Annotated in this window: 59 protein-coding genes (2 of these 59 cut by a window edge); 25 read left to right on the forward strand and 34 right to left on the reverse strand. The window is 64.8% G+C overall.

The window, feature by feature from the left end; all coding sequences use genetic code 11:
• The 3 genes from cysW to XH96_RS35370 all read right to left on the reverse strand — a co-directional run.
• A protein-coding gene (gene cysW, locus XH96_RS35360; RefSeq protein ID WP_194389931.1) for a sulfate ABC transporter permease subunit CysW crosses the window boundary here: on the reverse strand, positions 1-670 show its 5' portion. It extends 242 nt beyond the left edge of the window; 670 of the gene's 912 nt are visible here — the first part of the coding sequence; it begins with the start codon at positions 668-670; its stop codon lies off the left edge, out of view.
• Positions 671-679: 9 nt separating this feature from the next.
• Entirely contained in the window at positions 680-1,465 is a 786-nt protein-coding gene (gene cysT, locus XH96_RS35365) for a sulfate ABC transporter permease subunit CysT (RefSeq protein ID WP_246790221.1), read from the reverse strand.
• Between the two features lie 88 nt (positions 1,466-1,553).
• Positions 1,554-2,555, reverse strand: coding sequence for a sulfate ABC transporter substrate-binding protein (locus XH96_RS35370; protein WP_194389933.1), 1,002 nt, complete (start codon positions 2,553-2,555; stop codon positions 1,554-1,556).
• Here XH96_RS35370 and XH96_RS35375 point away from each other — a divergent pair.
• Positions 2,542-2,685 (forward strand): hypothetical protein, encoded by a 144-nt coding sequence (locus XH96_RS35375; protein WP_194394422.1) that lies wholly within the window; start codon positions 2,542-2,544, stop codon positions 2,683-2,685. The genes XH96_RS35370 and XH96_RS35375 overlap by 14 nt on opposite strands.
• Here XH96_RS35375 and XH96_RS35380 read toward each other — a convergent pair.
• The 5 genes from XH96_RS35380 to cysG are packed head-to-tail and all read right to left on the reverse strand — an operon-like array spanning position 2,664 to position 7,305.
• Positions 2,664-3,389, reverse strand: coding sequence for a phosphoadenylyl-sulfate reductase (locus XH96_RS35380; RefSeq protein WP_194389934.1), 726 nt, complete (start codon positions 3,387-3,389; stop codon positions 2,664-2,666). The genes XH96_RS35375 and XH96_RS35380 overlap by 22 nt on opposite strands.
• Positions 3,386-3,901, reverse strand: a complete 516-nt coding sequence (locus XH96_RS35385) for a DUF934 domain-containing protein (RefSeq protein WP_194389935.1) — start codon at positions 3,899-3,901, stop codon at positions 3,386-3,388. The genes XH96_RS35380 and XH96_RS35385 overlap by 4 nt, the downstream gene beginning before the upstream one ends.
• Positions 3,888-5,543 (reverse strand): nitrite/sulfite reductase, encoded by a 1,656-nt coding sequence (locus tag XH96_RS35390; RefSeq protein ID WP_194389936.1) that lies wholly within the window; start codon positions 5,541-5,543, stop codon positions 3,888-3,890. Before XH96_RS35390 ends, XH96_RS35385 begins: the two co-directional genes overlap by 14 nt.
• Before the next feature lie 11 nt (positions 5,544-5,554).
• Positions 5,555-5,872, reverse strand: coding sequence for a DUF2849 domain-containing protein (locus XH96_RS35395; RefSeq protein ID WP_028178414.1), 318 nt, complete (start codon positions 5,870-5,872; stop codon positions 5,555-5,557).
• Complete coding sequence (cysG, locus tag XH96_RS35400; protein WP_194389937.1) at positions 5,869-7,305, reverse strand: siroheme synthase CysG; 1,437 nt, start codon at positions 7,303-7,305, stop codon at positions 5,869-5,871. The genes XH96_RS35395 and cysG overlap by 4 nt, the downstream gene beginning before the upstream one ends.
• Before the next feature lie 244 nt (positions 7,306-7,549).
• Between cysG and cysD the strand changes: the two genes are divergently transcribed.
• The 4 genes from cysD (at position 7,550) to XH96_RS35420 (ending at position 13,075) form a co-directional block, all read left to right on the forward strand.
• Complete coding sequence (cysD, locus tag XH96_RS35405) at positions 7,550-8,344, forward strand: sulfate adenylyltransferase subunit CysD (protein WP_194389938.1); 795 nt, start codon at positions 7,550-7,552, stop codon at positions 8,342-8,344.
• A 22-nt stretch (positions 8,345-8,366) separates the two neighbouring features.
• A complete protein-coding gene (gene cysC / locus XH96_RS35410) occupies positions 8,367-10,283 on the forward strand; it encodes an adenylyl-sulfate kinase (protein ID WP_194389939.1) in 1,917 nt (638 codons plus the stop codon).
• 296 nt (positions 10,284-10,579) lie between these two features.
• Positions 10,580-12,745: a malate synthase G gene (locus tag XH96_RS35415; RefSeq protein WP_194389940.1), complete on the forward strand. Its 2,166-nt coding sequence runs from the start codon at positions 10,580-10,582 to the stop codon at positions 12,743-12,745.
• Between the two features lie 129 nt (positions 12,746-12,874).
• Positions 12,875-13,075, forward strand: a complete 201-nt coding sequence (locus tag XH96_RS35420; protein ID WP_061880957.1) for a CsbD family protein — start codon at positions 12,875-12,877, stop codon at positions 13,073-13,075.
• A 64-nt stretch (positions 13,076-13,139) separates the two neighbouring features.
• Here XH96_RS35420 and XH96_RS35425 read toward each other — a convergent pair whose 3' ends face one another.
• From XH96_RS35425 to XH96_RS35435, 3 genes are all read right to left on the reverse strand, one after another.
• Complete coding sequence (locus XH96_RS35425) at positions 13,140-13,295, reverse strand: Thivi_2564 family membrane protein (RefSeq protein ID WP_061880958.1); 156 nt, start codon at positions 13,293-13,295, stop codon at positions 13,140-13,142.
• A gap of 218 nt (positions 13,296-13,513) precedes the next feature.
• On the reverse strand, positions 13,514-14,161 hold the full coding sequence (locus XH96_RS35430) for a DUF2865 domain-containing protein (RefSeq protein WP_194389941.1): 648 nt from the start codon (positions 14,159-14,161) through the stop codon (positions 13,514-13,516).
• 16 nt (positions 14,162-14,177) lie between these two features.
• Complete coding sequence (locus XH96_RS35435; protein WP_194389942.1) at positions 14,178-14,963, reverse strand: L,D-transpeptidase; 786 nt, start codon at positions 14,961-14,963, stop codon at positions 14,178-14,180.
• A 208-nt stretch (positions 14,964-15,171) separates the two neighbouring features.
• Here XH96_RS35435 and XH96_RS35440 point away from each other — a divergent pair, with 208 nt between their 5' ends.
• The 3 genes from XH96_RS35440 (at position 15,172) to XH96_RS35450 (ending at position 17,282) form a co-directional block, all read left to right on the forward strand.
• The gene (locus tag XH96_RS35440; protein ID WP_194389943.1) at positions 15,172-16,284 is read left to right on the forward strand and encodes an AI-2E family transporter; all 1,113 of its coding nucleotides are present in this window, start codon (positions 15,172-15,174) and stop codon (positions 16,282-16,284) included.
• 77 nt (positions 16,285-16,361) lie between these two features.
• Positions 16,362-16,733, forward strand: a complete 372-nt coding sequence (locus tag XH96_RS35445) for a YqjD family protein (RefSeq protein WP_194389944.1) — start codon at positions 16,362-16,364, stop codon at positions 16,731-16,733.
• Positions 16,734-16,826: 93 nt separating this feature from the next.
• Positions 16,827-17,282: a hypothetical protein gene (locus tag XH96_RS35450; protein WP_165936235.1), complete on the forward strand. Its 456-nt coding sequence runs from the start codon at positions 16,827-16,829 to the stop codon at positions 17,280-17,282.
• 26 nt (positions 17,283-17,308) lie between these two features.
• On the opposite strand, the gene XH96_RS35455 is transcribed toward XH96_RS35450, so the two are convergent.
• The 3 genes from XH96_RS35455 to XH96_RS35465 are packed head-to-tail and all read right to left on the reverse strand — an operon-like array spanning position 17,309 to position 20,997.
• Positions 17,309-17,491, reverse strand: a complete 183-nt coding sequence (locus XH96_RS35455; RefSeq protein WP_194389945.1) for a hypothetical protein — start codon at positions 17,489-17,491, stop codon at positions 17,309-17,311.
• Positions 17,488-18,696 (reverse strand): PepSY domain-containing protein, encoded by a 1,209-nt coding sequence (locus XH96_RS35460; RefSeq protein ID WP_194389946.1) that lies wholly within the window; start codon positions 18,694-18,696, stop codon positions 17,488-17,490. The genes XH96_RS35455 and XH96_RS35460 overlap by 4 nt, the downstream gene beginning before the upstream one ends.
• A gap of 9 nt (positions 18,697-18,705) precedes the next feature.
• Positions 18,706-20,997 (reverse strand): TonB-dependent siderophore receptor, encoded by a 2,292-nt coding sequence (locus XH96_RS35465; RefSeq protein WP_194389947.1) that lies wholly within the window; start codon positions 20,995-20,997, stop codon positions 18,706-18,708.
• 407 nt (positions 20,998-21,404) lie between these two features.
• On the opposite strand from XH96_RS35465, the gene XH96_RS35470 reads away from it, so the two are divergent.
• Positions 21,405-22,547, forward strand: a complete 1,143-nt coding sequence (locus XH96_RS35470; protein WP_194389948.1) for an OpgC domain-containing protein — start codon at positions 21,405-21,407, stop codon at positions 22,545-22,547.
• Positions 22,548-22,709: 162 nt separating this feature from the next.
• Positions 22,710-23,354: a TetR/AcrR family transcriptional regulator gene (locus XH96_RS35475; protein WP_194389949.1), complete on the forward strand. Its 645-nt coding sequence runs from the start codon at positions 22,710-22,712 to the stop codon at positions 23,352-23,354.
• Here the strand turns inward: XH96_RS35475 and XH96_RS35480 are convergent.
• From XH96_RS35480 to urtA, 16 genes are all read right to left on the reverse strand, one after another.
• Positions 23,351-25,012, reverse strand: a complete 1,662-nt coding sequence (locus XH96_RS35480) for an HWE histidine kinase domain-containing protein (RefSeq protein WP_194389950.1) — start codon at positions 25,010-25,012, stop codon at positions 23,351-23,353. The two genes, XH96_RS35475 and XH96_RS35480, sit on opposite strands and share 4 nt — an antisense overlap.
• Positions 25,013-25,311: 299 nt before the next feature.
• Positions 25,312-25,935, reverse strand: a complete 624-nt coding sequence (gene ureG, locus XH96_RS35485) for an urease accessory protein UreG (RefSeq protein ID WP_061880967.1) — start codon at positions 25,933-25,935, stop codon at positions 25,312-25,314.
• 38 nt (positions 25,936-25,973) lie between these two features.
• Positions 25,974-26,702: an urease accessory protein UreF gene (locus tag XH96_RS35490; RefSeq protein ID WP_194394385.1), complete on the reverse strand. Its 729-nt coding sequence runs from the start codon at positions 26,700-26,702 to the stop codon at positions 25,974-25,976.
• Entirely contained in the window at positions 26,683-27,300 is a 618-nt protein-coding gene (locus XH96_RS35495; protein ID WP_194389951.1) for an urease accessory protein UreE, read from the reverse strand. The genes XH96_RS35490 and XH96_RS35495 overlap by 20 nt, the downstream gene beginning before the upstream one ends.
• A gap of 12 nt (positions 27,301-27,312) precedes the next feature.
• The gene (locus XH96_RS35500; protein ID WP_194389952.1) at positions 27,313-27,612 is read right to left on the reverse strand and encodes a putative quinol monooxygenase; all 300 of its coding nucleotides are present in this window, start codon (positions 27,610-27,612) and stop codon (positions 27,313-27,315) included.
• A gap of 122 nt (positions 27,613-27,734) precedes the next feature.
• Positions 27,735-29,450: an urease subunit alpha gene (gene ureC, locus XH96_RS35505; protein ID WP_194389953.1), complete on the reverse strand. Its 1,716-nt coding sequence runs from the start codon at positions 29,448-29,450 to the stop codon at positions 27,735-27,737.
• Positions 29,451-29,484: 34 nt separating this feature from the next.
• Positions 29,485-30,024 (reverse strand): HD domain-containing protein, encoded by a 540-nt coding sequence (locus XH96_RS35510; RefSeq protein ID WP_194389954.1) that lies wholly within the window; start codon positions 30,022-30,024, stop codon positions 29,485-29,487.
• Positions 30,025-30,038: 14 nt separating this feature from the next.
• Positions 30,039-31,160, reverse strand: a complete 1,122-nt coding sequence (locus tag XH96_RS35515) for a patatin-like phospholipase family protein (protein ID WP_194389955.1) — start codon at positions 31,158-31,160, stop codon at positions 30,039-30,041.
• A gap of 27 nt (positions 31,161-31,187) precedes the next feature.
• Positions 31,188-31,493, reverse strand: a complete 306-nt coding sequence (locus tag XH96_RS35520) for an urease subunit beta (protein WP_194389956.1) — start codon at positions 31,491-31,493, stop codon at positions 31,188-31,190.
• 76 nt (positions 31,494-31,569) lie between these two features.
• Positions 31,570-31,872 carry an urease subunit gamma gene (locus XH96_RS35525; protein WP_007605424.1) on the reverse strand — a complete coding sequence of 101 codons (303 nt, stop codon included), beginning with the start codon at positions 31,870-31,872 and terminating at the stop codon, positions 31,570-31,572.
• 37 nt (positions 31,873-31,909) lie between these two features.
• On the reverse strand, positions 31,910-32,740 hold the full coding sequence (locus tag XH96_RS35530; RefSeq protein ID WP_194389957.1) for an urease accessory protein UreD: 831 nt from the start codon (positions 32,738-32,740) through the stop codon (positions 31,910-31,912).
• A gap of 51 nt (positions 32,741-32,791) precedes the next feature.
• Complete coding sequence (urtE, locus tag XH96_RS35535; RefSeq protein WP_028177269.1) at positions 32,792-33,487, reverse strand: urea ABC transporter ATP-binding subunit UrtE; 696 nt, start codon at positions 33,485-33,487, stop codon at positions 32,792-32,794.
• A 2-nt stretch (positions 33,488-33,489) separates the two neighbouring features.
• Positions 33,490-34,251, reverse strand: a complete 762-nt coding sequence (urtD, locus tag XH96_RS35540; RefSeq protein ID WP_194389958.1) for an urea ABC transporter ATP-binding protein UrtD — start codon at positions 34,249-34,251, stop codon at positions 33,490-33,492.
• 5 nt (positions 34,252-34,256) lie between these two features.
• Positions 34,257-35,426, reverse strand: coding sequence for an urea ABC transporter permease subunit UrtC (urtC, locus tag XH96_RS35545; RefSeq protein ID WP_028177271.1), 1,170 nt, complete (start codon positions 35,424-35,426; stop codon positions 34,257-34,259).
• Positions 35,423-37,030 (reverse strand): urea ABC transporter permease subunit UrtB, encoded by a 1,608-nt coding sequence (gene urtB, locus XH96_RS35550; protein ID WP_194389959.1) that lies wholly within the window; start codon positions 37,028-37,030, stop codon positions 35,423-35,425. The genes urtC and urtB overlap by 4 nt, the downstream gene beginning before the upstream one ends.
• An 83-nt stretch (positions 37,031-37,113) precedes the next feature.
• Positions 37,114-38,442, reverse strand: a complete 1,329-nt coding sequence (gene urtA / locus XH96_RS35555; RefSeq protein WP_028177273.1) for an urea ABC transporter substrate-binding protein — start codon at positions 38,440-38,442, stop codon at positions 37,114-37,116.
• 480 nt (positions 38,443-38,922) lie between these two features.
• Here urtA and XH96_RS35560 point away from each other — a divergent pair, with 480 nt between their 5' ends.
• The 3 genes from XH96_RS35560 to XH96_RS35570 all read left to right on the forward strand — a co-directional run bounded on the left by XH96_RS35560 (position 38,923) and on the right by XH96_RS35570 (position 41,295).
• Entirely contained in the window at positions 38,923-40,506 is a 1,584-nt protein-coding gene (locus XH96_RS35560) for a DEAD/DEAH box helicase (protein WP_194389960.1), read from the forward strand.
• A gap of 23 nt (positions 40,507-40,529) precedes the next feature.
• Positions 40,530-40,817 carry a translation initiation factor IF-1 gene (gene infA / locus XH96_RS35565; RefSeq protein ID WP_024340539.1) on the forward strand — a complete coding sequence of 96 codons (288 nt, stop codon included), beginning with the start codon at positions 40,530-40,532 and terminating at the stop codon, positions 40,815-40,817.
• Positions 40,818-41,082: 265 nt separating this feature from the next.
• On the forward strand, positions 41,083-41,295 hold the full coding sequence (locus XH96_RS35570; protein ID WP_014439634.1) for a cold-shock protein: 213 nt from the start codon (positions 41,083-41,085) through the stop codon (positions 41,293-41,295).
• Positions 41,296-41,425: 130 nt separating this feature from the next.
• On the opposite strand, the gene XH96_RS35575 is transcribed toward XH96_RS35570, so the two are convergent.
• Together XH96_RS35575 and XH96_RS35580 are read right to left on the reverse strand one after the other, a co-directional pair.
• Complete coding sequence (locus tag XH96_RS35575) at positions 41,426-41,911, reverse strand: pilus assembly protein N-terminal domain-containing protein (RefSeq protein ID WP_194389961.1); 486 nt, start codon at positions 41,909-41,911, stop codon at positions 41,426-41,428.
• Positions 41,912-42,023: 112 nt separating this feature from the next.
• Positions 42,024-42,851 carry a sterol desaturase family protein gene (locus XH96_RS35580; RefSeq protein ID WP_194389962.1) on the reverse strand — a complete coding sequence of 276 codons (828 nt, stop codon included), beginning with the start codon at positions 42,849-42,851 and terminating at the stop codon, positions 42,024-42,026.
• A gap of 265 nt (positions 42,852-43,116) precedes the next feature.
• Between XH96_RS35580 and XH96_RS35585 the strand changes: the two genes are divergently transcribed.
• The 10 genes from XH96_RS35585 (at position 43,117) to XH96_RS35630 (ending at position 52,032) form a co-directional block, all read left to right on the forward strand.
• Positions 43,117-43,281 carry a Flp family type IVb pilin gene (locus XH96_RS35585; protein ID WP_194389963.1) on the forward strand — a complete coding sequence of 55 codons (165 nt, stop codon included), beginning with the start codon at positions 43,117-43,119 and terminating at the stop codon, positions 43,279-43,281.
• Positions 43,282-43,357: 76 nt separating this feature from the next.
• Entirely contained in the window at positions 43,358-43,498 is a 141-nt protein-coding gene (locus tag XH96_RS35590) for a hypothetical protein (protein ID WP_194394423.1), read from the forward strand.
• A gap of 120 nt (positions 43,499-43,618) precedes the next feature.
• Positions 43,619-44,143 carry a prepilin peptidase gene (locus XH96_RS35595; protein WP_194389964.1) on the forward strand — a complete coding sequence of 175 codons (525 nt, stop codon included), beginning with the start codon at positions 43,619-43,621 and terminating at the stop codon, positions 44,141-44,143.
• 127 nt (positions 44,144-44,270) lie between these two features.
• Positions 44,271-45,068, forward strand: coding sequence for a Flp pilus assembly protein CpaB (gene cpaB, locus XH96_RS35600; protein WP_194389965.1), 798 nt, complete (start codon positions 44,271-44,273; stop codon positions 45,066-45,068).
• 11 nt (positions 45,069-45,079) lie between these two features.
• A complete protein-coding gene (locus tag XH96_RS35605) occupies positions 45,080-46,543 on the forward strand; it encodes a type II and III secretion system protein family protein (RefSeq protein WP_194394386.1) in 1,464 nt (487 codons plus the stop codon).
• A 20-nt stretch (positions 46,544-46,563) separates the two neighbouring features.
• Positions 46,564-47,298: a CpaD family pilus assembly protein gene (locus tag XH96_RS35610; RefSeq protein WP_131871967.1), complete on the forward strand. Its 735-nt coding sequence runs from the start codon at positions 46,564-46,566 to the stop codon at positions 47,296-47,298.
• On the forward strand, positions 47,295-48,563 hold the full coding sequence (locus XH96_RS35615; protein WP_194389966.1) for an AAA family ATPase: 1,269 nt from the start codon (positions 47,295-47,297) through the stop codon (positions 48,561-48,563). The genes XH96_RS35610 and XH96_RS35615 overlap by 4 nt, the downstream gene beginning before the upstream one ends.
• A 21-nt stretch (positions 48,564-48,584) precedes the next feature.
• A complete protein-coding gene (locus XH96_RS35620) occupies positions 48,585-50,054 on the forward strand; it encodes a CpaF family protein (protein ID WP_194389967.1) in 1,470 nt (489 codons plus the stop codon).
• A 16-nt stretch (positions 50,055-50,070) separates the two neighbouring features.
• Positions 50,071-51,048, forward strand: coding sequence for a type II secretion system F family protein (locus XH96_RS35625; RefSeq protein WP_194389968.1), 978 nt, complete (start codon positions 50,071-50,073; stop codon positions 51,046-51,048).
• Positions 51,049-51,057: 9 nt separating this feature from the next.
• Positions 51,058-52,032, forward strand: a complete 975-nt coding sequence (locus tag XH96_RS35630) for a type II secretion system F family protein (RefSeq protein WP_028177285.1) — start codon at positions 51,058-51,060, stop codon at positions 52,030-52,032.
• A gap of 56 nt (positions 52,033-52,088) precedes the next feature.
• Here the strand turns inward: XH96_RS35630 and XH96_RS35635 are convergent, their stop codons facing one another.
• Complete coding sequence (locus XH96_RS35635; RefSeq protein ID WP_194389969.1) at positions 52,089-52,916, reverse strand: tetratricopeptide repeat protein; 828 nt, start codon at positions 52,914-52,916, stop codon at positions 52,089-52,091.
• A 206-nt stretch (positions 52,917-53,122) separates the two neighbouring features.
• Positions 53,123-53,326 (reverse strand): hypothetical protein, encoded by a 204-nt coding sequence (locus tag XH96_RS35640; RefSeq protein WP_028177287.1) that lies wholly within the window; start codon positions 53,324-53,326, stop codon positions 53,123-53,125.
• 197 nt (positions 53,327-53,523) lie between these two features.
• Between XH96_RS35640 and XH96_RS35645 the strand changes: the two genes are divergently transcribed.
• Positions 53,524-54,897, forward strand: coding sequence for a M17 family metallopeptidase (locus XH96_RS35645; protein WP_194389970.1), 1,374 nt, complete (start codon positions 53,524-53,526; stop codon positions 54,895-54,897).
• On the forward strand, positions 54,890-55,697 hold the 5' portion of the coding sequence (locus XH96_RS35650; protein WP_194389971.1) for an NlpC/P60 family protein. It continues 47 nt past the right edge of the window; the window shows 808 of its 855 coding nt (coding positions 1-808); it begins with the start codon at positions 54,890-54,892; its stop codon lies off the right edge, out of view. Before XH96_RS35645 ends, XH96_RS35650 begins: the two co-directional genes overlap by 8 nt.

Genomic DNA, 55,697 nt, shown 5'->3' on the forward strand with positions numbered 1-55,697 from the left:
CGTAGAGCACCCCCCATTTGATGTTGGGCAGCGTGACGCGAAAGAAGGTCTGGAGGCCCGAGGCGCCCAGCGAGATCGCGGCCTCCTCCTCCTGCGTGCCCTGCTCCTGCATCAGGGGGATCAGCGCACGGGCCACGAAGGGAAAGGTGACGAAGGTGGTGGCGAGCGCAATGCCGGGCACCGCGAAGAGGATCTGGATGTCGTGGTCGCGCAGCCAGCTGCCGAAATAGCCCTGTGCGCCGAACAGCAGCACGAAGACGAGACCCGAGATCACCGGACTGACCGAGAACGGCAGGTCGATCAGCGTGATCAGGAACGTCTTGCCCGGAAAATCGAACTTGGCGATGGCCCAGGCGGCGACGAGGCCGAACACCAGATTGAGGCCCACCGAGATCGCTGCGACCAGCAACGTCAGCCTGATTGCAGCCAGCGCCTCCGGCTCGGCGAGCGCGGCGAGATAGGCGACGATGCCCCTCGAGAACGCCTGCGCAAAGACGACGACGAGCGGGAGCACGACGAAGACGGTGAGAAAGATCATCGCGAGCGCGATGATGGTGATGCGCACCGCGCGCGGTTCGGTACGCAAATTGTCCCGCGCTGCCGCCGCCTGCGCACGCGCCTTCGCGTCGGAGGCCGAGAGCGGTACGGAATCTGCGATCTGCATCGTCATGATCCGCCCTCAGCGCGCCGGAATCCGGCTCTGCGCCCAGCGCTGGAGCCGGTTGACGGCAAAGATGATCACGAACGACACGACCAGCATGACCACGGCGATCGCGGTCGCATCGGCATACCGAAACTCGGAGAGCCGGATCACGATCAGGAGCGGCGCGATCTCGGAGACGTTGGGCAGATTGCCGGCGATGAAGATCACCGAGCCGTATTCGCCGACGGCGCGGGCGAAGGCAAGCGCGAGGCCGGTGAGCAGCGCCGGTGCGAGCGACGGCAGGATCACGCGGATGATGGTCTGCCAGCGGCTGGCGCCAAGGCTGCCCGCGGCTTCCTCGATCTCGGGGTCGAGATCCTGGAGCACCGGCTGCACCGTCCGCACCACGAAGGGAATACCGATGAAGATCATGGCGACGAAGATGCCGACCGGCGTGAACGCGACCTTGATGCCGAGCGCGGCAAGCGGCGCGCCCAGCCAGCCCTTCTCGGCGAACAGCGCGGTCAGCGCCACGCCGGCGACCGCGGTCGGCAGTGCGAAGGGCACATCCACGATGGCGTCGAACAGCCGCCGGCCCGGGAAACGATAGCGCACCAGCGCCCAGACGATGATGCTGCCCATGACGAGATTGACGCAGGCCGCCGCAAAGGCGAGGCCGAACGAGACGCGGAGCGCGTTCAGGGTGCGGCGGCTGGAAAGGATGTTCCAGAACTGCTCGGGGCTGAGCTCGAGCGACTTCAGGAACAGGCCGGCGAGCGGAATCAGGATGATCACGGACAGCCAGGTCAGCGTCAGTCCCATGGTGAGACCGAAGCCCGGCAATGTCCGGCGTCTTGCTGCAACTGCGCTCACCAGGCCCCCTGCAAAAGCCTCTTAAGACGGCGCCTGATCAGTTCTTGTAGATCTGATCAAAGACGCCGCCGTCGGCAAAATGTTCCCGCTGTGCCTTGGTCCAGCCGCCGAAAACGTCGTCGATCGTGAACAGCTCGACCTTGGCGAAGGCATTTTCATACTTCTTGGCGATTTCGGCATCGCGCGGACGGTAGAAGTTGCGCGCGGCGATCTCCTGCCCCTCCTTGGTGTACCAATATTGCAGATAGGCATCGGCGACGTTTCGATTGCCCTTTCTGTCGGCGACCTTGTCCACGATCGCGACGGGCGGCTCGGCGAGGATCGATTGTGGCGGCGCCACGATCTCGAACTTGTTCGTGCCGAACTCCTTCAGCGCAAGGAACGCCTCGTTCTCCCAGGCGAGCAGCACGTCGCCGACACCGCGCTCGACGAAGGTCACGGTGGCGCCGCGCGCGCCGGTATCCAGCACCGGGACCTGCTGGTAGAGCTTGCCGATGAAGTCCTTGGCCTTGTCGGCCGATCCGAACTTCTTCTGCGCAAAGCCCCAGGCTGCAAGATAATTCCAGCGTGCCCCGCCCGAGGTCTTCGGATTCGGAGTAATGATGGCAACACCCGGCTTGATCAGATCGTCCCAGTCCTTGATGCCCTTGGGATTGCCCTTGCGCACCAGGAACACGATCGTCGAGGTATAAGGGGATGAATTCTGCGGCAGCCGCTTTTGCCAATCCGCCGCCACCAGGCCCTTGGCCGCGATGGCATCGACGTCATAGGCGAGCGCGAGCGTCACCACGTCGGCCTGCAATCCGTCGATCACCGCGCGCGCCTGCGAACCGCTGCCGCCATGCGACTGCTTGATCTCGATGCTCTTGCCGGTCTCCTTCTGATAGGCATTCGCGAACGCCTTGTTGAACTCGCCATAGAGCTCTCGCGTCGGATCGTACGACACGTTCAAAAGGTTGATATCGGCGGCGAGAGCCGAGCTTGCCCAGAGGAATCCTGCAGCGAGCGGAACGATACGGCGCATCATGTCCATCTCCATTCACCTCGACGACATCGGCGTCATCGGCGGCAGGCATAACTCGGGGCGAAACGCCCTTGAGTCAACGGAACCGGATTTTCTTGTTCGCAGCGTGGCAGCGCAACCGTGCTACGAAACCTTCATCGTGTGAATGCCGCATTCTGTCTTGGCGCGGCCCCGCCATCGGCCGGCGCGGGAATCCTCGCCCTCGCCCGTTCTGCTGGTGCAAGGCATGCAGCCAACCGACAGAAATCCTGACGCGACCAGAGGGTGCCGCGGCAATTTGGCAAGGGTGAAGATCGCCTCGATCTCCTCGCGCGAGACGTTGGCGAAGGGATTGAACTTCAACCGCACGCCGTCGTCCTCGACGACGGGAATGTCGGCGCGCGCGCTGCCCTGGAAGCGCTTGCGGCCGTTGAGCCAGGCCGAGAACGGCTTCAGCGCCCGGGCCAGCGGCTCGACCTTTCGAATGCGGCAGCAGGCGTCGGGATCGGAGAACCAGAGGTCGCGGTCGGGATCGTCGCGCGAGAGTGCCTCCTCGGCCGGCTTGATCGACCGGACGTCCTTCAGGCCCAGCTTCGCGATCAGCGTATCGCGATAGGCCAGCGTCTCCTCGAACAGCCAGCCGGTGTCGAGAAAGATCACCGGAATCGCGGGATCGACGTCCGCCATGACCTTCAATAGCGTCGCCGATTCCGTACCGAAGGACGATACCAGCGCGAGCTTGTCGCGCCCGACCGTCTTCAGCGCCGCAGCGACGATCTCCGCGGGCGAGGCATCGCGCAAAGCGCGATCGAGCTCCTCCGCCGAGGGCACCGCAGAGACCGTCGGAACCTGAGGCGCGATCGCGGTCACGTGCCGACACCTTCGGAATGACGCAGCTGCATGCGCCGGTGCAGCGCCGTGATGCGGCCATCGCCGGTCGGCTGGTAGAATACCGAATAGCGCCTGGCCGTCTGCATGAAGGCTTCCGCGTCCGCCTGCTTCTTGACCTCGAAGGCGTCGAAGCCGGCGCGCAGCATGAACACGAATTGGTCGCGCAGCACCTGGCCGGTGGCGCGCAATTCGCCACGGTAATTGTAACGTTCTCGCAGCAGCCGTGCCTGGCTGTAGGCACGCCCGTCGCGGAAGGTCGGGAACACCAGCGCGACGGCCGCGATCCTGCCGAGATACGGCACGAGTTCGGCGATGTCGCGATTGTTCGGCCAGATCACGCCGACCCTGCCGGCGCGCTGGAGCAAGCCCTCGGCCTCGCCGAGGAAACGCTCGGCCGGCACAAGAATGTCGCCGCGCTCGGGCAGCGGCGTATCGACGGCGAGCTTGACGAAGCTGTCGTCGACGATCTTTCCGCCGTTAACGAGTGGCATAGACGCGCTCCTTGAAGGGTTCGACGCCGAGGCGCTTCACCGTGTCCATGAACAGCTCTTCGGGCCGCTCACGCAGCGCCAGATAGGCTTCCACGATGTCCTCGACGACATCGGCGACCTCGTCGAACTTGACGCCCGGCCCGATCAGGGTCCCGAGCGCCGCGTTCTCGTCGGCGCGGCCGCCGATGGTGATCTGGTAGACTTCCTCGCCGTTCTTCTCGACGCCGAGAATGCCGATATGGCCGACATGGTGATGGCCGCAGGCATTGATGCAGCCGGAGATGTTGATGTGGAGCCGGCCGATCAGATTGGCGAGCTCGTGATTGGCGAAGCGCCGCGTCAGTTCCTGCGCGATCGGGATCGAGCGCGCATTCGCCAGCGAGCAATAATCGAGCCCCGGGCAGGCGATGATGTCGGTGATCAGGTTGACGTTGGGTGTCGCGAGCCCGAGCTTGTCGAGCGCCTTCCACAAGGCCGGCAGGTCGCGCTTGGCGACGTGCGGCAGCGCCAGGTTCTGCTCGTGGCCGACGCGGATTTCGCCGAAGGAATATTTGTCGGCAAGATCGGCCAGCGCGTCCATCTGCTCGGCGGTGGCATCGCCCGGAGGCCCGCCGGTCGGCTTCAGCGAGATCGTCACGATCGAATAGCCCTGCACCTTGTGCGGGGCCACCGAGTTCTTGCGCCACGCCTCGAAATCCGGATCGGCCGCGGCCTGGCGCAGCTCGTCCGGCATGTGCGGCAGCTTCTCGTAAGAAGGATAGGTGAAGCGCGAGCGGATGTCCTCGATCACCTCGTCGTCGATCTCAAGCGAGGAGTTGCGGATCTGCCGCCACTCGTCCTCGACTTCGCGGGAGAATTTCTCGATCCCGAGCTCGTGCACCAGGATCTTGATGCGCGCCTTGTAGATGTTGTCGCGGCGGCCGTACTGGTTGTAGACGCGAAGGATCGCCTCGATGTAGCTGAGGATGTCGCGGCCGTGGACGAAGTGCTTGATGGTCTTGGCGATGAACGGCGTGCGGCCGAGACCGCCGCCGACCAGCACCTCGAAGCCGGTCTCGCCCTTCTCGTTCTTGATGAGCCGCAGGCCGATGTCGTGGATCTTGATCGCGGCGCGGTCATGGTCCGAGGCGGTGATCGCGATCTTGAACTTGCGCGGCAGGAACGAGAATTCCGGATGCAGCGTGGTGTGCTGGCGGATCAGCTCCGACCAGATGCGCGGGTCCTCGATCTCGCCCGGCGCGACGCCGGCCCACTGGTCCGAGGTGACGTTGCGCATGTTGTTGCCGGAGGTCTGCATCGCGTGGATGCCGACCTTGGCGAGATCTTCGAGCGCGTCCGGCAGCTCGGCGAGCTTGATCCAGTTGAACTGGATGTTCTGCCGCGTGGTAAAGTGGCCGTAGCCGCGGTCGTATTTGCGCGCGACATGGGCGAGCGCCCGCAGCTGGTTGGTCGCCAGCGTACCGTAGGGGATCGCGACGCGGAACATGTAGGCGTGCAGCTGCAGATAGACGCCGTTCTGAAGCCGCAGGATCTTGAACTCGTCCTCGGTGAGCTCGCCGGAGAGGCGCCGCTTCACCTGGTCGCGGAACTCCGAGACGCGCTCGTTGACGAGCGTGCGGTCGATTTCGTCGTAAGCATACATAAGTGCGTGCCTTAAACCTGGGCCGGCTGTCCGATGGTGACGCCGGTACGGCGGATCTGTTCGCGCAGATTGCCGGGCAAGATCTTGCCGTCCTCGCCGATCTGCACCGGCGCGATATAGGGGCCGATCGCACCGACATCATCGGCGATGGACTCCGCAAGCAACGCCCTGGCCTCGTCGGAGTTGCGCACGATCGCGGCTTCCGACAGCTCCGCGGACCAGCCCTTGGCGGCGGTGCGGTAGACGACGATGCCGTCCCAGGTGCGATTGGCGGTCACGACCGAGGGGCCGGCGATTTTGATCTTCTTCTGTTCAAGCGGGGAGGTCATTCGGCTGCATCCAGGAGGTCAGAGATGATTTGCTTCGGAGTCTTCTTGGGGGTTTGACGGCCAAGCGAACCGGCATGCCGGACCACGTCGCCGATGATGAGGATAGCGGGACCGCCTTGGATCCGCCGCACGAGCTCGGGCAGGTCGCGCAGCGTGCCGATCGCGCCTTGCGCATCGGGCCGCGTGACACGGGCGAACACGCCGACCGGTGTTTCCGGCGAGCGGCCGGCCGCGAACAGGCCGGCGCGCACGGCCGGCGCCGCCGTCAGGCCCATGTAGACCACGACGGTCATCCTGGTGTCGGTCAGCGTCGTCCAATCCACGTTCTCGGCATCGCGCGCCTTGTGCGCGGTCAGGAAGGTGATGCGGGTCGCTTCATGGCGGTAGGTGAGCGGCACCTCGAAATCGGCGGCGCCGCCGAGCCCTGCGGTGATGCCGGGAATGATCGAATAGGCGATGCCAGCGGCGCGTAGCGCTTCGACCTCCTCACCACCGCGGCCGAACACGAAGGGATCGCCGCCCTTCAGCCGCACCACGCGCTGGCCGGCTTGCGCGGCTTCGATCATACGCTTGTTGATGGCGTCCTGGCCGATGCCGGGCTTGCCGACACGGCGGCCGACCGGCACGCGCGTGGTGTCGCGTCGGATGCGGTCGAGAATCTCGGACGAGACCAGCTCGTCATGGAAGACGATGTCGGCATCCTGAAGGGCGCGGAGCGCCTTGATGGTGAGAAGGTCAGGGTCGCCCGGGCCGGCGCCGACCAGCGCGACCGAGCCTTCCGGCTTGTCGGCGCGCGCGAATTCGGCGGGGTCGGAGATAGCCTTGAGCGATGCATCCGCTTCGCCCTTGCGGCCGGCGAGCACGGCCGCGCCGATCGGACCGTCGATGACGCGCTCCCAGAAGCGGCGGCGCAGTGGAAATTCGGCGATGCGCTCGTTGACGGATTTGCGGAATCTGCCGATGAACTCGGCAAGCTCGCCGATGCGCGCCGGCAGCAGCGCCTCGATCTTCTCGCGCACGCGCCGCGCCACCACCGGCGAGGTGCCGCCGGTGCCGACTGCGACCACGACATCGCCGCGATCGACGATCGCCGGAAAGATGAAGCTGGAATGCTCGAGATCGTCCATGACGTTGACAGGCAGGCCGAGCGCCTTCGCACGCACGGACATCGCAACGCCGACGTCGCCGGCACCCGCGCAGACAATGGCGATGACGCCTGAGAGATCGGCGGTGAGTGGATCGCCGCTCGCGATTTCGATGCGCTCCGCGTCCCCGGAACTGAGGCCAAGATCCTGATTGCCGTCGATCGCATGCACGCGCAGGCGCGCCCCGGCAGCGGCGAGCACGCGCAGCTTGGCGCGCAAAAGCTCGCCCGCACCGATGAGGACCACCGGGCCGGCCTTGAGATCGAGAAACACCGGCAAGAACCGCATGCGCTACTCGCTTCCCCACAAACGGGGTTGACTGGAATTATTTTCTATATATGTCTCGTTTCGAGCGCGCAAAGAGAAAATTTTTTCTTCTCTTCCGCACTGCAACTATAGAATTTTCGCCTCCAAACGCAAAGTGGCAGAGATGCATCTTCTCAAGGACGATTCCGCTGCTGTCGGAGTGAGCAGCCCGGCCCTCATCGAGCGCTTGGGCCAGCAAGAATTTTCTGCCGACCTTGCCCCGAGCATGGACCATCTCGACCAGCTCGAGGCGCAGAGCATCTACATCTTCCGCGAGGCCTTCGCCCGGCTGAAGAAGATCGCCCTGCTGTGGTCGCTCGGCAAGGACTCCAACGTCATGATCTGGCTGGCGCGGAAAGCGTTCTTCGGCAAGATGCCGTTTCCGGCCCTTCACGTCGACACCGGCAAGAAGTTTCCGGAGATGTATCGCTTCCGCGATCACTACGGCAAGGAGTGGGATCTCGATTTGCGCGTCGAGCCGTGCCCTCCGATCGATGCCGTCGATCCGACGCTGCCGCCGGCCGCACGCTCCGCCGCGCGCAAGACCGAAGGCCTCAAGATGGCGCTCGCCAAATACGGCTTCGACGGCCTGATCGCCGGCATCCGCCGCGACGAGGAGGCAACGCGCGCCAAGGAACGTGTGTTCTCGCCGCGCGGCCTGGAGGGCAATTGGGACGTGCGCGACCAGCCGCCGGAATTCTGGGATCATTTCAACGCGTCGCCGCCGCAAGGCGCGCATTTGCGCATCCATCCGATCCTGCATTGGACCGAGGCCGACATCTGGGCCTACACCAAGCGCGAGAACATTCCGATCATCCCGCTGTATCTCGCCAAGAACGGCAAGCGCTATCGCTCGCTGGGTGATCAGGACATCACCAATCCGGTCGCCTCGAGCGCCTCGAATATCGACGAGATCCTGATCGAGCTCGAACAGACCAAGGTGCCGGAGCGCTCGGGGCGCGCGCTCGACCACGAGACCGAAGACGCTTTCGAGCGCCTTCGCGTCGCCGGCTATCTCTGACCTCAAGGACGCGAGCGCCCGCATGAACATGATCGTCACCCCGGCTTCGTCCGCCACTCCGAACGGCACCACGCGCCCCCAGGTGCGCATCGTCATCGTCGGCCATGTCGACCACGGCAAGTCGACGCTGGTCGGCCGGCTCCTGCACGAGACCGGCAGCCTGCCCGAGGGCAAGCTCGACATGCTGAAAGCCGTCAGCGCGCGGCGCGGCATGCCGTTCGAATGGTCGTTCCTGCTCGATGCGCTGCAGACCGAGCGCGACCAGGGCATCACCATCGACACCACGCAGATCCGCTTCCGCACCAATTCGCGCGACATCGTGCTGATCGACGCGCCCGGCCACGCCGAGTTCCTGCGCAACATGATCACCGGCGCCTCGCAAGCCGACGGCGCGGTGCTGATCATCGACGCGCTCGAAGGCGTGCGCGACCAGACGAGGCGGCACGGCTATCTCCTGCATCTGCTCGGCGTGAAGCAGGTCGCCGTCGTCGTCAACAAGATGGACCGCGTCGATTTTTCCGCCGCGCGCTTCAAGGACATCAGCGACGAGATCTCGGCGCATCTGAGCGGCCTCGGCGTGACGCCGACGGCGGTGATCCCGATTTCGGCGCGCGACGGCGACGGCGTCGCGGAGCGCACGGGCCGGATCGGCTGGTACAAGGGACCGACCGTTGTCGAGGCGCTCGATAGGCTCGAGCCGGCGCGCCCGCTGGAAACGCTGGCGCTGCGGCTGCCCGTGCAGGCGATCTACAAGTTCGACGACCGGCGCATTGTCGCCGGCCGCATCGAATCCGGCAGCCTGCTTGCCGGCGACGAGATCGTGATCATGCCGGCCGGCAAGATCGCCAGGATCAAGACCGTCGAGAGCTGGCCGGTGACGCTGCTGGCCGGACGACAGGGCGCGGGCCGCTCGGTCGGCATCACGCTCGACCGCGAATTGTTCATCGAGCGCGGCGACATCATCGCGCATGCGGGCAGCGCGCCGCGCGAGACGCGCCGGCTGCGCGCGCGCATCTTCTGGCTGCACGACAAGCCGCTTGCCAAGGGTGACCAGATCCTGGTGCGCAGCGGACCGAAGGAGAGCCGCGCCACCGTCGTCGCCATCGAGAAGGCGGTCGATCCCGGCGAGCTCTCGAGCACCGAGAACAAGGCGATCGCCCGCAACCATGTCGGCGAGATCGACATTTCGCTTTCGAATCCGATCGCCACCGATCCCTACACCGAGAACCCGCGCACCGGCCGTCTCGTGATCGAGGTCGCGGGGCGCATCGCCGGCGGCGGCCTGGTGCTGTCCGTCGATGCCGGCCAGCGCGCCGTGCCGGTCGATATCGTGCCGGTGGAATCGGCGCTGCGCCCTGACGAGCGCTCCGCGCGCTACCGCCACAACGGTGCCGTGGTCTGGCTCACCGGCCTGCCGGCCTCCGGCAAGTCGACGCTGGCAAGAGCGCTGGAGCGGCGGCTGTTCACCAATGGCGGCTCGCCGGTCCTGCTCGACGGCGACACGCTGCGCGCCGGGCTCAACAGCGATCTCGGCTTCTCCGCTCCCGATCGCAGCGAGAACATCCGCCGCCTCGCCGAGGTCGCCACGCATCTCGCCCGCAACGGCCATATCGCGATCGTCGCCGCGGTCTCGCCCGCGCGCGAGGACCGCGCCGCCGCGCGCCGCATCGCCGACTCCGCGTTCCGCGAGATCCATGTCGCGACGCCGGCCGATATCTGCGAGGAGCGCGATCCCAAGGGCCATTACAAGAAGGCTCGCGCCGGGGCGCTGGCTTCGTTCACCGGCATCGGCAACGACTATGAGGCGCCGCAGGCAGCCGAGCTCGTGATCGATACGTCGAAGCGGACGGTTGCGGAAGCGGCCGACGAGATCGAGCAGATGCTGAAGGCATCAGGCGTGCTGTTCGACGAAGTCGTGGACCTCGCCGCGAATATTTGAGGCTGCCCTAGTCCCCGCTGTCGTCGCCCGGCTTGGCCGGGCGACCCAGTATTCCAGAGACAGCGTTAGGATACAGAGAAGCCGCGGCGTACTGGATTCCCCGCTTTCGCGGGGAATGACACCGGTGGTGGGGCCTTTCCTCTCTCTTCTTGACATTTTGACAAGCCACCGGGGGTCTTCTCAGCGCCCTGATTTTGGGGCTAATAGGTCCCGAAAGCCGCCCCCGCGTGGGCGCATTTTGCTGCTGTCGGGTCAAAAGCAGCCAAAAACAGCCATTTCCAACAAGAAAGCCCATCATGAAACGCGTCGACGCCCACGGATTGAAGATCGCTCCCGTCCTGTTTGACTTCATCGCCAAGGAAGCGGCCCCGAAAACGGGGATCGCGCCGGATGCGTTCTGGGCCGGGCTTGCCGCCATCATCAAGGAACTGGGCCCTAAGAACCGCGAGCTGCTCGCATTCCGCGACACGCTGCAGGCCAAGATCGACGACTGGCACCGCGCCAACAAGGGCAAGGCGTTCGACCTCGATGCCTACACCGCCTTCCTGAAGGAGATCGGCTATCTGGTCCCGGAGCCGGCGACGCAGAAGGTCGAGACCGCCAATGTCGACGAGGAGATCGGCAAGATCTGCGGCCCGCAGCTCGTGGTGCCGCTCACCAATGCGCGCTATGCGCTGAACGCGGCGAATGCGCGCTGGGGCTCGCTCTATGACGCGTTCTACGGCACCGACGCGATTCCGCACGACGCTGCCGAGAGCGGCAAGGGCTACAACAAGGCGCGCGGCGACAAGGTGATCGCCAAGGCCAAGGCGTTTCTCGATGCGGCCGTCCCGCTCGCGACCGGCAGCCACACCGACGTCACCGCCTACAGCGTCGTCGCGGGCCAGCTTGCGGTGAAGCTGAAGAGCGGCAACGCCACCGCGCTGAAGAACGCTGCGCAGTTCGCGGGTTTCCAGGGCGATGCGGCGGCGCCGAGCGCGGTGCTGCTCGTCAACAACGGCCTGCATATCGAGGTCAAGATCGACCGCAGCAGCGCGATCGGCAAGGACGATCCGGCCGGCGTCGCCGACATGATCATGGAGGCCGCGGTCTCCACCATTCTCGACATGGAAGACTCGGTCGCCGCGGTCGACGCCGAGGACAAGGTGCTGGTCTATCGCAACACGCTCGGCCTGATGAACGGGACGCTCTCGGCCGATTTCGAGAAGGGCGGCAAGACGCTGACGCGCTCGCTCAACGCCGACCGCAACTACAAGACGCCGGACGGCAAGGGCGAGGTCAAGCTGCACGGCCGCAGCCTGCTGTTGATGCGCAATTGCGGTCACCACATGTTCACCGACGCGGTGCTGGACGAGAAGGGCGAGGAGATTCCGGAAGGCCTGCTCGATGCCGCCGTCTCCGGCCTGCTCGCCATCCACGACCTCAAGGGCAACTCCAAGGTCAAGAACAGCCGCACCGGCTCTGCCTATATCGTCAAGCCGAAGATGCACGGCCCGGACGAGGTGTCGCTGACCTGCGAGATCTTCGACCGCGTCGAGAAGATGCTGGGCCTGCCTGAGAACACGCTCAAGGTCGGCATCATGGACGAGGAGCGGCGTACCACCGTCAACCTCAAGGCCTGCATCCAGCGCGCCTCCAAGCGCATCATGTTCATCAACACCGGCTTCCTCGACCGCACCGGCGACGAGATCCACACCTCGATGGAAGCGGGTCCGATGATCCGCAAGAACGAGATGAAGGCGCAGGCCTGGATCAAGGCCTATGAGGACTGGAACGTCGATATGGGCCTGACCTGCGGCCTTCCCGGCCATGCCCAGATCGGCAAGGGCATGTGGGCAGCGCCGGACAAGATGGCGGACATGCTGGCGCAGAAGCTCGGCCATCCGCAGGCGGGCGCCACCACCGCCTGGGTGCCATCGCCGACGGCGGCGACGCTGCACGCGCTGCACTACCACCAGGTCAACGTGATCGCGCGTCAGCAGGAGCTGACCAAGGGCGGTCCGCGCGCGAAGCTCTCGGACATCCTCACCATCCCGGTGTCGAAGTCGAACTGGGCGCCGGATGACGTCAAGCAGGAGATCGACAACAACTGCCAGGGCATCCTCGGCTATGTCGTGCGCTGGATCGACCAGGGCGTCGGCTGCTCCAAGGTGCCCGACATCCACGATGTCGGCCTGATGGAAGACCGCGCGACCTTGCGCATCTCCAGCCAGCATCTCGCCAACTGGCTGCATCAGGGCGTGATCACCGAGGCGCAGGTGATGGAATCGCTCAAGCGCATGGCGGTCGTCGTCGACAAGCAGAACGCGGGCGATCCCATCTACAAGCCGATGGCGCCCGCCTTCGACGGCGTCGCCTTCAAGGCGGCCTGCGACCTCATCTTCAAGGGGCGCGAGCAGCCGAACGGCTACACCGAATACATCCTCACTGCCCGCCGCCGCGAGGCGAAAGCGGCGGGCTGAGCTCCGCCAGAGAACTTCGAAAGCCCCGGCTCGCGCCGGGGCTTTTTTGTGGGCGAAACGCCGCGGCGGGCCGCGGAACGGCTGCACCGTGGACCGCGTTGTCCGGCCATCAACCAACGGGAGACGGTCATGGACTGGAATCGGATCGAAGGGAACTGGAAGCAATTCAAGGGCTCGGCCAAGGAGAAATGGGCCAAGCTCACCGACGACGACCTCCAATTGATCGAGGGTCGGCGCGAGCAGCTCGAGGGCCGGCTCCAAGAACGCTACGGCAAGGCCAAGGACCAGGTTCGTCAGGACGTCGACGACTGGCTCAAAGGGCTGCACTAAAGCAGCACAAACGAAGCCCCGGCTTACGCCGGGGCTTTTGTTTTTGAGGTGTAGCCCGCCTTCGCTAGAATACCGCCAGATACTTCAGCAGCGACACGATGCCGATGATGATGACAACCACGCGCGCGATCTGCTTGGCCCGGCCGTCCAACGGCAGCATGTTGATGAGATAGAGCACGAGAATGACGACGAGAAAGGTAACGAGTACGCCGACCAGCATTGCAGGACCCCCTTCAGGCAAATTGTGCCACTGTTCTTAACGCGCTGCACTCTGGTCGGTTCCACTTCTGCAACCCGCTGAAACCTCTCACGAAATCCCTACGATCGGACGAGCCACCTGCGATTTCGTTCTTCCAGATGCGGACCCGCGCGCGCTCGCGGCGAGCTTGTCCGGAGACCACTGCCGATGGGGCGATAGTCTGCTTCGTTGCGGCAACCCTACTCCTTCGCCACCACGGGGACCTGGCGGAATTTGGCGCGCACCGAGTCCGGCAGCGGCGAGAAATTCATCGCGACACCGCGGCGATCATTGGCGTTGCGGCTGGCGACCACGAGGCCGTTGGCGCCGGCGACGATGTCGCCCTTGCGCAGGGTGGGATCGTCCTCGACCTTGACTTGGGCGAGCCCAGCCGGGTCCTTGCCGTTGCAGGTGCACCCCGCGACGATCTCATTACGATAGCGGAACGCGTTCGGCAGGTCGGAATAGGACTTCCCGTTCTCCATCGTGGCGTCGTCTATATTGCTGCCGTAGACCAGCGAGGTTTCCGAGGCCGGGCAGAAGCTCTTGCAGGACTGCGCCTTGCTCGCGGCATCGGTGCCTTGCGCCGGGAAGTAGCGGCCGTCGCAGCCGCGCACGCAATAGGCCGTGCCGGCGCCATAGGAGGACCGCCGCGGCGCGTCGTAGCGCGGCACGTCTTCGTTCGGGAACGGCATCCGGATCTCCGGCGGCGGCCGCATCCGGAAGCCGCCGAACAATGCCGAGAAGAAATCCTCCGCATGCGCCGACGGTGCCGACGCCAGACCGGCGGAGACAGCGATCAACATCGCCGTACCGCCAGCCAATTTGCCAAACAGGCGCCTGCTCATACGACCTCGCTCACTCTCAGTTCACGGCCGACGTCGTGATGTTCAACGCCTGGCGGCCGGTGGGCACCGTGCTCACGGCCGGGCGCTTTCGCGCGGGATCTGCGCCTTTGGCCATCAACGGCGCATTCTTCGGCAGCACCACGACCTTGGCGCCGACATTGACCCGGTTGAACAGGTCGATGACGTCCTCGTTGGTCATGCGGATGCAGCCGGACGACACGAACTTGCCGATGGTGGAGGGATCGTTGGTGCCGTGGATGCGGTATTCGCTGGAGCCGAGATACATCGCACGCGCGCCGAGCGGATTGCCGGGGCCACCGGCGACGAAGCGCGGCAGATAGGGCTGGCGCGCGATCATCGCGGTCGGCGGATGCCAGTCCGGCCATTCCGCCTTGCGGCTCACGCTCTGCACGCCCGACCACGTGAAGCCCTCGCGGCCGACGCCGACGCCGTAGCGGATCGCGCGACCGTTGCCGAGTACGTAGTAGAGATAGGTGTTGTTGGTGTCGATGACGATGGTACCGGCCGGCTCGCCCCTGTCGAAGCTGACGATCTGCTTTCGCAGGCGGTCGGGCAACTGGGCGTCCTCGTCGGCGGGCTGCGGCGCCTCGTTGACTTCACCCTGGGAGTAAGCCTGGGAGTAACCCTGGTCCTGCGGATAGGCCTGCGGCTGCATCGGAGCGTAGCCGAAGGTTTGCGCGCTCGCGCCACCACAGGTTACCGCGAGGAAGGCAGTGGCGAGCGCGAACGCGGCGACAGAGCGCGGCGCTGAGCTGCGGCGGACTACAGAGAACTTCGTCATGTGCTGCCCCATTGGACGTCTGCATCAGGGGTGACGCAGCTGGTTCAAGCAACGCAGTGGTGCCGATTCGAGTTCCACCGCAGGCTGCGGCAGCTTGGTCACAGTCAAGCGAGCACATCTTCACGAAGCTGCGATGGAACTCGCGCTTCCCCCGCAACGTTATGGAATGGGCGCGCGGGTCGCTAGCCTTCCATGCGGGAGATATGTTGTGCGCGTCCTTCCCAGCGATCGCCTAATTTCCGGAAGCAGCGAAGGCGAACCGCTCCCCGAGAGCCGTGGCGAGCTGCCGCCGGTGATCCGCCGCACCGAGTTCGTCGCTTTCGCGCTCGCGGGCCTGCTGCTGATTGCGGTCGTCACCGTGCTCTATGTCGGAAGGGCGTTCTTCCTGCCCGTGGTGATGGCCTTCGTCACCGGCACCATGCTGTCGCCGGCGGCGAACTTCCTGGAGCGGTACAAGGTGCCGCGGGGGCTCGGAGCTGTCCTGATCGTGATCGCGGGGACGACGGTGGTCGCCTTCGTCGTCGCCCTGATCGCCTCACCCGTGATGGAGTGGAGCACGCGCCTGCCGGAGCTCGGCGCTCAATTGAAGGATAAACTGCACGTATTCAACCGGCCGCTGGCGCTGTGGCGAGAGCTACAGGGCATGATCGGCGGCTCGGAGGGCTTCCCCAGCATTGAGATGCCCAAGGTCGAATGGGTGCAACCCACGCTGGAATTCCTCTCGCCGACCTTTACCGAATTCCTGCTGTTCTTCGTCACCCTCATTCTGTTCATCGCGAGCTGGCGCGACCTGCGGCGAGCCATGATCATGACATTCAGCGATCGCGACGCGCGTCTGCGTACCCTTCGCATTCTCAACGAGATCGAGGTTCATCTCGGCAACTACCTCCTGACCGTCACCCTGATTAATGTGGGCGTCGGCATCGGCACCGGCCTCATCTGCGCGCTCACCGGCATGCCCAATCCCGCCGGGCTCGGCGCGCTGGCGGCAACGCTCAATTTCATCCCGATCATCGGGCCGGTCGCGATGTTCGTGGTGCTGGTCGTGGTAGGCCTGGTCGCCTTCCCAACCATCGGCGGCGGCCTCATGGCCGCGCTCGCCTTCGGCGGGCTCACCTTCCTGGAGGGGCACTTCATCACGCCGACCATTATCGGCCGGCGACTGGCGCTCAATGCACTTGCGGTCCTGCTGGCGCTGGCCTTCTGGACCTGGATGTGGGGCCCCATGGGCGCGTTCCTGTCCTCACCGCTTCTGATCATGGCCCTGATTCTCAAGGAGCATCTGCTGCCAACGGACGCGCCGCATCTGCCGCAGGCCTGACCGGTTTCCGTGACGGAACTTCCCCGACGACGAAACGTTCTCCGGCTATCTCAGCCGTCAACAGTTTGGAGCTCCCGATGTCCACGCCCAATGCCGAAGCCGGGATGAAAGACTGGACCGACAAAGCCACCCGAGAACGTCTCGAGAAGGATGTAGCAGCCGTGAAAAGCGATATCGCCGCCCTCACCGACCAGATCACCGACGCGCTCAATACTTTCGCCAACTCCACCAGCAAGCAGGCTCGCCGCGGCTATCGCCAGGCGCGCGAAAACGTGGATTCCGCGATGGACGACATGTCCGAGCGCGGCAGCGCGATGATGGAAGCTGCGCAAGATGCCTACGGCTCGATCGAGGAGACGCTGGAAGAGGCGATCACGCAGCGACCGCTCGCGACCGTCGGACTGGCGCTCGGCATCGGCTTCCTGATCGGCGTCGCCTGGCGCCGGTAAGATTGCGGAACGGATGCTGAGACGGCGGCGCTGCCGCGCCGCCGATGTTGGCTTGTGACGTTTCGGCTTGTGGGGGATTTGAGGAGCAAGGCCATGTTTCAGCGCATCATCGACGGGATCAGTGCATCCACCGGCACGACAATTCGGCTGACCTCCCTTGCCGCAGGCGCGGCCTTTGCGCTGTTGGTGACGACAGGCTTCCTGTGTGCCGCCGTCTTCATCTCGGTCCTGGAGGCATATGGCCCGGTGCAGGCCTGCCTGGCCGGCGCGGGCATCTTCTTCCTGCTGACCCTGGCGGCGGCAGGCTCCTACTGGGGTTACAAGCGCGAGGTGCAGAAGCGTGCCCAGATCGCGGCCGAGCGCGCCGCGAAGTCGGCAGCGCAGAGCATGCTTGCGGATCCGATGCTCCTCGCCACCGGACTCCAGATCGTTCGCGCCATCGGCATGAAGCGGCTGTTGCCGATCCTGGCGATCGGCGGCGTCGCCCTCGGCATCCTGGCGAGCCGCGCCGGTGTGCCCGACGAGGTGTCGGCTGAACCTGCCGAGTAGCGGCAAGGTGCGCAGGCCGCTTGCGTCTATGGCCGGCTGCGAACAATGCAGATCGCGGCCACAGCAAGCGGAATGGTCAGCGCGATCCAGGACAACGGCAGCCACATCCCCGTCTGGCCGATCAAGGCAGCCAGCAGGCCGAACACGTTCAGAGCCGCAAGCAAGGCTGGCCAGCGCCAGATCAGACGAAGCGAACGAGTGCCCGTCATTCAGCCGCTCCCGGCAGCGGCATGGCTACTGCGGAATGCTGCTGCGCTCTCGCGGCACGCGACCGTGACAGCCAGAGATACAGCCCGCTGCCGAGCACGACGATGGTGACGAGGTCGAGCAGCACCCAGATGATCTTCAGCGGCATGCCGCCGTAATCGCCGAAATGCAGCGGGCGCGACAGCTCCAGCGCGCGCAGATACCAGGGCATGGCCACTGCCGACACCAGCGCGCCGCTCCTGGCATCGACCAGCACCGGGCTGAACAGGCGCGAGGTCAAAGGCTCCCTGCCCTTGGTCCAGACCACGTAGTGGAAGGGCGAACCGAAGGGAGCCCCCGGATAGACCACGCTGGTCGCGATCATGTCAGGGAATGCCGCTTTCACCGTGTCAAAGGCTGCCTGAGGCGACGACAGTTCGGAAGTCTCCGGAACCGGCCTGCCTTGCATCGGCGCCAGCATCGCGCGCACGTCGGTCTGCTGCCACAGCGCGAACAGCGGGGTCGAGAGTTCGTTGATCACGCCGGTCGCGCCGACCACCAGGGCCCAGCCGAGCGTCACGACGCCGAGCAGATTGTGCAGGTCGAGCCATCTCAGCCGCGGCGATCGGGCCGCCCGCACCGTGCCGAAATCGAGCTTGCGCATGAAAGGTCCGTAGATCGCGATGCCGGAGACGATCGCGACAATGAACAGCAGAGCCATCGCACCGAGGAACAGCTCACCCGGCAGCCCCGCGAACAGGTCGCGATGCAGCGTGAGCATCAGTTGCAGGAAGGTCAACCCGTCCGCACCGAATGGCTTTGTCTGCTTCAGCACGTCACCGGTATGGGCATCGAACCGGATCGAGTACAGCGATTTGCGGTTGGCGTTGTACGCCGCCCACGAACTCGCCATGTAGACCATGATCTTGGGCTCGTCGTCGTCGACGAATACCGAGATGATGGTCTCGCCGGGATACAGCTTCCGGCTGACCTCGACGACCCGGTCGAGACTGACATTGGGCGTACCCTCCGGCACCTGTGCGTAGGGCAAGGCGTCGTCGAGCAGGCCGTCGATCTCATCCCGCAGCACCAGCGGCAGGCCGGTGATGCAGATCAGGAGCAGGAACAGCGTGCAGATCAGGCTCGACCATTTGTGCACGAAGAGCCAGCGCCGTAGCGCCGGCTTGCGTTCGTACACTCGCTCTCTGGAGATCGCCGGATCGCTCATCGCAAGCCCCTACCAACGGTAGCGCAACGTCGCGATGACGTTGCGACGCAGGCCATAGTAACAGCCGACGTCCTGGCAATAGGTCACATAGGTCTTGTCGAACAGATTGGTCGCGTTGACCTGCGCCGAATAGCCTTTGAACATCGGCCCCAGGGCCGAGAAGTCGTAATGGATCGCCGCATCGAACAGCGTCACGGCCGGGACGTAGAAGGTGTTGGCCGTATTGCCGGGAAGCTCGCCGATATAGCGGACGCCGCCGGATAAGCCGAACCCGTCCAGCGGACCGCCGCGGAACGTATAGTCCGCCCAGGCCGAGGCGGAATTCATGGGAAAGCCGACCGGATGCTTGCCGAACTGCGTCGCTGTGTTGGATCTTGTGACGACGTTGTCGAGATAGGTGTACGAGGCCAGCACCGTGAGTTCGCGACTGATCTCGGTCTTGGCCTCGAACTCGACGCCGCGCGACCGGATCTCGCCGGTCTGGACGCGCGAGCCGATCGGATGAGTCGGATCGGTATCCGGCGTCAGCACGTTCTGCTGGACCAGGTTGAACGCCGCAATCGTGTACAGCGATATGTCGTTGGGCTGATACTTGATGCCGGCCTCCTCCTGCTGACCGGTCGTCGGTACGAAGGGACGGTTGAGGGCATCGGTGCCAGCGGTCGGCTGAAACGATTCCGTGTACTGGACATAAGGCGCGACGCCATTGTCGAATTTGTACAACAGCGCAGCACGCTTGGTGACCGCTGTATCGGATTTTGGCGCGATCGTGGTGAGGTTGGATGCGAGTGACGTGCTCTCGGTGCGGGACTGGGCGAGATCATGACGGATGCCAAGCAGCGCCACCCAGCGATCGTACTTGATCTGGTCCTGGATATACTCGCCGAGCTGCTCGATCCGCTGCCGGTTTCTGGTCGTGAATGGTACCGGTCCGAACGGCGTACCATAGACCGGATCGAAGGCGTTGATCGACGGCACGGAAGCAAGCAGGCCGTTGAGGGTCTTGTCGACGCCGTTCCGGTAATCGACGCCGGCGAGCACGGTGTGCTCGATCGGGCCGGCGAAGAATTTCGCCTCGACTTGATTGTCGACGGCGATGGAGTGGATGGTCTCCTGCGTGGTGTAGGCGCCGCGGGTCATATTGGTGGGATCGGTGCCGGAGTTGGGGGACACCACCGCGAAATCGGTGCTGAGATCGGTGTAGCGCAGGTTCTGCCGCACCTTCACATTGTTGTTGAAGCTGTGATCGAACAGATAGCCGACCGAACCGTAGGTGCGATCCGTCTTGTCGAAGCCCGGCTCGCCCGAATAGAAGCTGGTTGGGATGAAGCTGCCCTTGTAGGGCGTGATGGTGCCGATTCCGCGCGGCAGCAGTTGATTGTAGAACCCGGCCTTGGGATCGCGCTGATAGGTGCCGAGCACCGTCAACGTGGTATTGTTGTCCGGCCGCCAGGTCAGTGACGGCGCGATGGAGATGCGCCGGTAATCGCCATGGTCGACCTGGCTGCCGACGTCGAAGCCGGACGCCGTGAAGCGGTAGAGAAACTCCTTGTTCTTGTCGATCGGCCCGGACAGGTCGATGCCGGCTTGGGCGCGGCCATAGCTGCCGGTCGAGACGAACATCTCGTGATAGGGCTCGAGCGTCGGGCGCTTCGAGACCATGTCGACGAGACCTCCCGGCGACGATTGGCCGTACAGGATGGAGGCTGGGCCGTGCAGGATCTCGACTCGCTCGAGATTGAATGGCTCGACGAGCGAGTAGGCGAAGATGCCGAAATTGAGCAGCCGCAGCGAATCCAGATACTGGTCGGCGAGAAATCCGCGGACATAGACGGCATCGGTGCGACCGTCGGCGCCGGCGAGCTCACCGCGCGTACCCGGCGTATAGCGCACCGCCTGCGCGATGCTCTGCGCGCCCTGAGCCTGGATCTGATCCTGGGTAATGACCGAGATCGCTGCCGGCGTCTCGATCAGCGGCGTATCGGTCTTGGTGCCGGTCGCGCTCCGCGTCGCGACCATGCCGTCAACGTGGCCGAAGGCCGATTCCTTGCGACTCGCGCTGGCGCCGGTCCCGGTTGCAGCGGAGGCGCCGGCGGCTGTATTCGCGCGCGAGGCCGCTCGCGTGCGGGCCGCGCTGCGGCTGCGCGAGGATGACGTATTAACCCGCTTCGGCGATGCGCTGCTCTGGACGATCACCGGAGTGAGCTCGGTGCCCGCCCCGCCGGTCGATGCCGCCGTCGATGATTGGGCTGCCGCCCCTCCCGTAACAACAATCAAAACGATCGAGCTGACGGCGCCCATGAGCCGCCAACGCCCCACTTCCAAAACGCCCACTGCAACTTCCCCAAGTTCCGACTGCGAATGGATGCAGCCGGAACAACGAGTTACCGCAGCAGTTCAACGACGAGTGATGGAAGTCCTCCAGACTGGAGGTTTTCCATTTCCAGACTAGGGAGGCCCTGCAACCCGTAACAGAATCGTGCAACACTAGGCACGACAGGCGCCGGCCGGGCGACCGCAGGCGGGTTGATCGGCCTTTGCAGAAGTCGCGCCTGGGCTGGTCGGACGAGACGCGCAGACGCACCGGGACGCCTTGCGCAATTTTGCACCAGCCGGTGCAAACCGGCCTCACTCACGCAAACGCTACTCGGATAGGCAGGAGGATGCCGCTAAAAGCATCACCCTGATTCCAAAAGCTATTTTACTCAATGAAAACGTCCGTCAAGGCGAACCTCGCCGCATTCCATCACGACGCCCGGCTGTATTTGACGCTCGGCATCGCCAACTGGTCGGTCTTCGTCGACCACATTCCGAACAACGTCGTCAACCTGCTGACGCTGCGCAACTTCGGCTTCAGCGGTGCGGCGGACCTGTTCGTGTTCGTGGTTGGCTATGGCGTCGCCATCATCCACGGCAGGATGTCGCTTGAGCGCGGCTACCTGGTCGCGGCGACGCGAATCTTTCGCCGCGTCTGGCGGCTCTACGCCGCCTATGTCGTGCTGTTCGTGATCTATATCGACGCCATCGCCTATGTCGCCTCGCAATCGATGGCGCCGGAGATCATCCACGAATACAACATCTCGGGCATTCTCGAGCACCCGCTGCGGATCCTGATTGGCGGCCTCGTGCTCCAGGAGGAGCCGCTGAACCTCGACCTTCTGCAACTGATGATTCCTCTGATGGCCTTCTTTCCGTTCGCGCTGTGGGGTCTGTTGCGACGGCCGAACGTGACGCTTGCGGCATCGGTCGCGCTGTATCTTGCCGCACGCTGGTTCGAGTGGAATTTTCGGGTCTCTCCCGACCAGGAGTGGACCTTCAATCCGTTCTGCTGGCAGATGCTGATGGTGCTGGGCGGCTGGTTCGCCGTCACCGGCGCACCGGGACGGGCGCTGCGCGACCTTCCCTGGCTGCGGCTGCTCGCAGGGAGCTATCTCGTTTTCGCGATGGCGGTCACCCTGTTGCGCCATTCGCCGGAACTGTCCGCCTATCTGCCCGGCCTGCTCCTCGAGAGCATCGCGCCGACCGACAAGGAGAATCTTGCGCCTTATCGCGTGGTTCACTTCCTCGCGCTCGCCTTGCTTGCGACCCATCTGGTTCCAGCCGATCACCCCGGCCTGCGATTGAAGCCGCTTCAGGCGGTCATACGATGCGGCGAGGAATGGCTCGCCGTGTTCTGCGTCGGCGTGTTCCTGTCCTTTGCCGGCCATCTCATCCTGATCACCGGCCCCAATCTGGTGGCGATGCAGATCGTGGTGAGCATCGTCGGCTTCGCCGCGATGACCGCCGTCGCCTACTACGTCGCCTGGTCGAAGCGGCAGGACATGCCGGCCGCCCTGAGGCAGCAGGCCTAAAGCATGATGAGATGAGGCTTGATCGCTGCAACGGCGGAGGCGCACTCCCTCTCCCGCGCGCGGGAGAGGTGAAGGAGCCGCGGCAATCGATTCAATCTAAAGTCGTTCCGCTTTGGTCGTAAAATCGTGCGATTCTGCTAGGCCGAAGGCTACGGCTGCGCTATGCCGAAAGTCTGCGTGAGGAGACCGGGCGTGACGAGGGGGAAAGGCGGGGGTGACGAGGCTGACAGCGCGCCCCGGCGCGGCCGGCCGAGGTCAATCGAGACCAGCAACGCCATTCTCGAGAGCGCCTATGCGCTGATGGCCTCCACCGGCCTTGCCGCCACCACCATCGATGCGGTCGCGCGCCATTCCAGCGTCTCCAAGATGACGATCTACAAATGGTGGCCGTCCCGCGAGGCGCTTTTGATCGACGCCTTTCTCCACCACGCCGCGCAGATGCTGCCGCTGCCGCCGGCGAGTTCCGGCAGCCCCGCGGCGCGCGCGCGCCGCCATGCCGCGGCCTATGCAGAGGCACTCCAGGGCGAGTTCGGCAAGGTCCAACTCGCCGTCATCTCCGAATGCATCTCGAAGACCGGCTCGGCGGAGCTATTCTACGCGCGCTACCTACAATTCCGCCGCGACGCGCTCGTCGAGATGATCGCCGCGGGCCAGCAGGATGGCAGCATTCTGGCTGAAGGGCTACCCGAGGATCTCTACGATGCGATCTATGGCAGCCTGTTCTATCGCTACGTCTTCGGCATCACGCCGGTCACTCCGGCTTACGCGCGCAACCTCGTCGATCTCGTGTTGCGGCCGAAGGGCTAGCTGCGCACGGGCCTGACCGGCGCCGAGATCTTGTCCGTGCGGTCGCGCTCGGTCATGTCGACCACCGTCTCCATCGGGGCGGTCAATTCATAGACGTAGGAGACGTCGGTGAAGAAGCGCTTGGCGGTGCCCCCTAGCGCCTCGGGCGCGACGCGGTCGAGCAGGATCAGGCCGAAATCGGAATCCGGCCGACGCGTCGCCTCGCTGGTGTTGAACTCCTCCCAGCGGAAATGGAAGACCTCGTTGCCCTCCTCTCCCGTCACCGTCCAATTGGCGGTGATGTGCGGATGCTTTCCAACCAGCGACAGGCCCTCGTCGGAATGCGAGGCGAGCTCGAAGAACAGTAGCGACAGACTCTGCGCCGCGCGTGCGCTGACCGCGATATCAGGACCGGTGACGGCGATGCGGTCGGCATGCGGGATGGCGCGCGCCTCGAACAGGCCCTTCAGCTTGACGCCCTGCCACTGGCTCTCGCTGAGCAGCGAAACCACGTTGGACATGGCGTGGATGCGCCCGATCAACAGCTCGCGCGCGTTGTCGATGTCCGAGCCGTGGCGCAAGGTGCGCGTCACGATCGACTGGATCACCGCCAGGATGTTCTTGACGCGGTGGTTGAGCTCGTCGATGACCGCAGTCAGCCGGCGCTCGAACCCGATCCTGACCTGGATCTCCCGGCTGAGCCGCAGATTGTTGTAGGCGACATAGCCGAACAGGCCGCACACCATTGCCGTGATCGCAAAGCCGATTGCCGCGACGATGATGGCGGTCTGCTCGGCGCGACGCGCCGAGTTGGTTTTCGCATAATAGCTGAGCTGCCAGTCACGGCCACCGAAGCTCACCGTGCGCGTCGCCGACGGCGCCGGGCCGTCCACTGCAACCCTGCGCGTCGAGATCACGCCCTGGTCGTTGGCGATCAGCTCGCCGCCTTCCTTGCGCGGATCCCTGAGCGCGACCGCGAACAACGACATGTCGTCGTTGGTCAGCATCAGCGAGGCGAGTTCGTAGGAAAATGTGACAAACCCGGCCGGCTCCGTTGCGCCCTCGGGAATGACGGGCGCAGCCACGATGATGCCGATCGCGCCGTCCCCGCTGATCAACGGCACCGGGTCCGAGGCAACCGACCTCTTCTCGGCGCGCGCACGCGTCAGCATGGCACTGCGAACCGGATCCTGATCGTAGCTGCGGCCGGGCAGCGTCTTGGTCTCGTTGCTGCGTGGCTCGAGGTCCATCAGCACGTCGATCGGCTGCGTGATCTCGGCCGGATTGATCGGCTTGTCGTCATAGGATCGAATCTGCGGATTTGGGAAGCCGGCGCCGGCGATGGCGGCCTGCGCCGCCGCGAGCTCGTCCGGCTTCAGCCGGGCGATCCAGCCGGCCACCACGAAATCGGTCTTGAAGGCGTAGATCGCCGAGCGCAGCGGCTCCAGCATGTTCGGCTTGATCACGGACGGCGTACGGAACAGGCCTGAGGCGACACGCGCGAGCAGCTCCCGCTCGGTGAGGCGGTCCTGAACCAGGCTCGCATGAACGTCGATCGCGCGCGCGAGCGCGATCCGATCCAGCGCCAGTTCCTGGTCATGGACGCGATAGGCTGCAAGCCCGGAGAGCAAGGCCCCGAGCAAAGCGATGAAGCCGATGATGAAACCGAGCCTGACCACGCGATTACTCAGGCGAAAGCAGGAGGTCGGCAATAAACACGGAGCATATGAACGCCGCTCGAACGGCCATCTGCCGAAACAGGGTAGACCCCAGTGGCGGAGATAATGGAGGAGGAGGCATCAGTACGCAACTTGGGTCGCCTGAAAAGCTTAATCCGCCCGGCCGATGGGCTGGCAGGGACGGATCTGCCCCGGGCGCCGGAGGTAGTTAATCGCCGTGTCCGAAATTTGTTCCGCGGTGACGGCGCCGCCCAAACGTTAACGGCGAGGAAATGCCTGCGCCAAGTGGTCGCGTCCCGTCAGCCCGGCCGTTTCAGGCCGCCCTTGGCTTCGATGAAGCCGACGATTCGGTCGAGCCCCTCGCTTTTCTTCAGGTTGGTCATGACGAAGGGACGCTCGCCGCGCATGCGCCTGGCGTCCGTCTCCATCTTCTCCAGGGAGGCGCCCACATGGGGCGCGAGGTCGATCTTGTTGATGACCAGGAGGTCCGACCGGGTGATGCCGGGACCGCCCTTGGACGGGATCTTGTCGCCGGCGGCGACGTCGATGACGTAGATGGTGAGGTCGGCCAGCTCCGGGGAAAAAGTGGCAGCGAGATTGTCACCGCCGGACTCGATCAGCACGAGATCAAGTCCGGGAAACTTGGCGCGCATGTCCGCGACCGCGGCGAGGTTCATCGAGGCATCCTCGCGGATCGCGGTGTGCGGGCAACCTCCGGTCTCGACGCCGGCGATGCGATCCGGCGTCAGCGACCCCGAACGCACGAGGAACTCCGCATCCCATTTGGTGTAGATGTCGTTGGTGATCGCCGCAATGTCATAGCGCTCGCGCATGGTCTTGCAGAGCAGGTCCATCAGCGCAGTCTTGCCGGACCCGACCGGGCCGCCGACACCGACGCGCAAGGGGCCGTGAGATTTCGACATGCGATTTGCTCTCTCTCGATTGGTTGAAGCCGCGCCGGTCACGAGCGAAACAGCCGCGTGTACTGCGTCTCGTGCCGCAGGCTGGCGAGATCGGCCCGGAACGTCGCGCTGCCGAGATCGTCCAATGCCGCGTTCAGCGCACGATTGGCGGTCGCGGCGACGGCGGCTTCCAGCCTGACCAGCACGCGCTGGCTATCGGTCTGACCGAGCGGAATGAGCCGGCTGGCCGCCGAGATCCAGTTCGAGACCAGCGCATGCAGAAAGGCGTGCAATGTCGGCGCCAGCGGCACGGCGTGCATCGCGGCGACGACACCGACGGCGACCGGATAGACCGGTGGCGTGCTGCATGCCGCAATCACGGCATCCAGTCCGTCGGCGTTCCACGCGGCGCGAGCGATGTCGATGAAGGCGCGGCCCTGCGAGGCCGTCTCCAGCTGCCGCTCGCGCGACGGCACGAAGGCGGCGGCGAGCTCGGCGATCTCGTTCAAAGCGGTGGTCTCGCCCGCTTCCGCGGCGCGATAGGCGTGGACCAGAAACGTCGCGTCACAAAAGCCGGAGCCGTCGCCGAGCATCGCATCGAGCCAATCCGCCAGCGTCGCCGTGTCGGTGATGTCGCCCGCCTCGACGGCCCATTCGAGGCCGCTGGAATAGGAGAAGCCGCCGACCGGGAACGCTGGCGACAGCCAGGTCATCAGCCGGTACAGCGCCGCCGCCTCGCCTTCGGCAAGGGCGCCGGCGCCGACCGGCTCATTTGTGGTCATGAGCATGCTTGTGGCCGTGGTGATGGTCGGGGTGGTCGCAGTGCTCATCGTGGTGATGGTGGTGGCCGTGGCCATGATCATGCGCGCCATGATCATGATCGTGGTGACCGTGATCATGGTGATGATGGCCGTGGTCGTGATGCGCATGGTCATCGTGCCCATGCGCATGGCCGGCATCGGCATAGGCCCCGCCTTCGGGATCGAACGGCGCCTCGATCTCGATCACCCGCGCGCCGAGGCCCTTCACCATGGCCTCGATGACGTGGTCGCGGCGGATGCGTAGGGCCTTGGCCATGATCTGCGTCGGCAGATGGCGATTGCCGAGATGCCAGCCGACCCGGATGAGGTGGTGCGGATCGCGGCCGCGGATCTCCAGCAGCGGCTCGGGCGCCGCGACCACTTCGATCAGCCGGCCGTCCTCCAGCACCAGCGCGTCGCCGCCGCGCAAAGCGACGGCATGCTCCAGGTCGAGCAGGAATTCGAGCCCCCGCGTGCCGGTCATCGCCATGCGGCGGCGGTGCCGATCGTCGAAATCGAGCACGACCGTATCGGCTGGCGCTTCCGTGAAGCGGTGCTGTCCCCTGACCTGCGTCGCCCGGATCATCCGTTTACCCCGCTACCGCGTTTCGACCTTCTCGGGCGTGATCACTTCGATCTTCGGCGGCGCCGTGAAGCACTTCACCGCGACGCGGCCGAACGTCTTCATGTGCTCCATGCCCCGATGCGGCCCCAGCGCCTCGGCATTCTCCCACTGCTCGACGAACACCATCTTGCTGGGATCGGTGACGCTCTCGTGCAGATCATAGGCGATATTGCCGGGCTCCTTCCGGGTCTCCTTGATGCAGGCGGTGGCCGCTGCAATGAATTCGGCGCGCGTTTCGGGCTTGATGGTCAAGGTGGCAACGACGTAGATCACGAGAAATCCTCCCGGCTTTTCTTCTGGTTTCAGATACCGGGCGGGACATTAGACCAGGCGGGATCGAACGCAAAACCGAAAAGCCACCCGAACATGCCCCAGAGGCATGCAAACGCGCTATTTCAGTACATGAAATATCGCTGCGCCATCGGCAACACCTCGGCAGGGGCACAAGTGAGCAACTCGCCGTCGGCGCGCACCTCGTAGGTCTCCGGATCGACCTCGATGTTGGGCGTGGCGTCGTTGTGGATCATGCTCTTCTTGGAGATCCTGCCGCGGGTGTTCTGGACCGCATAGAGCTTCTTCTCGATGCCAAGCTTTCGCGCGAGGCCGCCGGTGACCGCCGCCTTCGAGGTAAACACCACGGACGACGCGGTGCGCGCCTTGCCGAAAGCGCCGAACATCGGCTGGTAGTGCACCGGCTGCGGCGTCGGGATCGAGGCGTTGGGATCGCCCATGGGCGCGGCGACGATCGAGCCGCCCTTGACGATGCAATCCGGCTTGACGCCGAAAAAGGCCGGCGACCACAGCACGAGATCGGCGAGCTTGCCCTTCTCGACCGAGCCGATCAGCTTCGACACGCCGTGCGCGATCGCCGGATTGATCGTGTATTTGGCGATGTAGCGCTTGACGCGGAAATTGTCGTTGTCCTTGCCCTTGTCCTGCGGCAGCGACCCGCGCTGCTTCTTCATCTTGTCGGCGGTCTGCCAGGTGCGGATGATGACCTCGCCGAGGCGGCCCATGGCCTGCGAGTCCGACGACATCATCGAGAGCGCACCGAGGTCGTGCAGGATGTCTTCGGCCGCAATCGTCTCCTTGCGGATGCGGCTTTCGGCGAACGCCAGATCTTCCGCGATCGAGGGATCGAGGTGGTGGCACACCATCAGCATGTCCAGATGCTCGTCGATGGTGTTGCGGGTGAAGGGCCGCGTCGGGTTGGTCGAGGACGGCAGCACGTTCTTCAGGCCGGCGATCTTGATGATGTCAGGGGCGTGACCGCCGCCGGCGCCTTCGGTGTGGAAGGCATGAATGGTGCGGCCCTTGAAGGCCTTGACCGTGTCCTCGACGAAGCCGGATTCATTCAGCGTGTCGGTGTGGATCATGACCTGGATATCGTGATCGTCGGCAACCGACAGGCAATTGTCGATCGCCGCCGGCGTGGTGCCCCAGTCCTCGTGCAGCTTCAGCGCGCAGGCGCCGGCCTTGATCATCTCGACCAGCGCGGCAGGGCGCGAGGCGTTGCCCTTGCCGGAAATGCCGAGATTGACCGGGAAGGCGTCGAACGACTGGATCATCCGGCCCATGTGCCACGGCCCCGGTGTGCAGGTGGTGGCGAATGTACCGTGCGACGGGCCAGTGCCGCCCCCCAGCATCGAGGTGACGCCCGACATCAGCGCGTGCTCGATCTGCTGCGGACAGATGAAATGGATGTGGCTGTCGAAGCCGCCGGCGGTGAGGATCTTGCCCTCACCCGCGATCACGTCGGTGCCGGGACCGATGATGATGGTGACGCCCGGCTGGATGTCGGGATTGCCGGCCTTGCCGATGCCAGCGATCATGCCGTCCTTGATGGCGACGTCGGCCTTCACGATGCCCCAGTGATCGACGATCAGCGCGTTGGTGATGACCGTGTCGGCCGCGCCCTGCCTGTTGGTGACCTGCGACTGCCCCATGCCGTCGCGGATCACCTTGCCGCCGCCGAACTTCACCTCCTCGCCGTAGTTGGTGAAATCCTTCTCGACCTCGATGATGAGGTCGGTATCGGCCAGCCGCACCCTGTCGCCGGTCGTCGGGCCGAACATGTCGGCATAGACAGAACGTTTGATTTTGACGGACATCACAAGCCCCGTTTGCGATTGAATCTCTGGTTGGTCACAGCAAGGCCTTTGCTGCTTTCACGGCGTCATCGAATTTTTCGTCGAGCCACGCATTGTCGCCGCGGCACCCCGCCACGACCTGCGTGGCCCAGCCGATATAGTCGGCGAGTTCCTCGCGCTCCCCAGCACTGGGATCGGTTTGAATGCGCGCGCCCGTATTGCTGATCTTGTCGGCGATCTTGATCAGTTTGGCCCCGGCGGATTTCTTCGGCGCGTCCAGCACCTGAAGCCGCCGCCGCTCGGCCTTCGGCAGACTCATGTCATCGGTGCACTCGACGACGAGCGAGGCGACACGCTCGGAAAATCTCCGCGCGAGCTCCTCGCGTGTGGTGTCGGTGTCTTCGATGGTGTCGTGCAGCCAGCCGGCCGCAACCAGCTCGGCGTCGGCGCCGTCGGTCGCGGTGGCGAGCAGGTTCGCGACCTCGGCGAGATGATTGATATAGGGCTCATTGCCGCGGCCCTTGCGCGCCATGCCGTTGTGGCGGTGCGCGGCCAGTTCAGCAGCTTCGGAGACGAGGCGGAGCGGGGGAATCACGACAGCACTCCTAGTCAGTGTAGCGCCGGCAGCAGGCCGCGGGCCTTGAACACTTCGTCGAGCTTTACACGCGCGAGCCGATAGCCGGCGCTGCGGCGTTGCTCAATGCCCGCGGCGGAAAAATCGCGAAAAGCTCCGGAGTCCTTTGCTTTCTCTGACACGCCGGCCGCCCTGACGAGATCGGAATCGGCGAGATCGATGTTGGTGATAGCGCCGAGGGTCTTGAAGCGTTGCGCCCGTGCCACCTGCCTGTCGAGGTCCGGCGTCCGCGCCGCTTGGGGAACGGCTGCGTTCAAGGCCTCGATGGTCTGCAGGAGCTCGTTGATAACAGCGGCATTGGCACCATCCTGGCGAAGCCGATTGCCATAGCGCAACTCGCTCAGGCGGTCGTTCACCTCGATCATGTTCTTCGGCGCGGTCCGCTTGCTTCGAAACAAGTTCATCACCACGAGAATGCGATCGACATTGGCGCCCGGCGAAAACGCCTCGATGGCATCGCCGAGCGGCGTATTGTCGACGATACCACCGTCCCAGAACTTCCTGTCACCAATCGGGGTCGCCGGAAATCCGGGAGGAAGGCTGCCGCTGGCGAGGACGTGTTGAGGCTTGATCTCGACCCGCTGCTCGCCCTCGCGCGGATGGTTGCGGAAGCGGGTTAATTCGCCGGAGAACAGATCGACCGCGGTCACAACGAAGGCGGTCGGGCTGGCATTCAGCGCCGCGAAATCCACATAGTTCTGGAGCGTCTGGAGCATGGGCGAGGTGTCGTAGAAATTGGTCCAGCTGAGGACGTCCCAATAATCGTAGCGCGGCTTGTAGAAGCCATGCACGCCGAACAGCGCGAGGTCATGGTCGGCGATGCCCCACCAATGGTTCCCCAGCGAAAGCTCAGACCAAAGGCCCTGCAAACGCAGCTTGGCGTCAGCCCGGTCAGCGGCGCCCACAACGCAGGCCGCGTTGATCGCGCCGATTGACACGCCCGTAACCGCAGCCAAACTGACCGTCCGGTCCGCACGATTGATCACGTCCATCAATTCCAGCAGCGCCTCGATCGCACCGAACTCATAGGCGCCGAGCGCGCCGCCCCCCTGGAGCACGAGTCCAATCTCGACCTTGTCCTTGGCGAGCGTATCCATGGCGGACCTTCCTGTCGTTTCCCTGCCCTATAGCTTCCCCATCACGTCGCCGCGGAAACCGTAGATCGTCCTCTTCCCCGCCATGGCGACGAGCTGGACGTCGCGGGTCTGGCCGGGCTCGAAGCGGACGGCGGTGCCGGCGGCGATGTCGAGACGCATGCCGCGCGCCTTCTTGCGGTCGAACTTCAGCGCCGGGTTCGTCTCGAAGAAGTGGTAGTGCGAGCCGACCTGGATCGGACGATCGCCGGTGTTGGCCACGGTCAACGTCACGGTCTTGCGGCCGGCATTGAGCTCGATCTCGCCGTCCTGAATGAAGAGTTCGCCCGGAATCATGTGCTACCTCGTCTTGCTCTGCTGCGTCATGGCCGGGCTTGTCCCGGCCATGACGATGTTGATGCAGTGTCGCGCTTCAACGGATCGGCTCGTGCACGGTGACGAGCTTCGTTCCGTCAGGGAAGGTCGCCTCGACCTGGATATCGTGGATCATCTCGGGAATCCCCGGCATCACCTGGTCGCGGGTGAGGACCTGCGCGCCGGATTGCATCAGCTCGGCAACGGTCCGACCGTCACGCGCGCCCTCGAGGATGAAATCGGAGATGATCGCGATCGCCTCGGGATGGTTGAGCTTGACGCCGCGGTCCAGCCTGCGGCGCGCCACGATCGCCGCCATCGAGATCAGAAGCTTGTCCTTTTCGCGGGGAGACAGGTTCATGCGACATCTCTTCCGTTCAACACGTCAATTCAGCCACTCAATTCAACCATAGCCGCGGCAGCGCGGCGCCGGTGCGCGCCAGCACGGCCATCATGTCGGCGCGCAAACGCGCCGCATCTTGGGCACAGAACCGCGCCATTGCAAAGCCATTCCAGGCGGATATCCCGACCTCGCCGGAGAACGACTCCGATGCCTCGCGGATGCGCTCGACCAGTGCCTCATCGCCGGGCACGATCAGGGCCGTGCCGATCGCCGCGCCACCCTTGGCGACCGCTGATCGCGCGAGCTTTGCGCCGATATCGCCGCCGAGCCTGACCGTCTCGGCAAAGACCAGCCTGCCGCCGCGGCGCATTCGCCAGCGGTCGATGAACTCGCCCTGCCCTATCCGCTCGCCCATGGCGGTACGGCCGAACACGACGATCTCGCAAAGCAGGAGCGAGGCGTTCTCGTCGAGCGCGATGTCGAAGCGGCGCTGAACCCGGGCGCGATCGAACAGGATCGTCTCCTGAGGCAGCCAGGCAAGGCGCGCACCCGCGCCGGCCTTCAGGGCGATGTTGAGCTGCGCTGCCGAGCCCGGCGCGCGATAGACCTTTTCAGCCGCCGCCGTCGTCAGTGTCAGCCGCGAGCTATCCGCCGCCGATATCTCGATGTCGAAGCGATCACCGCCGGCAACGCCGCCGGCGGTGTTGACGAACACGCCGGAGAGGCCCTCGTCTTCGGGCGAGGGAAAGCGCACGCGGAGCGAACCGGATTCATGCAAGGTCCCGCGCCGCGTCACGCCGTCACGCGCGTGCACATCGAACCTGACTGCGCCACGGGCGCGGTTGGCCTCGAATACCGAATTCGTCGCTAAAGCGTCGCTGCGCATCCGTTTCCCCAGCCGGCCGCGGCAGGATTTATTGGCTTACTGGCCCCTGGCCTACAGCGCCATCTGGCGGCTGATCTCGCCGGGATCCAGGTTGGCGCGATCACAGGTGAACTTCACCGCGCCGCGATCCATCACCGCGAAACTGTCGCCGAGTTCGCAGGCAAAGTCGAGATATTGTTCGACCAGCACGATGGCGATGTTGCCGAGGTTGCGCAGGTAGGAGATGGCGCGGCCGATGTCCTTGATGATCGAGGGCTGGATGCCCTCCGTCGGCTCATCCAGCAGAAGCAGCTTCGGCCGCATCACCAGTGCGCGGCCGATGGCGAGCTGCTGCTGCTGGCCGCCGGAGAGGTCGCCGCCGCGCCGGCCGAGCATGGATTGCAGCACCGGAAACAGCGAGAAGACGTCGTCCGGAATATGCCTGTCCTCGCGCTTGAGCGGCCCGAAGCCGGTCTTGAGGTTCTCCTCGACCGTCAGCAGCGGAAAGATCTCGCGGCCCTGCGGCACGAAACCGATGCCCTTGCGCGCCCGCTCATAGGGCTTCAGGCCCGTGATGTCGCTGCCATCGAACACGATTGCCCCCGAGGAGATCGGATACTGCCCGACCATGGCGCGCAAGAGAGACGTCTTGCCGACGCCGTTGCGCCCGAGCACGCAAGTCACCTTGCCTGGCTCGGCCGAGATCGAGACGCCGCGCAGCGCCTGCGCCGCGCCGTAGAACAGGTTGATGTCCTTGACCTCAAGCATGCTCAGCGTCCCAGATAGACTTCGATGACCCGCTCATTGGAAGAGACCTGGTCGATGGTCCCTTCCGCGAGCACGGTGCCTTCGTGCAGGCACGTGACCTTGACCCCGAGCTCGCGCACGAAGGTCATGTCGTGCTCGACCACCATGACCGTGTGAGTCCTGTTGATCTCCTTCAGCAGCTCGGCCGTGAGATGCGTCTCGACGTCGGTCATGCCGGCGACAGGCTCGTCGACGAGGAGCAGCTTCGGATCCTGCGCGAGCAGCATGCCGATCTCGAGCCATTGCTTCTGACCGTGGCTGAGGCTGCCGGCAAGGCGGTTGCGGGCTTCGGTGAGGCGGATCGTCTCCAGCACCTTGTCGATGCGCTCGGCTTCCGCCTTGCTGCCGCGCCAGAACAGCGTGGCCTTGACGCTGTGGTCGACATTGAGCGCAAGCAGCAGGTTGTCCTGCACGCTCTGGCTCTCGAACACGGTCGGCTTCTGGAATTTCCGGCCGATGCCGAGCTCGGCGATGCGGGTCTCGTCGAGCCGGGTCAGGTCGGTGACGCCGTCGAACAGCACGGTGCCCTCGTCGGGCTTGGTCTTGCCGGTGATGATGTCCATCATCGTGGTCTTGCCGGCGCCGTTCGGGCCGATGATGGCGCGCATCTCGCCGGGCTCGAGCGTCAGCGACAGATTGTTGATGGCGTGGAAGCCGTCGAACGAGACGTGCACCCCGTCCAGATAGAGCATCGCGGAAGTCGCGCGGGTATCCATGACGTTCATTGCACCTACTCCGCCATCTTGGGTTCGGTGACACCGTCCTCGGCCGCCGCGCTCACGGAGGTCGCGGCGGTGCGCTTTTCCTTCGACGAGTCCCACCAGGCGTTGAAGGTGCCGACGATGCCCTTCGGCAGCAGCAGCGTCACCAGGATGAACAGCGCGCCCAGCATGAACAGCCAGTACGGCGCCAGCACGCCGGAGGTAAAGAACGTTTTTGCATAGTTGACGACGACGGCGCCGAGCGCGGCACCGACCAGCGTGCCGCGCCCGCCGACCGCGACCCAGATCACCGCCTCGATCGAGTTACCCGGAGCGAACTCGCTCGGATTGATGATGCCGACCTGCGGCACGTAGAGCGCGCCGGCGACGCCGGCCATGCAGGCCGAAACCGTGAACACGAACAGCTTGTAGGACTCGACGCGGTAGCCCAGGAAGCGCGTCCGCGATTCCGCGTCTCGCACCGCGATCAGCACCTTGCCGAGCTTGGACGAGACGATGGCGCGGCAGATCAGGAAGCCCACAATCAGCGCCAGGCAGCTCAGCGCGAACAGCGCGGCGCGGGTGCCCTCCGCCTGCACGTTGAAGCCCAGAATGTCCTTGAAATCGGTGAGCCCGTTGTTGCCGCCGAAGCCAAAATCGTTGCGGAAGAAGGCAAGCAGCAGCGCATAGGTCATCGCCTGTGTGATGATCGACAGATACACGCCGGTGACGCGGGAGCGGAACGCGAGCCAGCCGAAGCAGAAGGCGAGCAGACCGGGCACGACCAGCACCATCAGCGCGGCGAACCAGAACATGTCGAAGCCGTACCAGTACCACGGCAGCTTCTCCCAGTTCAGGAACACCATGAAATCGGGCAGGACCGGATTGCCGTAAACGCCGCGGGTGCCGATCTGCCGCATCAGGTACATGCCCATGGCGTAGCCACCGAGCGCGAAGAAGGCGCCGTGACCGAGCGAGAGGATGCCGCAATAGCCCCAGATCAGGTCGATCGAGAGCGCCAGGATGGCGTAGCAGACATATTTGCCCCAGAGCGCGACGAGATAGGTCGGCACTTGCAGGAACGAGCCCGCGGGCAGCAGCAGGTTGGAGAGCGGGATGAGGATGCCGCAGGCCGCGACGACGGCGAGGAAGATCGTCGCGCTGCGGTCCAGCGATCGCGTCAGCATGTGAGGGGTCATGCTTCCACCGCGCGGCCCTTGAGCGCGAACAGGCCGCGCGGCCGCTTTTGAATGAACAGGATGATGAGGACCAGGATCGCGATCTTGCCGAGGACGGCGCCGGCGACCGGCTCCAGGAACTTGTTGGCGATGCCGAGCGTGAAGGCGCCGACCAGCGTGCCCCAGAGATTGCCGACGCCACCGAACACCACGACCATGAAGCTGTCGATGATGTAGCTCTGGCCAAGATTGGGGCTGACATTGTCGATCTGCGACAGCGCCACGCCGGCGATGCCGGCAATGCCCGAACCGAGACCGAAGGTCAGTGCATCGACGCGCGAGGTGGCAATGCCCATCGAGGCCGCCATGCGGCGGTTCTGCGTCACCGCGCGCATCTCGAGGCCGAGCGCCGTGTAGCGCAGCATCGCGAGCAGGATCATGAACACGGCAAGCGTGAAGACGAGGATCCAAAGCCGGTTATAGGTGATGGTGATCTGGCCAAGCTCGAACGCGCCGCTCATCCAGGAGGGGTTGCCGACCTCTCGGTTGGTCGGGCCGAACATGGTTCGCACCGCCTGCTGCAGCACCAGCGACAGGCCCCAGGTGGCCAGCAGCGTCTCCAGCGGCCGGCCGTAGAGGAAGCGGATGATGCTGCGCTCGATCAAGACCCCGATCGCGCCGGCGACGAGGAAGGCGAGCGGCACCGCGATCAGCAGTGAATAGTCGAACAGGCCGGGATAGCGGGTGCGGATCACCTCCTGCACCACGAAGGTTGTGTAGGCCCCGATCATCACCATCTCGCCATGCGCCATGTTGATGACGCCCATCACCCCGAAGGTGATGGCGAGTCCGATCGCCGCGAGCAGCAGCACCGAGCCGAGCGAGAGGCCGTACCAGGCGTTCTGCACCATGGACCAGACCGCCAGCGAGCTCTGGATCGAGCCGATCGCACTCGCGGCGGCCTTGGTTACCGACGCCGGCTGGTCGCCCATGCCGGTCAGCAGCGCCAGCGCGTCCTGGTCGCCGCGCGCCTTGAGGGTGGCGACGGCCTCGAGCTTCTCGACCTCGGTGGCGTCGGTCTTGAACAGCAGGATCGCGGCGCGAGCCTCGCCGAGCGCGGTCTTGACGGATCTGTTGGTTTCCTTGGCAAGCGCCGCATCGACCGCCTCGAGCGCGGTCTCCTCATGCGACTTGAAGACGGACTGCGCGGCCTGCAGCCGCGTTCCGACGTCCGGCGACTGAAGCGTCAGGCCGCCGAGCGCGGCGTCGACGCTGCGGCGCAGGCGGTTGTTCAGGCGGACCGCGCTCGCATTGTCCGGAACGCTGGCGACGGCCGCGCCAGTCGCAGCGTCGATCGATTTGCCGTCAGCACCTGTGACGTAGACCTTCTTGCTGTCGGGATCGGCCATGAGACGGCCGTCCTGGAGCGCGCTGATGATGGGGAAAGCCAACGGGTTGCCGCTGCCCGCGACCACGCCGATCGCCTCTTCCGTGTCGGAAAAGTCATCGTTGGCGAATTTGGCGACCGCATCCTCGAACGGACCGGCGAAAGCCGGCAGCGCGAACGCGATCAGAAACAACGAGAGTGCAAGCGAACAGAGACGGGCGGACAAATGGGCTGGCACTGTGAATGACCCCGGCAGAAATGAGTGGAGAAGGCGGCGGGATCGCCGCCCTCCCCGATCTTGCAATGGACGTCAGATGCGGATCAGGAGCCCGAACCGAGACACTTGTTGGTCTTGGTGTTGAAGTTGCCGCACTTCTTGCCGACCCAGTCGCCGATCAGGTCCTTGGAGCCTTCCAGCTCCTTCGACCAGGCATCGCCCGCGACGAGGCCCGGCGTTTTCCAGACCACGTCGAACTGGCCGTTCGCCTTGATCTCGCCGATGAACACCGGCTTGGTGATGTGATGGTTCGGCAGCATCTTCGACACGCCGCCGGTCAGGTTCGGCGCCTCGATGCCGGGAAGCGCGTCGATCACCTTGTCCGGATCGGTCGACTTCACCTTCTCGACCGCCTTCACCCACATGTTGAAGCCGATCACGTGCGCTTCCATCGGGTCGTTGGTCACGCGCTTGGGGTTCTTGGTGTAGGCCTGCCAGTCCTTGATGAACTTCTCGTTCGACCCGTCCTTGGTCTTGATCGATTCGAAGTAGTTCCAGGCGGCGAGATGACCGACCAGCGGCTTGGTGTCGATGCCGGCGAGCTCTTCCTCACCCACGGAGAACGCAACGACCGGGATGTCCTTTGCCTTGATACCCTGATTGCCGAGCTCCTTGTAGAAGGGAACGTTGGCGTCGCCATTGATGGTCGAGACCACCGCGGTTTTCTTTCCGGCCGAGCCGAACTTCTTGATGTCGGCCACGATCGTCTGCCAGTCGGAGTGACCGAACGGCGTGTAGTTGATCATGATGTCTTCCTGGGCGACGCCCTTCGACTTCAGATAGGCTTCCAGGATCTTGTTGGTCGTGCGCGGATAGACGTAGTCGGTGCCCGCGAGCACCCAGCGCTTCACCTTCTCTTCCTTCATCAGATAGTCGACGGCCGGGATCGCCTGCTGGTTCGGCGCCGCACCCGTGTAGAACACGTTGCGCTCGCTCTCCTCACCCTCGTACTGCACGGGGTAGAACAGGATGTTGTTCAGCTCCTTGAAGACCGGCAGCACCGACTTGCGCGACACCGAGGTCCAGCAGCCGAACACGACCGAGACCTTGTCCTTGGTGATCAGCTCGCGCGCCTTTTCGGCGAACAGCGGCCAGTTCGAAGCGGGGTCGACGACGACGGCTTCCAGCTTCTTGCCGAGCACGCCGCCCTTCTTGTTCTGCTCATCGATCAGGAAGAGGATGGTGTCCTTCAGCGTGGTTTCGCTGATCGCCATGGTGCCGGACAGGGAGTGGAGCACGCCGACCTTGATGGTGTCGTCCGCGGCCTTCGCGCCAGTCAATGAAGCCAGACCGAGCACCAGTCCGGCGGTCGCGGCGAGCACGCCGCGGCGGCTAAATGAAGCCGCTATATCGTGAGTGGATTTGCTAAACATGAGTGTCTCATCTCCCTGACGCAGACGTGAAAATGCTACGAAACGGCCCCACGGCCGCCTGCGATTAACGGAATCGCAAGAACCATGCCATGGGCTGAGCACCCATCAACACCTTGATATTACTTATAAAATCGGCCGGAATCGAAGTTTGGCCATAGTCATTCTGACTAAATTTTAGGCCATCGAAATGTGTGCGAAAGCGGCACGAAGTTTATTTTATGAGCAAATCGCCAGCTCTGGCTAAATTTACGGCATCACTATTTTTGCACCGCAATCGCTATTTCAGGCGCGCCTGCCTTGAAAGCGCCCCTTCGATGTTCCATATGACCACCCGAGACCTCTTGCGAATCAAGGGGTCATAGCGAGCCGCGTGTTCTTAAGCCCGTACGGGCGTCTGGCTTGCCCCATATCTCCCAAGCCCATCCGACACCCCAAGCACGCAGGTGTCTTCTCGACACCTTTTTGCGCGCGCCGCGCCGAATGCGCCGGGCGCTCGCTTTTGACATGGAAAGAACCCCTCTTTTGACTTCGTTTCAGGATTTCGGCCTCGCCGAACCCATCGCGCGCGCTCTTCGTGAAGAGAACTACGTCACCCCCACCCCGATCCAGGCCCAGACCATCCCCCTGGCGCTGACCGGCCGCGACGTCATCGGTATCGCCCAGACCGGCACCGGCAAGACCGCGTCCTTCGCGCTTCCAATTCTCCACCGGCTGCTCGAGAACCGCATCAAGCCGCAGCCCAAGACCTGCCGCGTCCTCGTGCTCTCTCCGACCCGCGAGCTGTCCGGCCAGATCCTGGACAGCTTCAACGCCTATGGCCGTCACCTGCGGCTGGCATCGACCCTCGCCATCGGCGGCGTGCCGATGGGCCGTCAGGTCCGCGCCCTGATGCAAGGCGTCGACGTTCTGGTCGCCACCCCCGGCCGCCTGCTCGACCTCGTGCAGAGCAACGGGCTGAAGCTCGGAAGCGTCGAGTTCCTCGTGCTCGACGAAGCCGACCGCATGCTCGACATGGGCTTCATCAACGACATCCGCAAAATCGTCGCCAAGCTGCCGATCAAGCGGCAGACGCTGTTCTTCTCGGCCACCATGCCCAAGGACATCGCCGAGCTCGCCGACGCCATGCTGCGCGATCCGGCCCGCGTCGCGGTGACCCCGGTCTCCTCGACCGCCGAGCGGATCAACCAGCGCATCATCCAGGTCGACTTCTCTTCCAAGCCCGCCTTCCTGACCAAGCTCCTGAAGGACGAGCCGATCAACCGCGCACTGGTTTTCACCCGCACCAAGCACGGCGCCGACAAGGTGGTGAAGACCCTTGAAAAGGCCGGCATTGCCGCGAGCGCCATCCACGGGAACAAGTCCCAGAACCATCGCGAGCGGACGCTCGCCCAGTTCCGCTCCGGCGAGATCCGCACCCTAGTGGCGACCGACATCGCCGCCCGCGGCATCGACGTCGACGGCATCACCCACGTGATCAATTTCGACCTGCCCAACGTCCCGGAAACCTATGTCCACCGCATCGGTCGCACCGCCCGTGCCGGCGCCGACGGCACCGCGATCTCGCTGGTCGCAGGCGGCGAGGAGCTCAGCTATCTCCGCGACATCGAACGGCTGATCCGCGTCGCACTGCCGCGCGAGGACCACCGCACCGACGCCGGGCGCCGCGATGCCGGCCCCGCCCCGTCGCAGCAACGGCAGGGCCGGCCGGGCGGCCGCCCGGGCCAACGCCCGCAAGGGACGCGGCACGGTGACGGGCGGCGTGCTGACGAAAGACATGCCGACGGGCGTCACCATGGTGCCGGCAAACCAAGTGACGGAAGGCCCGGTGAAGGACGGCACGCCGAAGCGAGGCATGCTGACGGACGACCCGGCAATAGCCCGAATGCTTCGAAGGGTTCTCGGCGCCGCCGCTCCGGTGGTAAGATGCATTCATCGCCTGTCGACCGTCCGGAACAACGTTCCGCGCATAGCGCCGGGACGCCTGATGGGATACAAGGCGTTGCCTTTTTGCGCCGCGAGAGTCGGCCAAACAGCCAACCGAACCGCAAACCCTATTCGCACTAGCCGTCCACGACCTGGAGAAATTCATGGCTAAGGAAGAGCTGATCCAGTTCGAAGGACTGGTCACCGAAATCCTCCCCGACGCCCGTTACCGCGTGCAACTCGACGCCGGACACGAGATCGTTGCCTATACCGCCGGCAAGATGAAGAAGAACCGCATCAAGACGCTCGCGGGCGACCGCGTGACGGTGGAGATGTCGCCGTACGACCTGGAGAAGGGCCGGCTCATTTTCCGCCACAAGGACGAACGTCCCAGCACGGCGGGCGGACCGCCCCGTCCCGGACAGCGCGGCGGCCAGTTCCGCCGCCGCTGATCGGCTGCGGCGCGCAGGCGCGAGACAAAATCCCGACTTGGATCTTGATCCGCCGTCGACACCACGGCGGATCAAAAAATCGTGCGCGTCCCGATTGTCTCGAATCCCTGTTTCTGATAAAATGAATTAATCGATTTTCGGCCGGACGACATTGGCATCCACCGGTACAGCCGGTTCAGACACCCTGACGACCCTTCCAGAAATTCGATCTAAACCTGCCCGCGCGAGCGGGCTCCGACATTGTGTATCTGAGAAGGAACTACCCATGAGCATGGGAACCGTGAAGTGGTTTAACGCGACCAAGGGCTTCGGCTTCATCCAGCCCGACGACGGCGGCCAGGACGTATTCGTTCACATCAGCGCCGTGGAGCGCGCCGGTCTCGGCTCGCTGCGCGAAGGCCAGAAGATCTCCTACGAGATCGTGGCCGACCGCCGCTCCGGCAAGTCGGCGGCGGACAACCTCCGCGCCGCGGGCTGAGCCCACCGGGCTCTTGGCCCGACCGCCCCGAGCGAGGAAACAAGAAAAGGCCGTGCGTCGCGCACGGCCTTTTTTATTCTACGGCATCAACCTGAAACGCGCCGACCATTCATCCTGATCGCATCGCGCCTCAGTTGGGTTTGGCGCTGCCGCTGGCACTGCTGCTCAGCGAACCAGCCTGGCTCATCGTGTTGTTGAAGTAGGCGTCGCTGTCGCCGAGCGTCACGCGACGCTGGCAAAGCGGTACGCAGCTGTAGGACTCGCGCTCGATCCCGCGATAGACGGTGACGAGCCGGTCGCTCGGACCTTCAACCTGGATCTGGCGGTCGACCAGGATCTCGCCGCCCCGGTCGAGCGCGATGAAGTTGGTGGCACCATAGCCCTTTCCGGTCACGACGATCATGCCGCCCGGCTGGAGCGTGACGTCGGCGATCAGGGGATTGCCGACCACGATGGTCGCCACCTTGCCGGGCAGCCGTACCAGCTTGGCCTGATCGACATTGACGGCGATCGTGTCGGCGGTGGACTCGGCAAGGCCGGCGGCCGGCCATGCCAGCGCCGCAGCGGCAACCAGAAGACACACCCGCGCATGACGGCGCAGCAATTCCTTACGCATACTCTTACCCCCGGGACGTCACAAACCGGCAGAAACGACCAGATAACAGCGGAGCCGGCGCCCGACCCGGCCAACCTGCCTTTAATTCATGAACGTTCCGCAAACCCGCCGGCTATTGTTTGAACGGATAGGAGAGTTGGCCCCAGATCTCCTTCGGCATGGTCGCTTCGTCCTTGCCGTAGTCCTGCGGCAGCTTCCCCTCCGGCATGCGGAACGTGCCGAACAGCACGTCCCAGATCGGAAACGTCCCCGCGAAATTGGTGTCGCCGCCCTCTTCGAGCGAGGTGTGGTGCCAACGGTGGAATACCGGCGTCGCCAGCACGTATTTGAACGGTCCGAAGGTCCAGTTCAGGTTGGCGTGCACGAAGGCCGAATGGAAGGTGGTGAACGGGCCGACCCAGATCATGACGTTGGGGGAGATACCGGCCATCAGCAGCACGACGTCGACGCTGATCGTCCCGAGCAGGAGATTGACGGGATGGAAGCGGGCCGCGGAGATCCACCCGATCTCCTCCGACGAATGATGGACGGCGTGGTACTTCCAGAAGCCGCCGTCGTGGAAAAGCCGGTGCAGCCAGTACAGCATGAAATCGGACAGCACCAGGAACAGCACGGCCTGGACCCACAGCGGCAGCTGCGACAGCGGACCATGGCCATTGTCGTAGAAGGCAATGAGCTCGTCGGCGTCGTGGATGTTGAAGACGACGCTGGCGCCGACGATCAGAAGACCGATCCGCATGGTGCGGGCGAACACCGGGACGAAGAACCAGTAGCAGATGTCGGTGATGATCTCCCGCTTGCGCCACCACGGCGCGCCGGGATTGCAGGCCCAGAAATGCTCCAGCACGGTGAAGACGGCCGCGAGCATGAAGGTGACGGGGATCACCTTGACGATGGTCTCGCCGAGCATCAGGGCGACTTGCATGGGCAGGCTCGACATCGTCGCCTCTCTTGCGAATTCCAGTCCTGCCTAGGCGTACTCCGCGAAATTTAAGGGAGCGTGAAGCAGGCAACGTGCTGCCGATGCATCGGGAACCGGAATGTATCGCAGCTGCCGTCTTAAGGCGAAATTCACTCTGCGCGAAAGCTGCGCGCCGGGCCTTGGTTTACGCGATCGAGTTAACTTTACCGAAAGAGCTCGGCTCTCATGGTCTTCGCCGGAGACAGCGCCGAACGAGGCGATTTCACCCAGACGGAGTTTGTTCATGAAGAACTTGATCGCGCGTTTCGCGAAGGATGAATCCGGCGCCACCGCCATCGAATACGGTTTGATCGCCGCCGGCATCGCGTTGGCCATCATCACCGTCGTCAACAATCTCGGCACCGCGCTGAACAGCAAGTTCACCTCGATCAGCACGTCGCTGAAGTAGATAACCGACGACCGACCACAAACGCCCCGGGCCTCCGGGGCCTTTGCTTTTCTGAAGACGGCAAGTTCCAGTGGCGTTGTACAAGTTCAGAACCGATGCCGCGGTCGCGGCGAAAGAGGTGGGGGCGGCTCAAGCCGGCGCGCCGGCCTATTGGATCTGCCTTGCGCTGCTGCTTGCGACGGTCGCGCTCGCCGCACGCATTGCCAGCTTCTGGTGAAAACGCATTCAGCGGCCCTGGCCGCACGTCCCTGTCGCCGTTGTCGGTTTGTTTAGCACTACGCGCTAGCATCCCGCGACGCCAGCTCCCGCGGCCAACCCAGGCCTCAAGACGCAGCCCATGATCCTCGACCTTGCGCGCCTTCTGCTCTTCCCGGCCCTGATGGCGTTCGCCGCCGCGAGCGATCTCTTCACGATGACGATCTCGAACCGCGTGTCGCTGGCGCTGGTCGCAGGCTTCTTCGTGCTCGCCCTTGCCGGTGGCATGGCACCTTACGACATCATGACTCATGTCGGCGCCGGCGCGCTCGTCCTGGTCGTGGCCTTCACCTGCTTCGCGATGGGCTGGGTGGGCGGCGGCGACGCCAAGGTCGCGGCTTCCGTCGCGCTCTGGTTCGGCTTCGCGCAGCTGATGAACTTCCTGCTCTACGCCTCGCTGTTCGGCGGCGCGCTGACGCTGCTGCTGCTCCAGTTCCGGCAATGGCCGCTGCCCTACGGGCTGGCGGGTCAGGCCTGGCTCGCACGGCTGCACGCCAAGGAGAGCGGCATTCCCTACGGCATCGCGCTCGCCCTGAGCGCGTTGATGGTCTACCCGGAGACCGAATGGGTGAAGGCGATCGACCTCACTCACCTAGCACTGCGCTGAACGCACCGGGTAACCCGGCGTTAAGGCGATTTAGATACGCCTCATTAACCATGCTTTGACGAATAGCTGGTCAACTGCCGATCACGGCGGCGGCAGCGTCGCGGCGTATTGTTGGAAAGTGAAGCGTATGAATAGGGCACGCATTGTCGTCCTGGCGGTCGCCATCTGCGCCGGCGGCGTCGCCGCGTACCTGGCGAGCGGCACCGACAATTCTGCGCCGCCTCCGCTTCCGGTCGCGCAGCTGCCGACCGTTGACGTCCTCGTCGCCAAGAACGACATCGGCCTCGGCCAGACCGTGAAGCCGGAAGACGTGCAATGGCAGACCTGGCCGGCCGCGACCGCCAGCGCCACCTTCATCCGCCGCAACGAGCGTCCCGATGCTGCGACCCAGGTAAGCGGTTCGATCGCGCGCGCACCGTTCATTCAGGGCGAGCCGATCCGCGACCAGAAGCTGGTCAAGGTGGAAGGCTCCGGCTTCATGGCGGCGATCCTGCCCACCGGCATGCGCGCGATCTCGACCGAGATCTCGCCGGAGACCGGCGCGGGCGGCTTCATCCTGCCCAACGACCGCGTCGACGTGCTTCTCACGCGCCGGTTGAAGAACCCGGACGAGAGCAGCGGCGCCCCCGACGTCGTCACGTCCGAGATCATCCTGGCCAATATCCGCGTCCTGGCCATCGACCAGGCGCCCAAGGAGAAGGACGGCCAGAACGCGGTGATCGGCAAGACCGTCACCCTCGAGCTCAATCCAGCGCAGACCGCAACGCTCTCCGCGGCGCGGCAGAGCGGCACGCTGTCGCTGGCGCTGCGCAGTATCGCCGACGTCAAGCTGAGCGAAATCACGCTCGACGACTCCGCGCAGAAGCGAGACGGCGTTTCGATCATTCGCTACGGCATTCCAAGTCAGACGGCTAAGGCACGATGAAGACAGTCGATATGAAATGCAGGGCAGACTCGGCGACGATACGAACCTCACTGGTCCGCGCCCTGTCGTTCTCGGCCGCCTTCGCGTTGGCGTTCAATCCGGTGATCGCCGCCGACTATCGCCCCGTCGCGCCGGCCGCGGCGGACGGCCAGATCAACGCGCGCTTCCTCTCGCTCGGCATCGGCAAGTCCATCGTGATCGACCTGCCGCGCGACATCAAAGACGTGCTCGTCGCCGATCCCAAGATCGCCAATGCGGTGGTCCGCTCGGCGCAGCGCGCCTACATCATCGGCGCGGCGGTCGGCCAGACCAACATCGTGTTCTTCGATTCCGCCGGCCAGCAGATTGCGGCCTATGACATCGCAGTCAAGCGCGACCTCAACGGCGTGCGGGCCGCGCTGAAGCAGATCCTGCCCAATGCAGACATCCAGGTCGATGGCCTCGGCGACGGCATCGTCCTAACCGGAACGGCTGCCAACCCGATGGAAGCGCAGCAGGCCAACGAGCTCGCCGCGCGCCTGGCCGGCGGCCCCGACAAGGTCGTGAACTCGATCGTGGTCCGCGGCCGCGACCAGATCATGCTCAAGGTGACGGTGGCCGAGGTCCAGCGCAACATCGTCAAGCAGCTCGGCATCGACCTCTCCGCCAACCTCAACTACGGCACCTCCGTGGTGAGCTTCACCAATTCGAATCCGTTCACGGCCTATGGCCGCAACCTTGTCGATGGCAACAATCTGACCACGAAGTTCGGCGCGACGCCATCTGTGCAGGCCACCCTGCGTGCGATGGAAACCGCTGGCGTGATCCGAACACTGGCCGAACCGAACCTGACCGCGATCTCCGGTGAATCGGCGACGTTCATCGCCGGCGGTGAATTCCCGGTGCCGTCAGGCTATGCCTGCGATCCCGTCACTCATGTCTGTACAACCCAGATCAACTTCAAGAAGTTCGGCATCTCGCTGAACTTCACGCCCGTGGTGCTGAGTGAAGGCAAGATCAGCCTGCGGGTGATGACGGAAGTCTCGGAGCTGTCGAACGAGAATTCGATCACGCTGTCGCAGGCGGTGACCTCGACCACGGTGAACTCGCTGACGGTGCCTTCGATCAGAACCCGCCGCGCGGAGACCTCGCTGGAAATTCCCTCCGGCGGCGCGATGGCGATGGCCGGCCTGATCCAGCAGCAGACCAAGCAGGCGATCAGCGGATTGCCGGGACTGATGCAACTCCCGATCCTGGGCACGCTGTTCCGCAGCCGCGACTTCGTCAACAACGCGACCGAACTGGTCGTGATCGTGACGCCCTACGTCGTTCGCGCGGTGGCGCCGAAGGACCTGTCGCGGCCGGATGACGGCTTCGCTCCGCCTGCGGATCCGCAGGCCCAGCTGATCGGCAATGTCAACCGGCTCTACGGCGTGCCCGGACGGGCCGAGCCGGCCAAAAGCTACCGCGGCACCTACGGCTTCATCACCGACTGAGGCGGAACGGGGACTTCACGATGATCACGAGACCACCCCAGCTTCGCAAACGCGCCATCCGCCTCGGTGGCGCGCTCGTCGGCATGGCGCTCGCGCTCGGCGGCTGCCAGCACGACGAGGTCGCCACGGCCTCCATTCCCGACGATTACAAGCAGCGCCATCCGATCGCGATCGAGGAGCAGAATCGCTCGATCGTCGTCTTCGTCGGCCATGCCCGTGGTGGATTGACCGCCGCCCAGCGCGCCGACGTGATGGGGGTCGCATCGGCATGGTTGCACGAAGGCACCGGCGCCATTCGCATCGACGTACCGTCCCAGACGCCCAACGCTCGTCCGATCGCGGATACAATGCGAGAGATCCAGGCGATGCTGGCGGCGGCAGGCGTTCCGCCGCGCGGCGTCAGCGTTCACCCCTACCGGCCGGAGGACAAGCGTTTCCTGCCGCCGATCCGGCTCACCTATTCCAGGATCGCCGCGGTCGCCGGTCCCTGCGGCCTGTGGCCCGAGGACATCGGCCCCTCGATGAAGAACAAGCGCTGGTTCGAGAACAAGGACTACTACAATTACGGCTGCGCCTATCAGCGCAACCTCGCGGCCATGGTCGACAATCCGTCGGATCTTGAGCAGCCGCGGCCCGAAACTCCGTCATACACGCCGCGGCGCATCACCGGTCTCGAGAAATATCGCAAAGGGCTCTCGACGGCGACGACCTATCCCGAGGCCGACAAGGCCAAACTCAGCGAAACCGGCAGATGATCAGCTACGCGCGCCAGACACAAGAAGAGCAGTCGCAAGCCGCTCCTCCGCCGATGGAGGAGCATATTGCGCCTGCGCCGCGCGTCTCGGTCCAGGCCTTCTGCGAAACCGTGGAGACCGCCGCCGCGGTACAGGCGGCCGGCGAGGATCGCCGTCTCGGCAAGGCCCACCTGAAGATCCAGATGGGCGGCATGGCGGCCGCCATCGAAGCCTACCGCTCGGCCCCCACGCCGAACGTGATCGTGCTCGAGAGCGACGGTCGCAACGATCTCTTGGGCGGACTCGACCAGCTCGCCACCGTCTGCGACGCCGGCACCCGCGTGGTCGTGATCGGCCGCATCAACGACGTCACGCTCTATCGCGAGCTGGTTCGCCGCGGCGTCAGCGACTACGTGCTCGCGCCGGTCGGCGCGATCGACGTCGTGCGCTCGATCTGCAACCTGTTCTCGGCGCCGGAAGCCAAGGCGGTCGGCCGCGTCATCGCCGTGGTCGGCGCCAAGGGTGGCGTCGGGGCTTCCACCATCTCCCACAATGTCGCCTGGGCGATCGCGCGCGACCTCGCGATGGACGCCGTCGTCGCCGATCTCGACCTCGCCTTCGGCACCGCCGGGCTCGACTACAACCAGGATCCGCCGCAGGGCATCGCCGACGCCGTGTTCTCGCCCGACCGCGTCGACACTGCCTTCATCGACCGCCTGCTGTCGAAATGCACCGACCATCTCAGCCTGCTGGCGGCGCCGGCGACGCTCGACCGGGTCTATGATTTCGGCACCGACGCTTTCGACGCCGTGTTCGACACGCTGCGCTCCACCATGCCCTGCATCGTGCTCGACGTTCCGCATCAATGGGCGGGCTGGACCAAGCGCGCCTTGATCGGGGCGGACGACATCCTGATCGTGGCCGCGCCTGACCTCGCCAACCTGCGCAATACCAAGAACCTGTTCGATCTTTTGAAGGCCGCGCGCCCCAACGACCGGCCGCCGCTCTACTGCCTCAACCAGGTCGGCGTACCGAAACGGCCCGAAATCGCCGCCACGGAGTTCGCCAAGGCGATCGAGAGCCAGCCGGTCGTCTCGATCCCGTTCGAGCCGCAGATCTTCGGCTCGGCAGCCAACAACGGCCAGATGATCGCGGAGATCTCCGCCAACCACAAGTCGATCGAGATGTTCCTGCAGATCGCCCAACGCCTGACCGGCCGCAGCGAGACCAAGAAGCAAAAGTCGTCCCTGTTTTCACCTCTGATTGAGAAGTTGCGGGGAAGATAAGCCGCCGCATGGAGCTGTTAAGTGTTCGGTAAGCGTAGCGGAACAGACACCGACCTTCGGGCGCCCAAGCCCGGCGCCGTATCGCATGAGCCTGCCCCGGCTCCGGCGCCGACGATGTCGCGCGCCCCAACTCCGCCGGCCGTCGCCTCGCCGCCGCTTGCCCCTGCCAAGGTCACGCCGCCTCCGGCCATGGAGAGCCGGCGTTCGGACAACTACTACGAGGTCAAGGCGACCATCTTCGGCGCACTGATCGAGGCGATCGACCTCGCCCAGCTCGCCAAGCTCGATTCGGAGTCCGCGCGCGAGGAAATCCGCGACATCGTCAACGAGATCATCGCGATCAAGAACATCGTGATGTCGATCGCCGAGCAGGAAGAGCTGCTCGACGACATCTGCAACGACGTCCTCGGTTACGGCCCGCTCGAACCGCTGTTGTCGCGCGACGACATCGCCGACATCATGGTCAATGGTGCGAATACCGTCTACATCGAGGTCGGCGGCAAGATCCAGCGCACCGGCATCCGCTTTCGCGACAACCAACAGCTTCTCAACATCTGCCAGCGCATCGTCAGCCAGGTCGGCCGGCGCGTCGACGAATCCTCGCCGATCTGCGACGCGCGCCTCGCCGATGGCTCCCGCGTCAACGCGATCGTGCCGCCGCTGTCCATCGACGGCCCCACGCTCACCATCCGCAAATTCAGGAAGGACAAGCTGACGCTGGATCAGCTCGTCAAGTTCGGCGCGATCACGCCGGAGGGCGCCGAGATCCTCCAGATCATCGGCCGCGTCCGGTGCAACGTGCTGATCTCCGGTGGTACCGGCTCGGGCAAGACCACGCTGCTGAACTGCCTCACCAATTACATCGAGCACGACGAGCGCGTCATCACCTGCGAGGACGCCGCCGAGCTCCAGCTGCAGCAGCCCCACGTGGTCCGGCTGGAAACCCGCCCCCCCAATATCGAGGGCGAGGGCCAGGTCACCATGCGCGAACTGGTGCGCAACTGCCTGCGCATGCGGCCCGAACGCATCATCGTCGGCGAGGTCCGCGGCCCCGAAGCCTTCGACCTGCTCCAGGCCATGAACACCGGCCATGACGGCTCGATGGGCACGTTGCACGCCAACAACCCGCGCGAAGCGCTGTCGCGCTGCGAATCCATGATCACGATGGGCGGCTTCTCCCTGCCCTCGCGAACCATCCGCGAGATGATCTGCGCCTCGATCGACGTCATCATCCAGGCGGCGCGCCTGCGCGACGGTTCACGCCGCATCACCCACATCACCGAGGTGATGGGCATGGAAGGCGACACCATCATCACCCAGGACATTTTCCTCTACGACATGGTCGGAGAGGACGCCAACGGCAAGATCATCGGCCGGCACCGCTCGACCGGCATCGGCCGTCCGAGATTCTGGGAACGCGCCCGCTATTACGGCGAGGAGAAGCGCCTCGCCGCTGCGCTCGACGCAGCGGAAGTCGCCCCGAAGACGTGAGCAGGTCAACGCCACCATGAACATGCAGGTCCTCGCCCTCGCCTTCCTCGCCACCGCAGCCGTCGGTGGCATCGCCTGGGTCTTCCTCTATCCGTTGCTGTCCGGGGAGCGAAAGGCGGAAAGCCGGCGCGCATCGGTCGCGCGCGCCGAGGCGCCGACGGCCCGCCAGGCCGAGAAGACCCAGCGCTCGCGCCGCGAGCAGGTCGAGACCACGCTCAAGGACCTCGAGGCGCGGCGCGCCCAGGAGAAGAGCGCTCCGCTCAGCGTCCGCCTGTCGCAGGCGGGGCTTGACTGGACGCCCCAGAAATTCTGGATCGCGTCCGCCATCGTGGCAGCCGTGTTCTTCGCGGTCGCGCTGCTCGGCGGCGGCGGCATGATCGGCGCCGTCGGGCTCGCCTTTGCCGGCGGCTTCGGCCTGCCGCGCTGGGCGCTCAGCTTCCTGAAGAAGCGTCGCGAGGCCAAGTTCCTGGCTGCGCTGCCCGACGCGGTCGACGTGATCGTTCGCGGCATCAAGGCGGGCCTGCCGCTGTTCGAATCGATCAAGGTCGTCGCCGCCGATTCTCCCGAGCCGCTGCGCAGCGAATTCCTGGCTATCATCGAGACGCAGGCGATCGGCATGCCGCTGGGCGAGGCCTGCGCGCGGCTGTACGAGCGCATGCCGCTGCCGGAGGCCAATTTCTTCGGCATCGTGGTGTCGATCCAACAGAAGTCGGGCGGCAACCTCTCCGAAGCGCTCGGCAACCTCTCCAAGGTGCTGCGCGACCGCAAGAAGATGCGAGAGAAGATCCAGGCAATGTCGATGGAAGCCAAGGCCTCGGCCGGCATCATCGGCTCGCTGCCGCCGATCGTGATGTTCCTCGTCTACCTCACGACGCCGCAATACATCTCGGTGCTTTGGACTCATCCTACCGGCCAGCTGATGCTGGTCGGCTGCGTCGTCTGGATGTCGATCGGCATCATGGTGATGAAGAAGATGATCAACTTCGATTTCTGACGGTGCTGTATGGTCGAATTCCTCGTCTCGAAACTGCACGACGTCCGTTTCATGACCATGCTGCTCGCGGCCGTCGCCGCCAGCGCAACCGTGTATACGCTGGTGATGCCGTTGTTCGCTGGCGAGGGCCTCTCCAAGCGCATGAAGGCGGTGGCGAGCGAGCGTGAGCGCATCCGGCAGCGCGAGCGTGAGCGTCTCCACAAGAGCGAAAAAGTCTCGCTGCGCCAGACCCCGAAGCAGCTCGTTTCCAAGGTGGTCGAGGACTTCAACCTCACCAAATGGCTCGCGCAGGAAGCTGCGCGGGACAAGCTCATCATGGCAGGTTACCGCGGCCAGGCGCCCTACATCACCTTCCTGTTTGCCCGCATGGTCGCCCCGATCGCGCTCTTCATCGGCTCGGCCCTCTACGTCTTCGTGATCGCGCGCATGGAACAGGCGCTGCCGGTCAAGATCGGCATCTGCATCGGCGCTGCCTATCTCGGCCTTCAGGCGCCGATGCTGTTCCTCAGGAATGCGATCGCCAAGCGCCAGCTCTCGATCAAGCGTGCATTTCCCGACGCGCTCGACCTGCTCCTGATCTGCATCGAATCCGGCATGTCGGTCGAGATGGCGTTCCGGAAGGTCGCGACAGAAATCGTGGGCCAGTCGATCGCGCTCTCGGAGGAGTTCACCCTGACCACGGCCGAACTGTCCTATCTGCAGGATCGCAAGGTCGCCTATGAGAACCTCGCACGGCGCACCGGGCTCGAGGGCGTCAAGTCGGTGTGTCTCGCGCTTCAGCAGGCGGAGCGCTACGGCACTCCGCTCGGCCACTCCCTGCGCGTCATGGCGCAGGAGAACCGCGACATGCGCATGAACGAGGCCGAGAAGAAGGCCGCCGCCCTCCCGCCGAAGCTGACGGTGCCGATGATCCTGTTCTTCCTGCCGGTGCTGTTCGTGGTCATTCTCGGGCCGACCGCCATCAAGGTCACGGAGTTGCACTGAGCGAGAGCGGACCGCGCGGTTCGTCGCTCAGGCTGAGATCGGGCGATCGGATCTGATCAGTCGGGCTGGCTGAGCGAAGCAACCGGCGTCCGCTTTGGTGCACCGTGCGGGGCGTCGCTGCGGCTGAGCATGTCCCTGAGATAGGCGACATTGGCGGCGGCCTGGTCCGGTGGCAGGTCCGCCTTCACGATGGTCTCCGCTTCCGCGAAGCGGCCCTGGAGACCGACAACCAGGGCGAGGTTCTGCCGCACCCGCGCGCTCGCACGCGGCGAGGCATAGGCCTGCCGCAGCGCCTCTTCGGCTTTCGGCAGCTCTCGCGACAACATGTAGGACAGGCCGAGATTGGAGAGCACGCCGGGATCACCCGGTGCGATCTTGAGCGCGCTCGCGTAGTAGGATCGCGCCTCCTCATGACGGCCCATCTGGTCCAGCGCCGTGCCCTGCACCGAAAGCAGGCGCCAGTCCGGATTGTCGGGCGAGTGCGCCTTCGACAGGACGTCGTAAGCCTGCTGGAAATTGCCGTTGTCGGCGAGTGCGCGGCCGTACTGGGCGAGCAGCGCCTTGTTGCCGGGATTGGCGATGGTCGCCTGCTCGAGCACGGCGGCGGCCTGGGCGCGCTGGCCGTTGGCGCGCAAGGCCTGTCCGTAGGCGAGTGCGGCGTCGGCATCCTTGGGATTGGCGCGGTAGCGCTGGCCATAGGCGTCGACGGCCCGCGCCGGATCGGTGGACGCGCGGTCGGCGGGAGCCGCCTCCGCCCGGGGGCCGACCGAGCCCGTCACGTCGGAGAGTTTCGACATGGCCGTGCAGCCGCCGAGGCCCATGGCCACCGCTGCGATCAGCGACGTCGAGGCAAGAAGCCGGGCAAGACTGATCCGTTGACGCATGAAGCCTTGATTCTGGAGCCGCTTGATCGAGCCGAACGCGCCAGCAATAGAATGTTAACCCTAACGGCCGGTTAACGACGCCCTCTGGCCTCTCGCGGCGGCATCACGACCGCAGCGCTCGTAAAGGCGCGGGGCCGTCCCCTTCCAAACCGTAGCTCCCGGCGCGAGATACGAGATCCGCCCGAGGACGGCGTCCTCTCACCCGGTCAATATTCGATGGCGAGCCGCCTGCGGATTTCGTCGATGCGCTTGTCGAGCGCATCGAACCGCGCGTGGACGGAGCGGTCGTGGAGATAGAAGACGTAGCCGCCGGCAAGGAACGCGAAGATCCAATGGTGATGTTCGATATAGCCAAAAATCGCCTCGACGGCCTGGCCGACGAATGTGACCACGCTCCACACAAATTCCATCGCATTTCCTCCCGGCGCTTCCTGGTCGGTCGCCTCCGATCTCCACATCTGACGGCCGCCCCCGAACCTAGCATGGCCTTGCGGCGCGGCGCAGTTCGCTGACCGGTGACGGCAATGCCGATTGCAGCGGCGCCGAAACTCTGCGAAGTCTCGTCAGTTCGCATGACCCCGCTTGATCTGACGATCCGGACCCGCCAATGCCCTCTGTCTTCGAGACGTCGCCCACCGCCATCCCGATCACTTTCGTCACCAAGTCGAGCTGGGATCAGACTGCCGAGACGCTGCCGCCGGCGCAGCGCCAGTTCGCCGCCGCAAGCGCCTTTGCCGCAAAGCCGGGCGGCTATCTGGCACTTCCCGCGCCGGACGGGACGATTGCTCAGGTGCTGTTCGGCCTCGAGGATGAGGGTGCAAGATCGCGCGACCTGTTCCGTCCCGGGGCCCTGCCCGGCCTGTTGCCGCCGGGAGCCTATCGCTTTGCCAACGCGCCGCACGATCCGCGGCTGGCGGCGCTCGCCTTCGCACTGGGGTGCTACCGCTTCGCCCGCTACCGCAAGGCCGATCGCCCGGAGGTCCGGCTGGTGCCGCCTGACGGTGTCGACGCGGCCGAGATCGAGCGGATCGCCGATGCCGCAATGCTGGCGCGCGACCTCATCAACACGCCGTCCAACGACATGGGCCCGGCGGAACTCGCCGCAGCCGCGCAAGCGCTCGCAACCGAGTTCGGCGCGAGCTTCGCCTGCACCGTCGGCGACGATCTGAAGACGAATTTCCCGCTGATCCATGCCGTCGGCATGGCCTCCAGCCGTCCGCCGCGGCTGATCGACATCGGCTGGGGCGATCCTGATCATCCCAAGGTGACGCTGGTCGGCAAGGGCGTGTGTTTCGACACCGGCGGACTGGACCTGAAGCCGTCGAGCGGCATGCTGATCATGAAGAAGGACATGGGTGGTGCCGCCAACGTGCTCGCGCTCGCACGCATGGTGATGGACGCGAAGCTGAAGGTGCGGCTGCGCGTGCTGATTCCGGCCGTGGAGAACGCGGTCGCCGGCAACGCCTTCCGCCCGCTCGATATCTTCACCTCGCGCAAGGGCATCACAGTCGAGATCGGCAATACCGACGCGGAAGGCCGGCTCGTCCTCGCCGACGCGCTGGCGCTGGCAGACGAGGAGAAGCCCGAGCTGCTGATCGATCTGGGCACGCTGACCGGCGCGGCGCGCGTCGCGCTGGGGCCGGATTTGCCGCCCTTCTACACCAACGATGAGACGCTGGCCGCCGACGTCGCGCGCTGCGCGGCGAAGGAGAACGATCCGTTGTGGCGCATGCCGCTGTGGCCGCCTTACGACGCCTGGCTGGACTCCAAGACGGCCACCATCACCAATGCGCCGTCCGGCGGCTTCGCCGGCTCGATCACTTGCGCGCTGTTCCTGCAACGCTTCGTCGAGCACGCCGCGAGCTGGCTGCATGTCGACATCTACGGCTGGACGCCGTCGGCGAAGCCGGCGCGGCCCGAAGGCGGCGAGTGCCAGGCCGCTCGCGCCCTCTACACACTGCTGAGCGAGCGCTATGCATGATCCAAAGCATGATCCACGGCTGACGCCGGCGCGGGGCGACCTCGCCGCCAAATATCTCGAAGGCAAGGTTGAGGCAGATCGCTTCGTCACCGGGGAGGAATTCGAGGTGGTCGAGGCGATCGCACCGGTGCGCGAGCAGCCGTCCTCGAACGCCATGCTGATGACGGAAGCGCTGCGCGGCGAACGCGTCACGGTCTACGACCGCAACGGCGAGGGGTGGGCCTGGGGCCAGCTCAATGGCGACGGCTATGTCGGCTGGCTTCCCGACGCGGCGCTCGTGAAACCGACGGCCGCGCCGACGCACAAGGTGGGCGCGCTGCGAACGTTCGCGTTCCCCGGTCCCTCGATCAAGCTGCCGCCGGGCGACACGTTCGTGATGGGTTCGAAGATTGCCGTGGCGCGTGAGGATGGCTCTTTCGCCGTGACGCGCGACGGGAGATTTCTACCGGGGACGCATCTCGTCCCGCTCGATCATCGCGAGGCAGATTTCGTGTCGGTGGCCGAGCGCTTCGTCGGGACGCCCTACCTGTGGGGCGGCAAGAGCAGCCTCGGCATCGACTGCTCGGGCCTCGTGCAGGTCTCGCTGACCGCCGCAGGCATTGGCTGTCCGCGCGATAGCGACATGCAGCTGGCCGGACTCGGCCGCACGCTGGAGCCTCATGAGCGAGGCAGCTTGCTGCGCGGCGATCTGATCTTTTGGAAGGGCCATGTCGCCATCGTCCGAGATGCCAGCACCATGGTTCACGCCAATGCCTATCACATGGCGACCGTGGTCGAACCGATCGAACCCGCGATTGCGC

Source organism: Bradyrhizobium sp. CCBAU 51765 (genome assembly GCF_015291725.1).
GTDB classification, from domain to species: domain Bacteria; phylum Pseudomonadota; class Alphaproteobacteria; order Rhizobiales; family Xanthobacteraceae; genus Bradyrhizobium; species Bradyrhizobium liaoningense.

Excerpts from the sequence above, each read along its gene's own strand:
- urtA (WP_028177273.1), bottom strand. The coding sequence starts at position 38,442 with ATGTTTAGCAAATCCACTCACGATATAGCGGCTTCATTTAGCCGCCGC.
- XH96_RS35490 (WP_194394385.1), bottom strand. The coding sequence starts at position 26,702 with ATGCTCATGACCACAAATGAGCCGGTCGGCGCCGGCGCCCTTGCCGAA.
- XH96_RS35415 (WP_194389940.1), top strand. The coding sequence starts at position 10,580 with ATGAAACGCGTCGACGCCCACGGATTGAAGATCGCTCCCGTCCTGTTT.
- XH96_RS35635 (WP_194389969.1), bottom strand. The coding sequence starts at position 52,916 with ATGCGTCAACGGATCAGTCTTGCCCGGCTTCTTGCCTCGACGTCGCTG.
- XH96_RS35640 (WP_028177287.1), bottom strand. The coding sequence starts at position 53,326 with ATGGAATTTGTGTGGAGCGTGGTCACATTCGTCGGCCAGGCCGTCGAG.
- cysC (WP_194389939.1), top strand. The coding sequence starts at position 8,367 with ATGAACATGATCGTCACCCCGGCTTCGTCCGCCACTCCGAACGGCACC.
- XH96_RS35515 (WP_194389955.1), bottom strand. The coding sequence starts at position 31,160 with ATGGATACGCTCGCCAAGGACAAGGTCGAGATTGGACTCGTGCTCCAG.
- XH96_RS35420 (WP_061880957.1), top strand. The coding sequence starts at position 12,875 with ATGGACTGGAATCGGATCGAAGGGAACTGGAAGCAATTCAAGGGCTCG.
- XH96_RS35375 (WP_194394422.1), top strand. The coding sequence starts at position 2,542 with ATGTCCATCTCCATTCACCTCGACGACATCGGCGTCATCGGCGGCAGG.
- XH96_RS35390 (WP_194389936.1), bottom strand. The coding sequence starts at position 5,543 with ATGTATGCTTACGACGAAATCGACCGCACGCTCGTCAACGAGCGCGTC.
- XH96_RS35645 (WP_194389970.1), top strand. The coding sequence starts at position 53,524 with ATGCCCTCTGTCTTCGAGACGTCGCCCACCGCCATCCCGATCACTTTC.
- XH96_RS35610 (WP_131871967.1), top strand. The coding sequence starts at position 46,564 with ATGATCACGAGACCACCCCAGCTTCGCAAACGCGCCATCCGCCTCGGT.
- cysG (WP_194389937.1), bottom strand. The coding sequence starts at position 7,305 with ATGCGGTTCTTGCCGGTGTTTCTCGATCTCAAGGCCGGCCCGGTGGTC.
- XH96_RS35395 (WP_028178414.1), bottom strand. The coding sequence starts at position 5,872 with ATGACCTCCCCGCTTGAACAGAAGAAGATCAAAATCGCCGGCCCCTCG.
- cpaB (WP_194389965.1), top strand. The coding sequence starts at position 44,271 with ATGAATAGGGCACGCATTGTCGTCCTGGCGGTCGCCATCTGCGCCGGC.
- XH96_RS35450 (WP_165936235.1), top strand. The coding sequence starts at position 16,827 with ATGTTTCAGCGCATCATCGACGGGATCAGTGCATCCACCGGCACGACA.
- XH96_RS35475 (WP_194389949.1), top strand. The coding sequence starts at position 22,710 with ATGCCGAAAGTCTGCGTGAGGAGACCGGGCGTGACGAGGGGGAAAGGC.
- ureG (WP_061880967.1), bottom strand. The coding sequence starts at position 25,935 with ATGTCGAAATCTCACGGCCCCTTGCGCGTCGGTGTCGGCGGCCCGGTC.
- XH96_RS35385 (WP_194389935.1), bottom strand. The coding sequence starts at position 3,901 with ATGCCACTCGTTAACGGCGGAAAGATCGTCGACGACAGCTTCGTCAAG.
- XH96_RS35460 (WP_194389946.1), bottom strand. The coding sequence starts at position 18,696 with ATGAGCGATCCGGCGATCTCCAGAGAGCGAGTGTACGAACGCAAGCCG.
- XH96_RS35605 (WP_194394386.1), top strand. The coding sequence starts at position 45,080 with ATGAAATGCAGGGCAGACTCGGCGACGATACGAACCTCACTGGTCCGC.
- XH96_RS35525 (WP_007605424.1), bottom strand. The coding sequence starts at position 31,872 with ATGAACCTGTCTCCCCGCGAAAAGGACAAGCTTCTGATCTCGATGGCG.
- XH96_RS35435 (WP_194389942.1), bottom strand. The coding sequence starts at position 14,963 with ATGACGAAGTTCTCTGTAGTCCGCCGCAGCTCAGCGCCGCGCTCTGTC.
- XH96_RS35630 (WP_028177285.1), top strand. The coding sequence starts at position 51,058 with ATGGTCGAATTCCTCGTCTCGAAACTGCACGACGTCCGTTTCATGACC.
- XH96_RS35455 (WP_194389945.1), bottom strand. The coding sequence starts at position 17,491 with ATGACGGGCACTCGTTCGCTTCGTCTGATCTGGCGCTGGCCAGCCTTG.
- XH96_RS35580 (WP_194389962.1), bottom strand. The coding sequence starts at position 42,851 with ATGTCGAGCCTGCCCATGCAAGTCGCCCTGATGCTCGGCGAGACCATC.
- cysT (WP_246790221.1), bottom strand. The coding sequence starts at position 1,465 with ATGGGACTGACGCTGACCTGGCTGTCCGTGATCATCCTGATTCCGCTC.
- XH96_RS35520 (WP_194389956.1), bottom strand. The coding sequence starts at position 31,493 with ATGATTCCGGGCGAACTCTTCATTCAGGACGGCGAGATCGAGCTCAAT.
- XH96_RS35495 (WP_194389951.1), bottom strand. The coding sequence starts at position 27,300 with ATGATCCGGGCGACGCAGGTCAGGGGACAGCACCGCTTCACGGAAGCG.
- XH96_RS35530 (WP_194389957.1), bottom strand. The coding sequence starts at position 32,740 with ATGCGCAGCGACGCTTTAGCGACGAATTCGGTATTCGAGGCCAACCGC.
- infA (WP_024340539.1), top strand. The coding sequence starts at position 40,530 with ATGGCTAAGGAAGAGCTGATCCAGTTCGAAGGACTGGTCACCGAAATC.
- XH96_RS35465 (WP_194389947.1), bottom strand. The coding sequence starts at position 20,997 with ATGGGCGCCGTCAGCTCGATCGTTTTGATTGTTGTTACGGGAGGGGCG.
- XH96_RS35425 (WP_061880958.1), bottom strand. The coding sequence starts at position 13,295 with ATGCTGGTCGGCGTACTCGTTACCTTTCTCGTCGTCATTCTCGTGCTC.
- XH96_RS35585 (WP_194389963.1), top strand. The coding sequence starts at position 43,117 with ATGAAGAACTTGATCGCGCGTTTCGCGAAGGATGAATCCGGCGCCACC.
- XH96_RS35595 (WP_194389964.1), top strand. The coding sequence starts at position 43,619 with ATGATCCTCGACCTTGCGCGCCTTCTGCTCTTCCCGGCCCTGATGGCG.
- XH96_RS35625 (WP_194389968.1), top strand. The coding sequence starts at position 50,071 with ATGAACATGCAGGTCCTCGCCCTCGCCTTCCTCGCCACCGCAGCCGTC.
- cysD (WP_194389938.1), top strand. The coding sequence starts at position 7,550 with ATGGACCATCTCGACCAGCTCGAGGCGCAGAGCATCTACATCTTCCGC.
- urtC (WP_028177271.1), bottom strand. The coding sequence starts at position 35,426 with ATGACCCCTCACATGCTGACGCGATCGCTGGACCGCAGCGCGACGATC.
- urtE (WP_028177269.1), bottom strand. The coding sequence starts at position 33,487 with ATGCTTGAGGTCAAGGACATCAACCTGTTCTACGGCGCGGCGCAGGCG.
- XH96_RS35430 (WP_194389941.1), bottom strand. The coding sequence starts at position 14,161 with ATGAGCAGGCGCCTGTTTGGCAAATTGGCTGGCGGTACGGCGATGTTG.
- ureC (WP_194389953.1), bottom strand. The coding sequence starts at position 29,450 with ATGTCCGTCAAAATCAAACGTTCTGTCTATGCCGACATGTTCGGCCCG.
- XH96_RS35575 (WP_194389961.1), bottom strand. The coding sequence starts at position 41,911 with ATGCGTAAGGAATTGCTGCGCCGTCATGCGCGGGTGTGTCTTCTGGTT.
- urtD (WP_194389958.1), bottom strand. The coding sequence starts at position 34,251 with ATGAACGTCATGGATACCCGCGCGACTTCCGCGATGCTCTATCTGGAC.
- XH96_RS35445 (WP_194389944.1), top strand. The coding sequence starts at position 16,362 with ATGTCCACGCCCAATGCCGAAGCCGGGATGAAAGACTGGACCGACAAA.
- XH96_RS35370 (WP_194389933.1), bottom strand. The coding sequence starts at position 2,555 with ATGGAGATGGACATGATGCGCCGTATCGTTCCGCTCGCTGCAGGATTC.
- XH96_RS35615 (WP_194389966.1), top strand. The coding sequence starts at position 47,295 with ATGATCAGCTACGCGCGCCAGACACAAGAAGAGCAGTCGCAAGCCGCT.
- XH96_RS35470 (WP_194389948.1), top strand. The coding sequence starts at position 21,405 with ATGAAAACGTCCGTCAAGGCGAACCTCGCCGCATTCCATCACGACGCC.
- XH96_RS35570 (WP_014439634.1), top strand. The coding sequence starts at position 41,083 with ATGAGCATGGGAACCGTGAAGTGGTTTAACGCGACCAAGGGCTTCGGC.
- XH96_RS35560 (WP_194389960.1), top strand. The coding sequence starts at position 38,923 with ATGCGCCGGGCGCTCGCTTTTGACATGGAAAGAACCCCTCTTTTGACT.